General features: G+C 68.0%; 48 protein-coding genes (1 of these 48 running past the window's edge). 7 read left to right on the top strand and 41 right to left on the bottom strand.

The window, feature by feature from the left end; translation table 11 throughout:
- Positions 1 to 960: MFS transporter (locus CXY91_RS06260; RefSeq protein WP_100959739.1), on the bottom strand; the 960-nt coding region annotated here is incomplete at its 3' end.
- Between the two features lie 97 nt (positions 961 to 1,057).
- Here CXY91_RS06260 and CXY91_RS06255 point away from each other — a divergent pair.
- A complete protein-coding gene (locus CXY91_RS06255) occupies positions 1,058 to 1,858 on the top strand; it encodes a LysR family transcriptional regulator (RefSeq protein ID WP_100959737.1) in 801 nt (266 codons plus the stop codon).
- Between the two features lie 60 nt (positions 1,859 to 1,918).
- Here CXY91_RS06255 and CXY91_RS06250 read toward each other — a convergent pair whose 3' ends face one another.
- The 7 genes from CXY91_RS06250 to CXY91_RS06225 all read right to left on the bottom strand — a co-directional run bounded on the left by CXY91_RS06250 (position 1,919) and on the right by CXY91_RS06225 (position 4,845).
- A complete protein-coding gene (locus CXY91_RS06250; protein ID WP_158673284.1) occupies positions 1,919 to 2,311 on the bottom strand; it encodes a hypothetical protein in 393 nt (130 codons plus the stop codon).
- A gap of 68 nt (positions 2,312 to 2,379) precedes the next feature.
- The gene (locus CXY91_RS06245) at positions 2,380 to 2,526 is read right to left on the bottom strand and encodes a hypothetical protein (protein ID WP_199777369.1); all 147 of its coding nucleotides are present in this window, start codon (positions 2,524 to 2,526) and stop codon (positions 2,380 to 2,382) included.
- Entirely contained in the window at positions 2,504 to 3,052 is a 549-nt protein-coding gene (locus tag CXY91_RS06240) for a HupE/UreJ family protein (RefSeq protein ID WP_248307380.1), read from the bottom strand. The genes CXY91_RS06245 and CXY91_RS06240 overlap by 23 nt, the downstream gene beginning before the upstream one ends.
- A 64-nt stretch (positions 3,053 to 3,116) precedes the next feature.
- A complete protein-coding gene (locus tag CXY91_RS30050; RefSeq protein WP_158673283.1) occupies positions 3,117 to 3,317 on the bottom strand; it encodes a hypothetical protein in 201 nt (66 codons plus the stop codon).
- Positions 3,318 to 3,320: 3 nt separating this feature from the next.
- Positions 3,321 to 3,752 carry a DUF3995 domain-containing protein gene (locus CXY91_RS06235; RefSeq protein ID WP_158673282.1) on the bottom strand — a complete coding sequence of 144 codons (432 nt, stop codon included), beginning with the start codon at positions 3,750 to 3,752 and terminating at the stop codon, positions 3,321 to 3,323.
- 98 nt (positions 3,753 to 3,850) lie between these two features.
- Positions 3,851 to 4,513 (bottom strand): urease accessory protein UreE, encoded by a 663-nt coding sequence (locus CXY91_RS06230; RefSeq protein ID WP_100959731.1) that lies wholly within the window; start codon positions 4,511 to 4,513, stop codon positions 3,851 to 3,853.
- Between the two features lie 23 nt (positions 4,514 to 4,536).
- Entirely contained in the window at positions 4,537 to 4,845 is a 309-nt protein-coding gene (locus CXY91_RS06225) for a putative quinol monooxygenase (RefSeq protein ID WP_100959729.1), read from the bottom strand.
- A 149-nt stretch (positions 4,846 to 4,994) separates the two neighbouring features.
- Between CXY91_RS06225 and CXY91_RS06220 the strand changes: the two genes are divergently transcribed.
- Positions 4,995 to 6,038, top strand: coding sequence for an amino acid ABC transporter substrate-binding protein (locus tag CXY91_RS06220; RefSeq protein WP_100959726.1), 1,044 nt, complete (start codon positions 4,995 to 4,997; stop codon positions 6,036 to 6,038).
- Positions 6,039 to 6,103: 65 nt separating this feature from the next.
- On the opposite strand, the gene CXY91_RS06215 is transcribed toward CXY91_RS06220, so the two are convergent.
- The 8 genes from CXY91_RS06215 to CXY91_RS06185 form a co-directional block, all read right to left on the bottom strand.
- Positions 6,104 to 7,123, bottom strand: a complete 1,020-nt coding sequence (locus CXY91_RS06215) for an ABC transporter substrate-binding protein (RefSeq protein ID WP_091832311.1) — start codon at positions 7,121 to 7,123, stop codon at positions 6,104 to 6,106.
- Between the two features lie 109 nt (positions 7,124 to 7,232).
- Entirely contained in the window at positions 7,233 to 8,060 is an 828-nt protein-coding gene (locus CXY91_RS06210) for a DUF1003 domain-containing protein (RefSeq protein ID WP_100959724.1), read from the bottom strand.
- Positions 8,061 to 8,309: 249 nt separating this feature from the next.
- Positions 8,310 to 8,639, bottom strand: a complete 330-nt coding sequence (locus CXY91_RS30045) for a hypothetical protein (protein ID WP_091830962.1) — start codon at positions 8,637 to 8,639, stop codon at positions 8,310 to 8,312.
- Positions 8,640 to 8,763: 124 nt separating this feature from the next.
- Positions 8,764 to 9,657 carry a sugar kinase gene (locus CXY91_RS06205; protein ID WP_100959722.1) on the bottom strand — a complete coding sequence of 298 codons (894 nt, stop codon included), beginning with the start codon at positions 9,655 to 9,657 and terminating at the stop codon, positions 8,764 to 8,766.
- Positions 9,658 to 9,662: 5 nt separating this feature from the next.
- Positions 9,663 to 10,709: an aldose epimerase family protein gene (locus CXY91_RS06200; protein ID WP_100959720.1), complete on the bottom strand. Its 1,047-nt coding sequence runs from the start codon at positions 10,707 to 10,709 to the stop codon at positions 9,663 to 9,665.
- A gap of 24 nt (positions 10,710 to 10,733) precedes the next feature.
- Entirely contained in the window at positions 10,734 to 11,144 is a 411-nt protein-coding gene (locus CXY91_RS06195) for a type II toxin-antitoxin system VapC family toxin (protein ID WP_100959718.1), read from the bottom strand.
- Positions 11,144 to 11,389, bottom strand: a complete 246-nt coding sequence (locus CXY91_RS06190) for a type II toxin-antitoxin system VapB family antitoxin (RefSeq protein ID WP_091830970.1) — start codon at positions 11,387 to 11,389, stop codon at positions 11,144 to 11,146. The genes CXY91_RS06195 and CXY91_RS06190 overlap by 1 nt, the downstream gene beginning before the upstream one ends.
- 61 nt (positions 11,390 to 11,450) lie before the next feature.
- Positions 11,451 to 11,900, bottom strand: a complete 450-nt coding sequence (locus CXY91_RS06185; protein ID WP_100959716.1) for a VOC family protein — start codon at positions 11,898 to 11,900, stop codon at positions 11,451 to 11,453.
- 183 nt (positions 11,901 to 12,083) lie between these two features.
- On the opposite strand from CXY91_RS06185, the gene CXY91_RS06180 reads away from it, so the two are divergent.
- The 3 genes from CXY91_RS06180 to CXY91_RS06170 all read left to right on the top strand — a co-directional run bounded on the left by CXY91_RS06180 (position 12,084) and on the right by CXY91_RS06170 (position 18,818).
- The gene (locus tag CXY91_RS06180; protein WP_100959714.1) at positions 12,084 to 13,523 is read left to right on the top strand and encodes a cation diffusion facilitator family transporter; all 1,440 of its coding nucleotides are present in this window, start codon (positions 12,084 to 12,086) and stop codon (positions 13,521 to 13,523) included.
- A 78-nt stretch (positions 13,524 to 13,601) separates the two neighbouring features.
- Positions 13,602 to 16,241, top strand: a complete 2,640-nt coding sequence (gene pepN, locus CXY91_RS06175; protein WP_100959712.1) for an aminopeptidase N — start codon at positions 13,602 to 13,604, stop codon at positions 16,239 to 16,241.
- Positions 16,242 to 16,547: 306 nt separating this feature from the next.
- Positions 16,548 to 18,818: a PAS domain-containing sensor histidine kinase gene (locus tag CXY91_RS06170; protein ID WP_248307379.1), complete on the top strand. Its 2,271-nt coding sequence runs from the start codon at positions 16,548 to 16,550 to the stop codon at positions 18,816 to 18,818.
- A gap of 16 nt (positions 18,819 to 18,834) precedes the next feature.
- Here CXY91_RS06170 and CXY91_RS06165 read toward each other — a convergent pair whose 3' ends face one another.
- From CXY91_RS06165 to CXY91_RS06095, 15 genes are all read right to left on the bottom strand, one after another.
- Positions 18,835 to 21,789 carry a bifunctional [glutamine synthetase] adenylyltransferase/[glutamine synthetase]-adenylyl-L-tyrosine phosphorylase gene (locus CXY91_RS06165; RefSeq protein ID WP_248307378.1) on the bottom strand — a complete coding sequence of 985 codons (2,955 nt, stop codon included), beginning with the start codon at positions 21,787 to 21,789 and terminating at the stop codon, positions 18,835 to 18,837.
- 43 nt (positions 21,790 to 21,832) lie between these two features.
- Positions 21,833 to 23,296, bottom strand: coding sequence for a HAMP domain-containing sensor histidine kinase (locus tag CXY91_RS06160; protein WP_091832317.1), 1,464 nt, complete (start codon positions 23,294 to 23,296; stop codon positions 21,833 to 21,835).
- Positions 23,297 to 23,333: 37 nt separating this feature from the next.
- Positions 23,334 to 24,017 (bottom strand): response regulator transcription factor, encoded by a 684-nt coding sequence (locus tag CXY91_RS06155; RefSeq protein WP_100959707.1) that lies wholly within the window; start codon positions 24,015 to 24,017, stop codon positions 23,334 to 23,336.
- A 190-nt stretch (positions 24,018 to 24,207) separates the two neighbouring features.
- Positions 24,208 to 25,446: a trypsin-like peptidase domain-containing protein gene (locus CXY91_RS06150; protein WP_100959705.1), complete on the bottom strand. Its 1,239-nt coding sequence runs from the start codon at positions 25,444 to 25,446 to the stop codon at positions 24,208 to 24,210.
- A gap of 118 nt (positions 25,447 to 25,564) precedes the next feature.
- The gene (locus tag CXY91_RS06145; protein WP_100959704.1) at positions 25,565 to 26,026 is read right to left on the bottom strand and encodes a cytochrome c-type biogenesis protein; all 462 of its coding nucleotides are present in this window, start codon (positions 26,024 to 26,026) and stop codon (positions 25,565 to 25,567) included.
- Between the two features lie 5 nt (positions 26,027 to 26,031).
- On the bottom strand, positions 26,032 to 28,014 hold the full coding sequence (locus CXY91_RS06140) for a heme lyase CcmF/NrfE family subunit (RefSeq protein WP_100959703.1): 1,983 nt from the start codon (positions 28,012 to 28,014) through the stop codon (positions 26,032 to 26,034).
- 10 nt (positions 28,015 to 28,024) lie between these two features.
- Positions 28,025 to 28,498: a cytochrome c maturation protein CcmE gene (gene ccmE, locus CXY91_RS06135; RefSeq protein WP_100959753.1), complete on the bottom strand. Its 474-nt coding sequence runs from the start codon at positions 28,496 to 28,498 to the stop codon at positions 28,025 to 28,027.
- Positions 28,499 to 28,539: 41 nt separating this feature from the next.
- The gene (gene ccmI, locus CXY91_RS06130; RefSeq protein WP_100959702.1) at positions 28,540 to 29,643 is read right to left on the bottom strand and encodes a c-type cytochrome biogenesis protein CcmI; all 1,104 of its coding nucleotides are present in this window, start codon (positions 29,641 to 29,643) and stop codon (positions 28,540 to 28,542) included.
- A gap of 76 nt (positions 29,644 to 29,719) precedes the next feature.
- Positions 29,720 to 31,096, bottom strand: a complete 1,377-nt coding sequence (locus CXY91_RS06125; RefSeq protein WP_091830993.1) for a sensor histidine kinase — start codon at positions 31,094 to 31,096, stop codon at positions 29,720 to 29,722.
- Between the two features lie 8 nt (positions 31,097 to 31,104).
- Positions 31,105 to 31,767 (bottom strand): response regulator transcription factor, encoded by a 663-nt coding sequence (locus CXY91_RS06120; protein WP_091830995.1) that lies wholly within the window; start codon positions 31,765 to 31,767, stop codon positions 31,105 to 31,107.
- A 46-nt stretch (positions 31,768 to 31,813) separates the two neighbouring features.
- Entirely contained in the window at positions 31,814 to 32,140 is a 327-nt protein-coding gene (locus CXY91_RS06115) for a PepSY domain-containing protein (RefSeq protein WP_091830998.1), read from the bottom strand.
- A gap of 52 nt (positions 32,141 to 32,192) precedes the next feature.
- Positions 32,193 to 33,968, bottom strand: coding sequence for a phage distal tail protein, Rcc01695 family (locus tag CXY91_RS06110; RefSeq protein WP_100959701.1), 1,776 nt, complete (start codon positions 33,966 to 33,968; stop codon positions 32,193 to 32,195).
- A gap of 33 nt (positions 33,969 to 34,001) precedes the next feature.
- A complete protein-coding gene (locus tag CXY91_RS06105; RefSeq protein ID WP_100959700.1) occupies positions 34,002 to 34,421 on the bottom strand; it encodes a DUF3168 domain-containing protein in 420 nt (139 codons plus the stop codon).
- Entirely contained in the window at positions 34,418 to 34,762 is a 345-nt protein-coding gene (locus CXY91_RS06100) for a phage head closure protein (RefSeq protein WP_100959699.1), read from the bottom strand. The genes CXY91_RS06105 and CXY91_RS06100 overlap by 4 nt, the downstream gene beginning before the upstream one ends.
- Complete coding sequence (locus CXY91_RS06095; RefSeq protein WP_100959698.1) at positions 34,762 to 35,331, bottom strand: head-tail connector protein; 570 nt, start codon at positions 35,329 to 35,331, stop codon at positions 34,762 to 34,764. Before CXY91_RS06095 ends, CXY91_RS06100 begins: the two co-directional genes overlap by 1 nt.
- 75 nt (positions 35,332 to 35,406) lie before the next feature.
- Here CXY91_RS06095 and CXY91_RS06090 point away from each other — a divergent pair, with 75 nt between their 5' ends.
- Complete coding sequence (locus tag CXY91_RS06090) at positions 35,407 to 36,180, top strand: S1 family peptidase (protein ID WP_100959697.1); 774 nt, start codon at positions 35,407 to 35,409, stop codon at positions 36,178 to 36,180.
- 134 nt (positions 36,181 to 36,314) lie between these two features.
- Positions 36,315 to 37,112: a S1 family peptidase gene (locus CXY91_RS06085; RefSeq protein ID WP_244543726.1), complete on the top strand. Its 798-nt coding sequence runs from the start codon at positions 36,315 to 36,317 to the stop codon at positions 37,110 to 37,112.
- 18 nt (positions 37,113 to 37,130) lie between these two features.
- On the opposite strand, the gene CXY91_RS06080 is transcribed toward CXY91_RS06085, so the two are convergent.
- The 10 genes from CXY91_RS06080 to CXY91_RS06040 form a co-directional block, all read right to left on the bottom strand.
- Positions 37,131 to 38,372: a phage major capsid protein gene (locus CXY91_RS06080; protein WP_100959696.1), complete on the bottom strand. Its 1,242-nt coding sequence runs from the start codon at positions 38,370 to 38,372 to the stop codon at positions 37,131 to 37,133.
- Positions 38,373 to 38,409: 37 nt separating this feature from the next.
- Entirely contained in the window at positions 38,410 to 38,934 is a 525-nt protein-coding gene (locus CXY91_RS06075) for an HK97 family phage prohead protease (protein WP_100959695.1), read from the bottom strand.
- 163 nt (positions 38,935 to 39,097) lie between these two features.
- Entirely contained in the window at positions 39,098 to 39,298 is a 201-nt protein-coding gene (locus tag CXY91_RS06070; RefSeq protein ID WP_100959694.1) for a hypothetical protein, read from the bottom strand.
- On the bottom strand, positions 39,295 to 40,467 hold the full coding sequence (locus tag CXY91_RS06065; protein WP_100959693.1) for a phage portal protein: 1,173 nt from the start codon (positions 40,465 to 40,467) through the stop codon (positions 39,295 to 39,297). Before CXY91_RS06065 ends, CXY91_RS06070 begins: the two co-directional genes overlap by 4 nt.
- Before the next feature lie 32 nt (positions 40,468 to 40,499).
- Positions 40,500 to 41,795, bottom strand: a complete 1,296-nt coding sequence (locus tag CXY91_RS06060) for a DNA-packaging protein (RefSeq protein WP_465246842.1) — start codon at positions 41,793 to 41,795, stop codon at positions 40,500 to 40,502.
- Positions 41,737 to 42,144, bottom strand: coding sequence for a hypothetical protein (locus tag CXY91_RS30835; RefSeq protein ID WP_248307377.1), 408 nt, complete (start codon positions 42,142 to 42,144; stop codon positions 41,737 to 41,739). Before CXY91_RS30835 ends, CXY91_RS06060 begins: the two co-directional genes overlap by 59 nt.
- 151 nt (positions 42,145 to 42,295) lie before the next feature.
- Positions 42,296 to 42,877 carry an LOG family protein gene (locus CXY91_RS06055; protein WP_091831033.1) on the bottom strand — a complete coding sequence of 194 codons (582 nt, stop codon included), beginning with the start codon at positions 42,875 to 42,877 and terminating at the stop codon, positions 42,296 to 42,298.
- A complete protein-coding gene (locus tag CXY91_RS06050) occupies positions 42,874 to 44,256 on the bottom strand; it encodes a M20/M25/M40 family metallo-hydrolase (RefSeq protein WP_100959691.1) in 1,383 nt (460 codons plus the stop codon). Before CXY91_RS06050 ends, CXY91_RS06055 begins: the two co-directional genes overlap by 4 nt.
- A 99-nt stretch (positions 44,257 to 44,355) precedes the next feature.
- Positions 44,356 to 44,652 (bottom strand): type II toxin-antitoxin system RelE/ParE family toxin, encoded by a 297-nt coding sequence (locus tag CXY91_RS06045; protein ID WP_100959690.1) that lies wholly within the window; start codon positions 44,650 to 44,652, stop codon positions 44,356 to 44,358.
- Positions 44,649 to 44,738 carry the 3' end of a type II toxin-antitoxin system RelB/DinJ family antitoxin gene (locus tag CXY91_RS06040; RefSeq protein ID WP_091831039.1) on the bottom strand. Its footprint extends 216 nt past the window's final position, so the window shows 90 of its 306 coding nt (coding positions 217-306); its start codon lies off the right edge, out of view — the gene reads right to left on this strand; it ends in the stop codon at positions 44,649 to 44,651. Before CXY91_RS06040 ends, CXY91_RS06045 begins: the two co-directional genes overlap by 4 nt.

Below are 44,738 nucleotides of genomic sequence, written 5' to 3'. Positions count from 1 at the left end.
CACGCCGGCCGGCAGCGCGGCGAGCGCCGCGGCGGCAGCGGCCCCGAGCAGCGCAGTCACGGCGAAGGACTGGGAGCGCCGCCCGGGCCGCAGCCTGTCGCTGAGCCAGGGCAGCAGCACGCGGCCCGGAATGCCGGCCAATTGCGCCAACGCGAACAGGCTCGCCGCACCGAGCATGCCGAGCGCGAGCGCGTCGGCCATGTAGCCGATCGCATGGGCGGTGAAGGTGAACTGGAAGGCCGACATCGCGATGCCGAGGCGCAACACCGGCCAGAACCGTGGATTTTCGCCGACGGTCCGGATCAGCTGGCGCAAGGCCAATGGTGTCTCGCGCTTTGCCTGCGTCGCGCCGCCTTCCTTGTACAAGAGCAGGAACAGCAGCGCCCCGAGCAGCGACACAGCCGCGCTCGACCAGGCGGCCGCAGCCAGGCCGACGCGCACGGCGAGCAGCGGCAGCAGTGCGGCCGCAATCATCGTGCCCAGGGGCACGGCCGCCTGGCGGAAGCCGGTCGCGAGGCCGCGATGCTGCGGTGGAAACCAGCGCATGATCGCCCTTGTCCCACCCGGCTGCACCGCCGCGTAGGTGCCGCCCAGAACGCTCATGCAGAGCAGGAGCCCGATCAATTCGCTGGCCAGGGCCGCCGCGACCATCGCGAGGGCCATGCCGACCATAGCGATGCCGACCACCACCCGCTCGCCATGGCGATCGATCGCGCGGCCGAGTGAAACCATCGTCAGGATCTGGGTGCCGTTCATGGCGGTAACGGCGAGTGCGGCAGAAGCCAGCGATATACCGAACGCATCCCGCCAGAACGGAACGAGGATATAGACGCCCTGCGAAACGAAGGACCCCGCCGTCTGCGTCGCGACCGCGACGGTCAGCACGGTCCAGATGTAGGGATCGGTCCCGTCGCGGCTCGCAGCCTCCTCGGGAACTGGGCTCGGGCTGGTCGTCGACATGGGCAGCAGGGCTTTCCTGGAACGCTGCCATCACAGAACACTGTCGACGAAGCGATCGAAACTGTCGCCATCGGCGTTTCAATGATATCATCTTGTTATGCAAACGCGTCCGACACTCGACCCGGAAGCCGTCGAGACCTTCGTCCTCGTAGCGGAGCATCGCTCCTTCACGCGCGCCGCCGGGCTGCTGAACACCACCCAGGCCGCCGCCTCGCTACGCCTGCGCCGGCTGGAGGAGCGGCTGGGCCAGCGCCTGCTCGAACGGACGCCGAGACGCGTCAGCCTCACCTCCGCCGGAGAACGCTTTCTCGTCCCGGCGCGGGAATTCCTGGCAGCACATCGCCGTGCGACCGACGCGCTGTCATCCGACAACGTTCGTCTTTCCGTCGGCATCACGCATCATCTCGTCGGTCCGGACCTAGCCCGCCTGCTTCAGGCCGCGAGCAAGCGTGATGGCGGCGTGACCCTGAACCTTCGGATCGGTGCGACGCGCACCCTGCTCCAGCGCTACGATGCTGGCGAGATCGATGCGGTCGTCGCGCTGCGCTATGACGAAAGCCGCCGCGACGGCGAAGTGCTGACACAGGCGCAGTTCGGCTGGTTCTGCGCGCCGGATCTCCCGATCTCCCGGGGCCAGCCGCTGCCGCTGGCGGCCCAGCCGGAACCCTGCAAACTGCGCCTGACGGCGGTGGAGGCGCTGGAGGCGGCCGGCATTGCGTGGCGCGAGGCCTTCACCGGCGAGGGCGCCGCGGCGGTCGGCGCCGCCGCGATGGCAGGCCTCGGCGTCGCCCTGCTCGCCCGTCAGGCGGCACCTGCGGGCCTGAGCGAGGTCGGAACGCAGCTCGATCTTCCCACCGTACCGACCCGGCCGATCATCCTGCACTCCAGCGTCAGTTAGAGCCGGGCAGCAGCGACACTCAGCGCGATCGCGGCGGCGTTTCGCTCGTGAGCTCATCAGCTATCTCAGCACATAGCCCGCCTCGGTCAGCGGCGCATATTCGTAGCGGCAGTTCCATTCGTAGAGGCCGCACTCCCCGATGCTCAACCGGTTCATGAGCAAAGCCTCCCGCAGCGCCGCACCGCCGGGACGACTGACGCGGATGACGTGAAACCAGAGGCGGTGATAGTTGACCTCGACCAGCTCACGGATGAAGCGGTTATGGGAGCTGCGCCCAAGATCGCGCCCATAGGTTCGGATGCGCTGGTATAGCGTCACCGGTGCCTTGCCGATATATTTCGGGTAGAAGGTCTCGCGCTGAATGTAGCCGATCTCGTAGACGCCGGGGACTTGCAGGTAGGTTTCGTACTCCTTGTAGTCCGAGAGCTTCATCGCGTCCGACCAGCGCGCCATCATCCCCTCCCAGTCGCTGCAAGCTTAAATCCTAGGTTGCAGCACGCCGATCGGCAATCGCAGTCCAGTCAAACCAGGATGCGCTGATCCGCCAGATGCACCAGCCGCCCGCCGGCAATCGTCGCGACGACGCGCGGCTCCGGCGCGACGAGGACGAGGTCGGCGCGCTTGCCGGAAGCGATGACGCCCGTCTCAACCGGCGAGGAGAGCGACACCCGCAAGCACGAGCCCGCCACCGGCGATCCGCGCAATGAGCGGCGCACGGGTGGCGATCACGCCGGCCAGCATGATGCCGACGAAATGGAGCACCGCCGTCGCGAGGATGAAGCCCAGCGCATAGGCGAGACCGCTGGCATTCTCCGGCAGCTCGGCGCCATGGGCGAAACCGTGGAAGATGGCGAGGATGCCGCAGGCGAGCGTGCCGGCTGCGAGCGGCGGCGACGCCTTCAGCGCGACCGCGGCGCCGAGGATGACCACCGAGAAGGCGATGCCGATCTCGACGCCCGGGAGTGCGCCGCCTGCCATGCCCCAGGCGCCCGCCAGCGCCATCGTGGTGACGAAGGCGGCTGGGTAGGCGATGCGCGCCTTGCCACCGACCAGCCCGGCCCAGAGGCCGACAGCGACCATGGCCAGCACATGGTCGACCCCGGTCAGCGGGTGCATCAGGCCATGCATCAAACCATCGACCGGCCCGGCGCCGGTATGGGCGAAGGCCGGGGTCGACGCGAGAGCCAGCAGCATGGCAACAGATCCGATCGCTCGCAGTATCATCATCAATGCCATCCTCAGCTCACGGCCGACGTCTTCAGCCGGCGGTCTCGATGAAGTCGACAACCGGGCCGAGGCGTTCCCCTGCCGCACATTGCGGAAGGCACAGGAACGCTTGCTGTGCATGGTCGTCGACTTTCCGTCCATCGTAGCAAGATCCGCGCCGATATAGCGCCGTCTTGCCGGAGCCGGGCGGCTGCCGATGCCCGCAGCAGCGGATCACGAGGGAGAAGCTCATCGCTCAGGAGCCTTGCAAAAGCAGTATCGCATAGCCTGCGGCGATCAGCAGGCAGAGCGGTGAATAGTAGCGGCGGTCATTGCTGGCGAAGGGCTCGCGCGGATGCAGCCGCCGCCAGGCCGGCAGGAAGCCAGCGATACCACGTAGCAGGAAGACGGCCGTGATGGCGAAGCCAGAGAAGAATATGAGCAGACGCGGAGTGCCTGCGCTCGGTCCCTGCGCCAGCAGCAGCGGCCAGATCGCCGTTACGGCAATGGCCAGCGTGACCGCCAGGCACAGGCCCGGGGACGGCATGCGCCGCGCGCTCGCATTGCCGATGACGGTCGCGACCAGTTCATCCTCGCTCGCCGCAGGCCAGAGACCGTCCCGCCCCCAGTAGGCATGCAGGCCGGCTATCGCGGCCAAGAGCAGTGTCAGCGCGGTGGCGATGGCCAAGATCACGAGCGGACCAGCCGCAGGGCGAGTTCCAACCCGAAGGCACGGCCGTCGAGACCTTGGAGCGCCATGATGTCTGTCCGCCCGCGCTGCAGGACTCAGTGGTCGTGCTTGTGACCTTTGTGGCCGTGCTCGTGGCCGTGATGGCCATGGTCATGCTTGTGGCCGTGGTCGTCATGATGGTGGTGATCATGGCGGCAGCCGCAGGACGCGCCATGCTCGTGCGAGTGATGGTGCTCGTGGCCATGGTCGTGGCCAGCATGGCCATGGCCATGGTCATGGCCGTGATGATGATGGCCATGATCATGGCCGCAGGCGTCGCCATGTTCGTGATGATGGACTTCGGGCTCGGGCTGGAACGGCCGCTCGATTTCGCTCATCGCGCAGCCCTGGCCGCGAACCAGCTCGGCGAGCGCCGTATCGCGCTCCACATAGATCGCGTCGGCGGTGACCTCGGCCGAAACATGATGCCCGCCGAGATGCCAGGCCAGACGCGTCAATCGTAGCGGATTCTCGGCGGTGATCGCGATCAGCTTTTCCGCCGCCGCCTTGATCAAGACCAGCGAGCCGTCTTCCAACTTGACGGCATCGCCGTCATTCAGCGCGGTCGGCTTGTCGAGATCGAGCAGAATCTCCCGCCCGCCATCGCCCTTGTGCGCGGCATTGCGAGCATTGCGGCCGTGATGGTCGAGGGTGAGGGTCTCGACGACCCGGTCCTGCTTGACCGCGGCCTTGCGGACGACGGAGATGGCGCGCTGCATGGAGAAACCCGTGGCGTGATGGATCAGAGGCGATCGACCGATCGCGGTTCCACCACTTCGATCACCGGAGCAGCGCTGACGCAAGTCCCTGCGATGGCGAGGAAGGCCTGGAGATGGGCCTGCTGCATATGCCGGTCGACATCGGCGCGCTTTTCCCAGCTTTCGACACTGATGAAATGGCCGGGGTCGGCGAGGTTTTCACAAATGTCGTAGCCAAGGCAGCCCTGCTCGCGGCGTGTGGCCGCAATGCAGTCGTGCGCCGCCGCGATGAAGCGTTCGCGCTCGGCGGGAAGAACCCTGGCGCGGGCGATGACGAGGACGGGATCGGACATGCAGGACGGGTCTCCACTTTACGCAAGCGCCAGATACGGCGGAGAACGGCGCCTGGATGCAGGCTCCCGCTCAATTAGCCGCATAAATAACTCTGGCTCGCGCGATGGCAGCGCGGTTAGATCGCTGCGGCTATAATCAGGGGAATCTAATGCTTAGAATTTCAGCACGCCGCGCCCGTAATTTCGGCAGCGCTTTGGCGGGCCTTTGCCTCGCGGCTGCACTTCCGCTGGCTGCCCAGGCGCAGACGACGCTGGAGCGGATCAAGCAACGCGGCCATCTGATCTGCGGCACCAGTCAGGGCGTCGCCGGCTTCTCGCTGCCCGACGCGCAGGGGCAGTGGCGCGGCTTCGACACCGATCTTTGCCGGGCGCTGGCCGCAGCGATCTTCAACGATCAGGAGAAGGCGAAATACATCTCGCTCGCGTCGAAGGACCGGCTGACCGTGCTGCAGAGCGGCGAGATCGACGTGCTGTCGCGCACCACGACCTGGACGCTCGGCCGCGACGCCGGCTTCGGCCTCAACTTCACCGCGATCAACTATTTCGACGGCCAGGGCTTCCTGGTGCGCAAAAGCACCGGCGTGAAGGACCTCAAGGCGCTGAACGGCGCCTCGATCTGCGTCGCGCAGGGCACCACGACCGAGCTCAACCTCGCCGACTATTTCCGCAATCACGGCATGAAGTACGAGGTCATCGCCTATGCCGGCCTCGATGAGACCATCCAGGCCTATGAGGCCGGGCGCTGTGACGCCTACACCACCGACCTGTCGCAGCTGGCGGCGAACCGGATGAAACTCAAGGCCCCCTCCGAGCACGATCTCCTGCCCGAGATGATCTCGAAGGAGCCGCTCGGCCCATGGGTCCGCCAAGGCGACGACGCCTGGTTCGATATCGTGCGCTGGACCGTCTACGCCCTGCTGAACGCCGAGGAGTTCGGCATTACCCAGGCCAATGTCGACGAAATGGTGAAATCGGCCAATCCCGAGATCAAGCGCCTGCTCGGCAGCGAAGGCAAGTTCGGCGAGAGCCTTGGCCTCACCAACGACTGGGTGGTGCGCATCGTCAAGGCAGTCGGCAATTACGGCGAGAGCTTCGACCGGCATCTCGGCGCCAAGTCGCCGCTCAACCTGCCGCGCGGGATGAACAGGCTATGGACGCAGGGCGGCCTGCAATACGCGCCGCCGGTGCGGTGACGACCTCTATCGCTTAAAGCGTTTGGTAGCACTGGCTCCGGCCAGTGCTACCAAACGCAGCCGCCTCAGCGCGGCAGCGCCTTCACCTCGTCGTCGAACTTCTTCAGCAGGCGCGAGCGTTCGGCCGGGCTGCCCCAGCGCGGGGTGTCATAGTCGATCAGCTTGATCTCCTCGAATTTCGGCGCATCGGGCGAGAGCTTGGCGTTCTTGTTCGACGGGATCGAGTTGATCTTGAGCTTCGCGTTGATGTCCTGCGCCTCCGGCGAGAGCGTGAAATCGACGAACTTGCGCGCGGCCTCCGGGTTCTTGCCGCCCTTGATCACCGAGACCGAGCCCGTCTCGTAGCCGGTGCCCTCACAGGGCGCGACGATGCCGATCGGGGCGCCCTGCAGCTTCTGCGTCAGCATATCGTGCATGAAGGCGATGCCGACGGCCGTCTCGCCGAGCGCCGTCGCCTTAACCGGCGCGATGCCCGACTTGGTGTACTGGCTGATGTTCTTGTGCAGGCTCTTCAGGAACTCGAAGCCCTTCTCCTCGCCGAGGCGCTGGACGGTCGTCGCCAGGAAGACATAGGCCGTGCCGGAGGAGCTTGGATCGGCGACCTGCACCTCGTCCTTGAACTTCGGATCGAGCAGGTCGGCCCAGCATTTCGGCTCGGCCAGCTTCTTGCCCTTCAGGGTCTCGAGATTGTAGCCGATCCCGAGCGCACCGAGATAAATCCCTGAGGTGCGGAACTTCGACTGCTCGGCATGGCGCCTGGCCCAGTCGTGCAGCTCGGCCAGTTTCGGCGACTTGTACTCGTCGAGCAGACCCTCATCTGCGGCCTGCAGATGCGGTTCCCCCGGCCCACCCCACCAGACGTCGCCGCGCGGATTGGTCGCCTCGGCCTTGACCTGGGCATAGACCTCCCCGGTCGACTTGCGGACCATCTGGACCTTGATGCCGGTCGCCTTCTCGAAGATCGAAGCGCCCTCGCGGCACTGCTCCTCGAGGATCGAGCAGTAGACGGTAACCTGCCCCTGGGCGGCGGCGGGCGTTGCAAGGGCAGCAAAAGCGGTGCCGGCGAGCACAACGGCGCGAGACAGACGGAACAAGGCAACCTCCCTGGGCGGCGAATTTTGTTAGCCGACACCAGAAAGAGCGCGCATCGACCTGTCAACCGCCCTCTGCTGCCTGATCAGGTTCGAGCAGGCGTCAGGCTGTGGAGTCTGGCTCCGGCAACTCCGCAGGAACTGCTGCCACCACCTTCTTCTTCGTCGCCGGCTTCTTGCGCCGCTTCGGCTTGCGTCTCGGCACTTGCGCCTCCTGCAGCAGTTCGAGCTGGACCTGCTGGATCTCGGCAAGGCGTTGCCATTGCCGCGTGATCAGATGGTCGATCTTCTCATGCAGGTGCCTAACCTCGAGCTCGGCCTTGAGGTTGACCTGGTAGTCATTGAAGGAGCGCAATCGGTCCTTCGCCTCCTGCCGCTTCTGGCTCATCATGATGATCGGCGCCTGGATGGCGGCGATGCAGGAGAGCACGAGATTAAGCAGGATGAACGGATAAGGGTCGAAAGCGCCCGTACCGGCCACGACATTGACCACCATCCAGACCGCCAGCACGACGCCGAAGCTGATCAGGAAGGCCCATGAGCCGCCGAAGCTGGCGAGCCCGTCCGAAAGGCGCTCGCCGAGGGTGCGATGCTCCTCGAAATCGTCCTCGATATTCTCGGCGATCGTATCCTGCCGGGCAATGCTCTCGGCAACCTCGCGGTCGAGATCGGTGTATTCGCCGTGCTCCTCGCGCAGGATCTCCTCAACATAGCGGGTGCGATAGCGCGCCAGCTCCTTGAGGCTGATCAGGCTATCTTCGTCGAGATCGGGGAAGTCGCGCCGGATATGCTCGACCAGCGAGGGGCGCAGCGTCCCGAGCGCAATCAGATTCTTGCGGCTGAGCTCGACGCCGCTGATGGCGCAGACGCCACGCTTGAGCTTGCCGGTCTCGTGCGTGGGAAGAGTCGGGAACACAACGTCGTCTTGCATCGCGGCCTGGCCTGGGGATTGTTCGACTCTGGCGGCGGCCGGCACCTGCGGAAAATGAGGACCAGCAGCACCGCATCGTTACGCTGTAACAGGATCGCGTCGCAAATGCGTCGTTCCGGGCTTACCGCGAATTCGCGTTAGGGGCGAGCTTTGCCGCCGCGCGCGCGGCCATGAGGTCGCGGACTGGCGCGGCGGCTTCGGGACAATTGGGGGTAGCGCCGCGCTCGACGTGCTCACGCGGCCGCGGCCTCAGGCCTTGACCTTCTCGCCTTCGTCTTCGGCGACTTCGTCTTCATCGTCCTCGGCGACTTCGGCGTCCTCGTCGTCGTTCTCGTCCTCATCCTCGCCTTCGTCGTCGAGGGTGGCGTATTCGTAGGCGAAGACGATCTCGCCCGTCGCCGGGTCGAAGCTGCTCGCGGTCGACTCGTCGAAGGCCTCGATCAGCATCTCGGCATCCTCGGGGCCGTCGACATCGAAGCGGCGCACGGCTTCCTCGCCCTCGCCCTTCAGCGCGAGCTCGATCGCCCAGCCGCGGGAGCCGGTATCATAGACGCATTTCAGTCCCTGGATCGCCAGCATGACGCTCTCCTCAGATTGACCAGGTGCGCGGGAGCGCACCGCCAATCTGATGCCCGAACAGCGTGACGAGGGCGCGACGCGGCACTGACGCATCGACGACACCGGGGATTGAATTGCGGAGCATTCAGGGATGCGCCGCCAGGAAGCGCTCGACTTCCTCGCGCGTCGGCGTGCCCGCCCGGCCGCCGAAGCGGGTGCACTTGATCGCCGCCACCGCCGAGGCGAAGCGCACCGCCCGACGCTCCCCCTGCCCCTCGGCCAGAGCCAGCGCGAAGGCGCCATGCCAGACGTCGCCGGCGCCAAGCGTGTCGACTGCCTCGATCGGGAAGGCCGGCAAGTGCTCGATCCCGCCATTTTCCATGAAGAGCACGCCGCGCGGGCCGAGCGTCACCGCGAGCCAGTTCTGCGCATCGCGCGCCAAGGCTTCCAGCGCCGCCCTCGGCTCCTGCCCGCCCGAGATTTCGCTGAGCGCCTTCTCGCTGAAGGCGACATGGCTGGCGGTCGTGACCATCTCCGGATGCGTCGGCTGACGGTCGCCGTCGATCACCCCGGGCACGCCGGCCTTGCGGGCCAGCTTCAACGCGGCGAGCGAGCCCTCGCCCCAGCGCGTGTCGACCAGCACACCGTCACAGCCGGCCGGCAGCACCTCCGGCAGCCAGTCGGGCGAGAGCGGCGTCTTCGGGTCGGTATAGGAGACGACCATGCGCTCGCCCTGGGCGTCGATCAGGATCGAGGAGACCGGCGAGCGCAGGCCCGGGAAACGCGGCGAGAGCGAAGTGTCGACGCCGTCCTGCTGCAACTGCGCAACGATGGTATCGCCGACAGCGTCATCACCGAGGCGCGTCGCCAGCCAGGCCCTGCCGCCGAGCCGGCCGATCGCGGCCGAGCCGCTGCCGGCGCAGCCGCCGCCGGTGACGACGAGATCGCGGGCCCGGTCCTTCTCGCCGGGATTGGGCACGCGCTCGACGCTGTAGACATAGTCGAGCGTCGCGATACCGAGACAGAAGACACCGGCCATGCCGCTTACGCTCCGAACCTGAATTCGCTGATCTGGCGATAGACCTCGCCGGGGCGCAGCACCGTCGACGGGACATGCGGGAGATTGGGCGAATCCGGCACATGCTGAGGTTCGAGCGCGATCCCGGCGCAGGCGCCGTAAGGCACGCCGTCCAGCCCCGCGACCGGCGAATCCAGCTTGAAGCCGTCATAGACCTGCAGCGCCGGCTCGGTCGTCCAGACCTCCATGGCGAGGCCCGAGCGGCGCGAGCGCAGCGTCGCGGCATGGGCGAGCTCGAGGCCCGTCGCCGCGGCCGGCTCGCGGCGGTCGCGCCGAAGCAGATAGTTATGGTCGTACCAGAAACGCGAACCATCCGGATTGGCGAAGCGGATCGGCCGGGCCTTGCGGAAATCGAAGGCTGTCCCGGCCACCGAGGCGACCGAGCCGTCGGGGATCAGGTCGGCATCGACCGGCGTGATCAGATTGGCGCGGACCTCGAACTCGTGATCGAGGATGTCCGGGGCGTCGTCGAGACGAAAGTAAGAGTGATGCGCCAGGTTGACGATGGTCGGCGCGTCAGTCGTGGCTGATAGCTCGATCCGCAGGGTCGCCGCGCCTATGAGGCTGTAGCGGCAGAAGACGTCGAGCGTGCCGGGATAGCCGGCATCCCCATCGGCTGAGACCAGCGCCAAGGTCGCGCTCGCCTCGTCCTGATGCACCAGCGTCCAGCGCCGCTTGCCGAAGCCCTCGCCGCCGCCATGCAGCGAGTTGCGGCCGTTTTCGTTCAGTGGAGTCTGGTACTCGACGCCATCGAGCGCGAAGCGGCCGCCGCCGATGCGGTTGGCGAACCGGCCGGCGATCGCGCCCATATGCGGCGAGTGCCTGGGATAGTCGGCGAAATCGGCAAAGCCGAGCACGACGCGCTGGCGCCCGCCATTCGGCAGCGGCACGACGAGATCGCGCAGCACCGCCCCCCATTCCATCACCCGTGCCTCGGCGCCGGCGGGAGAGCGCAGCACGGCCTCGTGAATCGGCGTGCCGTCGTCGAGATGGCCGAACAACGTCTTGGTCAAGGCAGAGCACTCCGAAGCAGGATGTCAGGCTCCGAAGCGGATGCCGTCGATGTCGGTGTGGACGAAATCATTGCCCTTATAGGCGAGTGGCACGCCCGATGCGCGCGCCGCCGCATAGGCGAAACAATCGCCCACATTAAGACGAGCGGGATGGCCGGCGAGATAGTGGTAATGGGCCGCACAGAGGTGGGCAGCCGCGCCGACCGCTGCATCGATCGCGACAACCCGAATTGCCGTCTCTTCAATGAAGTCGCGAACGATCTCATAGGCCTTGTCGATCGAGACCCGCTTGACCGCCGCAATCCTGGTCGAAGCCTCGAATATCGCCAACGGAGAGGTCACGTTTTCGGAAGCCTGCGCCAGGGCCGACCTGAAGGCGATTGCCTCGCGCTCTTCTAGAAGATTGACGACGATAACCGAAGCGTCGAGGAACATCAGGCGTCGCCGTATTCGCGATCCCAGAATTCTTTGTGCGTCAGGCCGTCGTCGATCGTCGGATACTGAGCTAGCCTTTCCTGCGCTCGGCGCGTGGCCGCCTCGATCCTCTCGCGCCGTTCCGCACGCTGCTTCAGCTCGTTGTCCACCGCCAGGCCGATCGCCGCCTGAAGCGAAATCCCGTCCTGACGGGCCAGCTCTCTTACCTGCCGGTCGATCTTCTCGTCGCGCACCAGAATGCCCATGCGAGCCTCCCTGATATCACCAGATGATATCAGGGAGCATCTCAGCTCGCAATCAGCGCCCTCACCACACCCCGGTGTTCGGCATGCTCGCCCAAGGCTCGGCCGGAGCTTTCGGCTCGCCCTTCTGCAGGATCTCGATCGAGATGTTGTCGGGCGAGCGGACGAAGGCCATGTTGCCGTCGCGCGGCGGCCGGTTGATGGTGATGCCGGCCTTCATCAGCTTGTCGCAGGTCGCATAGATGTCGTCGACCTCATAGGCGAGATGGCCGAAATTGCGCCCGCCGGTGTAGACCTCCGGATCCCAGTTATAGGTCAGCTCCAGCGTCGGGCGGCCGCGGCTGCCCTGCTCCTTGACGCTCGCCGCATCGTCGGGCGCGGCGAGGAAGACCAGAGTGAAGCGGCCCTTCTCGTTCTCGATCCGGCGGGTTTCGATGAGGCCGAACTTGGTCACGTAGAAATCGAGGGCAGCATCGAGGTCGGTGACGCGGACCATGGTGTGGAGATAGCGCATCGTTTGTCTCCCGGGGTTGATCTGGTTGATGGATCGGGCCAAACCGGCGCCATTCCAAGCATGTCCCGCAAAAGTGTCAGCCACCTTTGCGACAAGAACATGCTCAACTCATAATTGGCGTCATGTCAGCCCGGTTGATCACAATCGGGCTGACATGACGCCTGGGGCTCGCGCGGACCTATCATGAGCGAAACGCAGGATCGCACGCCGAACCCGGCCGGCTCGGTGTCGCCCACCGAGGTCTCCCGGGTCAAGCAGAAGGCCGCGACGCTGTCGGTGATCGCCAGCGTCGTGCTGACGCTCGCCAAGTTCGGCGCGGCGATCCTCTCCGGCTCGCTCGCCCTGATGACCGACGCGCTGCAGGGATTGATCGACATCGGCTCGACGATGTTCACCTGGTTCGCGGTACGGGCCGCCGACAAGCCGGCCGATGACGAGCACCATTACGGCCACGGCAAGTTCGAGGCTCTGGCGGCGCTGCTGGAGACCGCGATCCTGTTCGGGCTCTCGGGCGCGATCCTGTGGGAAGCGGCCAACCGGCTGTGGAGCGGAACGGAGCCGCATGTCGCGGTGACGCCGCTGGTCATCGGCGTGCTGCTGTTCTCGCTGATGGTCGACGCGACGCGCTGGCGTACGCTGACCATGGTCGCCAAGGAGACCCGCAGCGAGGCGCTTTCGGCCGAGGCGCTGCACTTCGCCACCGATTTCGTCGGCACGGCGCTCGTCCTGCTCGGCCTGATCCTCACGCGGATGGGCGTGCCGATGGCCGACAGCGCGACCGCTCTCGCTCTCGCCGTCTTCATGATCGCCACCGCCGTGAAGCTCGGGCGGCGCACGGTCGACACGCTGATCGACGCGGCGCCGAAGGGTGTCGCCGAGCGCCTGCGCGACGCGGCACAGGGCGTTGCCGGCGTGGTCAATGTCGAATGGCTGCGGCTGCGGCCGGCCGGCGGCGTGGTGCAGGGCGAGATCGGCATCCAGGTCTCGCGGACCCTGCCGCTCGACCGTGTGACGGCGATCAAGGACGACCTGCTGCGGGCCCTCGTCGCGGTCGAGCCGGATTCGGCGCTGACCGTCACCGCCAACCCTGTCCAGGTCGACGACGAGACGGCGCTGGAGCGCGTGCTACTGATCGCGCTGAAGATGAAGGTGCCAGTGCACCATGTCAGCGTCCACACGATCGGCGGGCGGCTCGCCGTCTCGCTCGACATGGAGGTCGACGCGCTTCTCCCTCTCGGCGAAGCCCACGAGGTCGCCACGCGGCTGGAGAACGCGATCCGCGCCGAATTCGGCGGCGAGACCGAGGTCGACACCCATATCGAGCCGATGGAGACCGGCCAGCCCTCCGGCCACAACGCGCCCTGGGAGGTGGTCGAGGCGATCGGCAAGGCGATCGCGCAGGAGGCGGCCGAGGCCGGCGGCCCGGTCCGCGACATCCACAGCGTCCGCGTGCGCGAGACCCGCAACGGTCTGGTGGTGAACTACCATTGCCGGGCCGATGGCGCGCTCGACGTCGCCGCCGTGCATCGCGCCGTCGACAAGATCGAGCGCAAGGTTCGCGAGGCCCGGCCGGATGTCTGCCGTTTGGTCAGCCATGCCGAGCCGGCCATCACGTCAGACTAGCCACTCGCCCTGTCCTGACGGCTTCCGCCGCGGTCCCGGGCCCCATAGACAAGAGCGACTGAAGGAAGCGAACCTGCCATGCGCGCCGAAGACGCCCCGCTGATCCGCCTCGAGGACTACCGCCCCTCCGACTGGCTGATCGACACCGTCGATCTCGACATCGTCCTCGATCCGACGCGGACCAAAGTGCGCTCCCAGCTGCAGCTGCGGCCGAACCCGGCCGGCCATGCGGGCGCGCCGCTGGTGCTCGACGGCGACGAGCTGGCACCGGACTCGATCCTGCTCGACGAGGTCCCGCTCGATCCGGCCCTGTATTCCCTCTCGCCGCAGGGGCTGACGATCCACGCGCCGCCGACGCGGGCGTTTTCGCTCAGGGTCGAGACGACGCTCGACCCGGGCGCCAACACCAAGCTGATGGGGCTCTACCGCTCGAGCGGCGTCTACTGCACGCAATGCGAGGCGGACGGCTTCCGCCGCATCACCTATTTCCTCGATCGTCCCGACGTGATGAGCGTCTACACGGTCCGGCTCGAGGCGAGGAAAGCCGAGGCGCCGGTGCTGCTCTCAAACGGCAACCTCGTCGCCGCGGCCGAGCTGCCCGGCGGCGAGCGGCATTTCGCCGTCTGGCATGATCCGCATCCGAAGCCGGCCTATCTCTTCGCGCTGGTCGGCGGCAAGCTCGACCATGTCCGGCAGCCTTACGTCACGGCCGATGGCCGCAAGGTCGAGCTCGCGGTCTATGTCGAGCCGGGCAAGGCCGGGCGCGCCGGCTGGGCGCTGGACAGCCTCGTGCGCTGCATGCGCTGGGACGAGCGCGTCTTCGGCCGCAACTACGATCTCGATGTGTTCAACGTCGTCGCCGTGTCCGACTTCAACATGGGCGCGATGGAGAACAAGGGCCTCAACATCTTCAACGACAAGTATGTCCTCGCCGATCCGCTGACGGCGAGCGATGGCGACTACGCCTCGATCGAGGCGATCATCGCGCACGAGTACTTCCACAACTGGACTGGCAACCGCATCACCTGCCGCGACTGGTTCCAGCTCTGCCTGAAGGAAGGGCTCACCGTCTTCCGCGACCAGGAATTCTCCTCCGACGAGCGCTCGCGCCCGGTGAAGCGCATCGCCGATGTCCGCACGCTGCGCTCGACGCAGTTTTCCGAGGATGCCGGCCCGCTCGCCCATCCGGTCCGGCCGCGCGCCTACAAGGAGATCAACAACTTCTACACGCCAACGGTCTACGAGAAGGGCGCCGAGCTCATCCGCATGCTCAAGGTGCTGATCGGCGAGGACACCTTCGCGCGCGGCATGGATCTCTATTTCGAGCGCTGCGACGGCACGGCCGCGACGATCGAGGAATTCCTCGACTGCTTCGTCGAGGCCTCCGGCCAGGATCTCGCCCATTTCGCCGGGTGGTACGAGCAGGCGGGCACGCCGACCGTGGTCGCCTCCGGCAGATACGATGCGCAGGCGAAGAGCTACACGCTGCAGCTGGCGCAATCGACGCCGGCGACGCCCGGCCAGTCCGAGAAGAAGCCGGTGGTCATCCCCGTCGCGCTCGGCCTCGTCGGCAAGGGCGGCGACCTGCCGCTCGCCAGCACCTCGCCGGCGCTGAAGGCCGGCGGCGTGGTGGTGCTCGACCAGCCCTCGCTGTCCGTGACCTTCACCGACCTGCCGGAGGCGCCGACGCCGTCGCTGCTGCGCGGCTTCTCGGCGCCGGTCCGGCTCGAACTCGACCTCGGCGACAGCGAACTGCTGCGACTGTTCAGCGCCGACAGCGATTCCTTCAACCGCTGGCAGGCGCTGCAGACGGTCGCGACACGGGCGCTGGTGCGCGCCGGCAAGGGCGATCAGTCGACGCTGGATGCGACCGCGACCGACCTCGCCAAAGCGCTCTCCGAATTCCTCGCCGGCCCGGCACTGGCCGACCCAGCCTTCGCTGCGCAGGTGCTGCGCTTGCCTGCCCCGGCCGACATCGCCCGCGAGATCGGCCGTGATGTCGATCCGGATTTCGTGCATGGCGCCCATCGCCGGCTTTCCGCCGCGATCGGTGCCGCACTCGCAAGCGAGCTTGCGGCCCTGCGCGGCAGCCTCGCGGAGCGCGGCCCCTATTCGCCGGCGGCGGCTCCGGCGGGGCGGCGCGCCCTCCGCAACGAAGCGCTCGGCCTGATCGCTCTGGGCGCTCCCGCCGAGGGCGCGCGGCTGTCGCTGAAGCAGTTCAGCGAGGCCGACAACCTGACCGACCGGCTCGCAGCGCTCGCCGCGATGACGCTGATCCCGGGGGCCGAGCGCGAGGAGCTGATCGCCCGCTTCGGCGAACTTTATGCCCGCGAGCCGCTGGTGCTCGACAAATGGCTGATGGCGCAGGCACTGATCGCCGAAGACGGCACGCTCGCCCGCGTGAAGGGGCTGATGAACCACGCCGCCTTCTCGCTCGGCAATCCGAACCGGGTGCGTGGCCTCATCGGCGGCTTCGCGGCGAACCTGACCCAGTTCAACCGCGCCGACGGCGAGGGCTACGCCTTCATCGCCGACATTGTCATCGCGCTCGACCGAACCAACCCGCAGGTCGCCTCGCGCCTGCTCGGCTCGTTCAAGAGCTGGCGCATGCTGGAGGCGGGGCGCCGGGCCAAGGCGGAGGCGGCTTTGCGCATGGTGCAGACGACGCCCAATCTGTCGCGCGACGTCGCCGATATCGCCGCTCGCTCGCTGGGTTGAATGGGGTGCCTCGGAGGGCTTCTGTGCCCCCCTTCGAGGCCTCTACACCCTCGCCAGAATCGCCCGTTAACCGCCTGCTCAGCCAAAGGTTAACGAAGTCCTGCGCGCGCAGGATTCAACCGATTCGCGGCTACAACCAGCGCGCGCAAAACAACGGGCAGGGCGTAGTTTCCGCTAGACAAAGCGAGTCCCGCGGATTCAACTGACTGTGATTCGGGGATGCGGCACGTCTCTCGATCTTACTGTCGGTACATCGCTTTCCGAAGGGGGACGGGCATGACGCGTGCAGACGCGGCTTGCGCACACGTGCGCGCAAATTCAGTTCTGGGCGTAGCACGATCCCTGACACATCCGCTCTATAAGCGCTTCGAGCAGCTGGAGCCGACGTTCCGGAAAGTCATTCCAGCGCTCGTCGCGGGCTTCGTCCTGCTCCTTGCCCTGGGCGCCTACGTCCAGACCTCGGCCCTGCGCGATGATGCCATCGACGATGCCGCGACCGACCTGGAAGCACTCGCCGCGTTGCTTGTGCGCGAACTCGATCTAGCCTCGAAAGACGACAAGCGCCCTGACGGCGTCCTCGCTCCCCTGTCGACCAAGCATATCGCCGGCCGCGGCCGCATCGTCTATGTCAGCGACGCTGGCGGGCGACTGGTCGCCGGTGAGCCGGCGATCGGCGCCAGCGAGCGCAGCCTGGTCGACGTGCTCGGCCCGGGGCAGGCCTTGACCGTCTTCGCCGATCGCGCCGGCGTGATGCCGATCACGCTGCCCGGCGGCGTCGAGGCGCTCGCCACCGTTCGCAACCTCGCCGCCCCGCTCGGCCAGGTCGCGGTGCTGCATCCGGTGAAGCGCGCGCTCTCGACCTGGGACGAGCGCCGGCGCTCCATCCTCGTCCTGTTCGGCTCGGCGGCGATCGTGCTCGCGGGCATCACCGCCGCCTTCGTGCTGCAATCGCGCCGGGCCCGCGCCGCCGACGAGGATTGCGACTGCGTGCGCGACCGCATCGACACAGCACTGAGCCGTGGCCATTGCGGCCTGTGGGACTGGGACCTCGCCAAGGGCCGGATGTACTGGTCGGATTCGATGTACGCCATGCTCGGCTACGATCGCGCCGGCGAGTTCATGTCCTTCGGCGAGGTCAATGCTTTCATCCACCCCGAGGATGCCGACCTCTATGGCCTGGCCGATGCAGTCAGCCGCGGCGAGACCGACCATCTCGACCAGGAATTCCGCGTCCGCAACGCCTCGGGCGAATGGGTCTGGCTGAAGGCAAGGGCCGAGCTCGTCACCGATCGCCGAACCCATGCCCAACACCTCGTCGGCATCGTCGTCGACATCTCCGAGCAGCGCCGCATGGCCGCCCGCACCGCCACCGCCGATGCCCGCCTGCGCGACGCGGTCGAAGCGATCTCGGAAGCCTTCGTGCTCTGGGACGCCGAACAGAAGCTCGTGCTCTGCAACGCCAAATACCAGCAGCTGCACATGCTGTCGCCGGAGCTGGTGCGCGCCGGCACGACCTACGAACAGATCATGAGTCACAGCGCTCAGCCGAGCATCGATCGCGAGCCGGTCCGCAGCGTGCGCGCCGGCTCCGGCAGCCATTCCTACGAGGCGAAGCTGTCGGACGGGCGCTGGCTGCAGATCAACGGCCGCCGCACCAAGGATGGCGGCTCGGTCTCGGTCGGCACCGACATCACCATGCTGAAACAGCAGGAGGAGCGCCTGACCCGCTCCGAGCACGAACTGCTCAAGACCGTCACCGACGTCAAGGCCTCGCGCCAGAAGCTCGAAGCGCAGGCGCAGCAGCTCGCCGAGCTGGCCGAGCTCTATCTCGAGCAGAAGGCCGCCGCCGAAAGCGCCAACCGCGCCAAGTCCGAATTCCTCGCCAATATGAGCCATGAGCTGCGCACGCCGCTCAATGCCATCCTCGGCTTCTCCGAGATCATGGATGACGGGCTGTTCGGCCCGCTCGGCTCCGAGCGCTATGTCGAATATGTCCGCGACATCCGCTCCAGCGGCGGCTACCTGCTCGCGGTCATCAACGACATTCTGAACATGGCGCGGATCGAGGCCGGCAAGATCGAGCTCGAAAAGACCGACGTTGCACTCGACCTCGTGGTCGGCGAGGCGATCAGCTGCCATCGCGAGGAGATCACGCGCAAGCGGCTCTCCCTCACCAGCGATCTCGGCAGCGAGATGCGCCTCGAGGCCGATGCTCACGCCCTCTTCCAGATCGTCGGCAACCTCGTCGACAACGCCATCAAGTTCACGCCCGAGGGCGGCCGGATCGCGGTCCGGGTCAAGCCGGCGCCCAATGCGCTCAACCTCTATGTCGAGGACAGCGGCATCGGCATTCCGCGCGAGAAGATCGGCCGGATCGGGCGCCCGTTCGAGCAGGTCGAGGGCGATCTCATCCGCAGCCATGGCGGCTCGGGCCTCGGTCTCGCCATCGCCCGCTCGCTCGCCGAGCTGCATGGCGGCTCGCTGCGTGTCCGCTCGATCATGGGTTCGGGCACGATCGTGATGGTCCACCTGCCGTTGAAGGGCCCGGCGAACGCGGAGCTCGAACAGGCGGCCTGAGGAGAGCGCCCTGCGCTCAGGCCTTCTGCGCGGCGCCCAATATCTGCTTGAACAGGCCACGGACCATCGCCCGGCGCTCGTCGAGCTCCGCCTTCAGCACCTTGGCATCCGGCAGGCCGACCGCCGTCGCGATCCGGCGCAGGACGCGCTCCGGCACCGCCTTGGCATCGAAATCCTCTTCCATCGCGAAACGCTGCCAGAGCTGGACGTCGCCGATGAAGCGTGCCGCAGCCGCGAGCCGCTCCGCCTCTCCAGCGGCGATGACGCCGGTGTCGCGCGCCGCCGCGAAGACCCCCGAGGTCGTGCGGGCGAGAAGCTGCGGATGGTCGTGGCCATGAGCGAGCACCAGGAACTGGGCCAGGAAGTCGAGATCGGTCAGCCCGCCAGCGGCGAGCTTCAGATCCCAAGCGTCGTTCTCGCCCTTCTCCTTGGCGATGAGCGCCCGCATCTCGGTAACGGCGGCGGCGACCTTGGCCGGCTGGCGCTTGCGCAGCAGGATCTCGCGGATCGCGGCTTCGACCTTGTCCCGCAAGCCGGCATCGCCGGCGACGACGCGGGCGCGGGTCAGCGCCATCTCCTCCCAGATTTCGGCTTCGCCCTGATGATAGGCGGTAAAGCCGCCGAACTGCGTCGCCGCAGGGCTCTTGTTGCCGGCGGGCCGCAAGCGCATGTCGACCTGGTAGAGCGTGCCGCGCCGCGTCGGCACGGTCAGCGCCGCGACGAGTCTCTGGGTGAAGCGGACATGCCACGTCACCGGATCGAGCGGGCGCTTGCCGTCACTGGCCTCGGCGTCCTCCGGACGGTCGTAGAGCAGCATCAGGTCGAGATCGGATGATGGAGTGAGCTCGCCGGCTCCCAATCGCCCCATGCCGAGCACGACCGCCTCCGCGCCTTCAACGAGACCATGGTCGGCGGCGAAGGCGGCGCGGGTATCGTCGAAAGCGACGCGGATACTGGCAGCAGCCGCTGCGGCATAGCCCTGCGCCGCCTGTTCGGCATTGATCACGCCGGAGAGCAGCCGGGCTCCGACCAGAAAATTCTCCTGCCGGACGGCGTCGCGCATGCGGTCGAGCCCGTCCTCGACGCTGGGCGGCGGCGTGCCGACCATGGCACGTACGCGCTGCGCCACACGCTCGGCATCGTGGCGCGGGGCGCTGAAGGCGGGGTCGATTACCGCGTCGAGCACATGCGGATAGAGCGCCGCGACCTTGGCGAGACGCGGCGCGCTGCCGAGAATCTCCGCGAAGAGCTGCAGCAGGGCTTCATGCGAGCGCAGCAGCGTCAGAAGCTCGACCGCAGCCGGCATGCGCACGAAGGCGTTGTCGAGATGGGCGAGCGCGCCATCCGGGTCGGTGGTGCGGCCGAGCGCGACGAGCAGCGCCGGCGTCAGCTCGGTCAACACCTCGCGGGCGCGGGCGCTGGTGACGGCAGCGCGGCGGCCGAAATGCCAGCCACGCACCGTCTCGGCTGCGGCCGCAGGCTGGCGAAAGCCGAGCTTTCCCAATGTCGCCAGTGTCTCCGGATCGTTCTCGGTACCGGTGAAGGAGAGAGAGCCGGCTTCACTGGCGAGGCTGGGCGCGTCCTCGAACAGCAGGGCATAATGGCCCTCGACGCGCCTGGCATGCGCCTCCAGATCCTTGCCGAGGGCCTTGGCCGAGGGATAGCCGCAGAAGCGGGCGAAGGCGTCGAGATCGGCGGCGTCCGTCGGCAGGGTCTGCGTCTGCTCGTCATGGCGCATCTGAAGCCGGTGTTCGATCGTGCGCAGCCAGCAATAGGATTCCGTCAGCTCGTCGCGGGCCTGTGGGCTGATCCAGTTCTCCTTCGTCAACTCGCCGAGCATGTCGAGCGTGCGCGGCCCGCGCAGCGCCGGGCGCCTGCCGCCGAAGACGAGCTGCTGGGTCTGGACGAAGAACTCGATCTCGCGGATGCCGCCGCGGCCGAGCTTGACGTTGTGGCCGGGCAGGCTGAGCGTCTCGAAGCCCTTCACCGACTGGATCTGGCGCTTCATCGCATGGATGTCGGCGATGGCGGCGAAGTCGAAATATTTGCGCCAGATGAAGGGAGCGAGATCGGCGATGAAGCGGCGGCCGAGCTCGATATCGCCGGCGACAGGCCTCGCCTTGATCATCGCGGCGCGTTCCCAATTCTGGCCGACCGTCTCGTAGTAAGCGTAAGCCGTCGGCAGCGCGACGGCGACATGGGTCGAGCCGGGATCAGGCCGCAGGCGCAGATCGACGCGGAAGACATAGCCGTCCGGCGTGCGCTCCTGGATGATGCGGGCGATCTGCTGCGTCAGCTTGACGAAGAAGCTCGTGGGCTCGCCGACGCCGGCGGCCTCGGCCATCTCCGGATCGAAGAAGACGACGATATCGATGTCGGAGGAGTAGTTCAGCTCGCCGGCGCCATGCTTGCCGAGCGCCAGCACGACAAGCCCGGAGCCCTTGCCGGGCTCATTGCCGTCGGGAAGCTCGATCCGGCCGAGACCGGCGGCCTGATGCAGCGCGTGCTCGCTGGCAAGCTTCACCGCCATGTCGGCGGTGGCACTGAGCGCGGCGGTGACCGTCTCGACCGGCCAGATGCCTCCGATATCGACGAGCGCCAGCAGGAGCGCCATCGCCTGGCGGAAGCGGCGCAATTCGCGCATCAGATCGGCGGTCGCGGTCTCCGGCGTGGCGAAGGCGGCGATACCGGCGAGCAGCGCGTCGCGGCGCTCGCCAGGATCGGTCGTCAGCGAGGCGAGGAGCCCCTCCGGATCGCGCCGCATGATCTGGGTCAGGAAAGGCGAGTGCGCGAGAATACCGGCAACGAGCGCGGCCGAGGCGTCATGACCCGTCATATGGGCGGCGAGCCGTTCACCAGCCTCGGCATCGAACAAGCGCTCGATCAGCTCCTCGCGCCAAAGCGCCTCGATCTTGCCGCGCGCCGGCAGGACGGGCGCCGCCTTCAGGCGTTGGCATAAGGGCTCGCCCACACTGACCTCCGCGTCGACCGGCTGAGCGAGCCTTAGCCCTTCGTCATGCCGACTGGAACCCTGCCCCGTCAGACTGCGATGTCGAGCCTTGCGGCACCTCCGCGGCAGAGCTGTCCACAGGAGGAGGACTGGCCGGCAGCGACATCACGACATCGAGCCCCGGCGCATTGTCCGACAGGCGGATTGCACCGCCATGCAGACGCGCGACGGCAGAGGCCAAGGCGAGCCCAAGTCCGAAGCCCGGCTTGCTGCGGCTCTGATCGAGCCGGACGAAGCGCTCCAGCACACGGCCGCGATCAGCCTCGGGGATGCCGGCACCGTGATCGGCGACACCGAGCTCGACCATGTCGCCGACACGCCGCGCCGTCACCACGACCGTCGCCGGCGCATCGCCCTCCGGCTTGCCGTATTTCAGCGCGTTGTCGATCAGATTGGCCAACGTCTGGCCGATCAGCTCGCGATTGCCGGTGAGCGACAGGCCGGGCTCGACGGAAGCCGACAAAGTAAGGCCTGCCTCCTCGGCCAGCGGCTCGTAGAGCTCGGACAGCCCGTCGACGATCTCGGCAAGATCGAGCGGGGCCATGCTGTCGCTGATCTGGCGGGTTTCGAGCCGCGCGATCATCAGCAAGGCGTTGAAGACGCGGATCAGCCCATCGGCTTCCTCGATCGCGCCGTCGAGCGCGCTGCGCAGCTGCTCGGGCGACTGCGCCGTGCGCAGCGCCTCCTCGGCACGGTTGCGCAGGCGGGTCAGCGGCGTCTTGAGGTCGTGGGCGATGTTGTCCGAAACCTGCTGCATGCCGCTCATCAGCTCGCCGATGCGGTCGAGCATGGCGTTGAGGTTCCCGGCCAGCCGGTCGAGCTCGTCGCCGGTGCCGGCGATGGCAAGCCGGCCCTTGAGGTCGCCGGCCATGATCGAGCGGGCAGTGTCGTTCATGCCGTCGATGCGCTTCAGCACCCGCCGCGCCACGAACCAGCCGGCGAAGCAACCGAGCACGACGACGAGCAGGACCGACCAGGCTGCGGCGCGCTTGATCACGACGCGCAGGCGTTCGCGCTCCTCGACATCGCGCCCGACCAGCAGGCGAAAGCCGGCCGGCAGCATGAAGACGCGGACGATGGCGTGATTGGTCTGGTCCAGCGTTTCCGAGGAGCGCGCGTATTCGATCTCGCTCTCGCCCTGGCGGTCGAGCGTGCCCGGCGGCAAGGCCTCGATATTGCCGGCGATGCGCTCGCCCAGCGGCGTAGTGACGAGATAGAGCGAGGCGCCGGGCCCGCGCGAGCGCCGCTCGATGACCTGGACGAGCCGCCTGATGCCGCCGAGGCGCTGCTGCTCGGCCAGCCCCTGGATCTCGGCATCGATGGTCGAGCGGATCTGGTCGTCGAGCAGGTTCTTGGCGTTCCAGGCGACGTAGCCCAGCACGAAGATGGCGAAGATCGCGAAGACGACGAGATAGATCGCCGTCAGCTTGAAGGCCGTCGTGCGGACAAGATGCGGCAAGAAGCGCAGGCGGCCGGCCGGCTGCTGCCCTTCGGCCGCCTGGCCGTCAGCGAGCTGTGTCACGGACCATGTATCCCGCACCGCGGATGGTGTGGATCATCGGGTGCTCGAAGCCCTTGTCGACCTTGGCGCGCAGGCGCGAGACATGAACGTCGATGACATTGGTCTGCGGATCGAAGTGATAGTCCCAGACGTTCTCGAGCAGCATGGTACGGGTCACCACCTGGCCGGCATGCTTCATCAGATATTCGAGCAGGCGGAACTCACGCGGCTGCAGCGCGATCTCCTCGCCGGCGCGGGTGACGCGGTGCGCCAGCCGGTCGAGCAGCAGATCGCCGACGCGATAGGTGGTCGGCTCGGAGGCCGGCGCGCCACGACGGCGCGAGAGCACCTCGACCCGGGCGAGCAGCTCGGAAAAGGCATAGGGCTTGGGCAGATAATCGTCGCCGCCGGCGCGCAGGCCTTTCACCCGGTCGTCGACCTGGGCGAGTGCGGACAGGATCAGCACCGGCGTGGTCTCGCCCTGCTCGCGCAGGGAGCGGATCACCGAGAGCCCGTCCATGCGCGGCAGCATGCGGTCGACCACGAGCACGTCGTAGCCGCCGCCCTGCGCCATGGCATAGCCCTCGAGTCCATCGGGGGCATGGTCGGCGACATGGCCGGCCTCGCGAAAGGCCTTGACCAGATAGGCTGCCGCTTCGGCGTCGTCTTCAACGATCAGGAGTCGCATGGCGACACGCTACCTCAACACAAGGAAAAGCGGCAGGCCGGAGGTGACGATCCGACCTGCCGCCGTGACGGCTGGCATTCCCGGCAGGGGGCGACGTGACAACCGGGAGAAACCATCCGCCCGGAACATGCTCTTGCAAGGTGGACTGACGCTACGCGCCCGAGCATGCCCCGATTTGGATAGTCCCGGGTCAGGCCGCCGGCTGGCGCCCGACCTCGAACGAGACTTCGCGCTCCTTACCGTCGCGCCAGATGGTCAGGCTGGTCTTGGCGCCCGGTGCGAAGGTGGCGATCTTCTTCGACAGCTCGCGCGCATCGGCGATCTTCTCGCCGTTGACCGCGAGGATGGTATCGCCGCGCTTGAGGCCGGCCTTGGCAGCGGGGCCATTGGGCTGCGCCTCGGCGATCAGGGCGCCCTTGGCATCCTTCAGGCCGATCGCGTCTGCGACTTCGGCGGTGACCGGCTGGATCTGCACGCCGATGAAGCCGCGGGCGACCGAGCCATGCTCCTTGAGCTGCTCGACGACACTCTGGACCGTGGCGGCAGGGATCGCGAAGGCGATGCCGACATTGCCGCCCGACGGCGAGTAGATCGCGGTGTTGACGCCGATGACCTCGCCCTTCTGGTTGAAGGTCGGGCCGCCGGAATTGCCGCGGTTCACCGCCGCATCGATCTGCAGGAAGTCGTCATAGGGACCGGAGCCGATGTCGCGCCCCTGGGCCGAGACGATGCCCGCGGTCACGGTGCCGCCGAGGCCGAACGGATTGCCGACTGCCAGCACCCACTCGCCGATGCGCGGCTTGCCGCTAGCGAGCTGGACGAACGGATAGTTGCCGGACTCGTTGACCTTGAGCAAAGCGAGATCGGTGCGCGGATCGGTGCCGATCACCTTGGCCGAGAGCGTCTTGCCGGCATCGGTGACGAGCTGGACCTCGGCCGCGTTGGCGACGACATGGTTGTTGGTGACGACATAGCCGTCCTGGCTGATGAAGAAGCCCGAGCCCTGCGAGAGCTGCACGCGCGGCTGTTGCTGCTGCGGCCCACGCGGGCCCATGCCCTCCTCGCCGAAGCGACGGAAAAAGCGCTCGAGCGGATGACCGGGAGGCAGGCCTTCGACGCCGGCCGGGCCGTCTTCATCGTTGGCGCTGGCGACGACCTTGGCCTTGACGCGGACGGAAACGACGGCGGGCTTGACCCGGTCGACGACGTCGGCGAAGGACGGCAGCTGCGTCTGCTGCAGGCCAGAGAGCTGGACCGGCTGCGCATTGGCGGCGCCGTGGGTATTGAGGAAATTGTCGGCGAGGCCGGCCATCAGGCCGATGCTCAGCGTCGCGGCGCCGGCAACGATCGCGCCGCGCTTCAGGATCGAGCGGGCGGTAGCCGGCGAGCGGGTCGTGGTGTCGGGGGTGTTGTTCTCTTGGGCGGTCATGGGGTCTCACCTCGATGCGGGAGGCAGGGCCTTCCCTGCTTCGTGAGATGGACCATGACGGGCGGCGCCTTACCTGGATTTCGCCCGACGATGACAGTTTCGTAAGGTTGGCGCGTCGTCAGCCGCGGTCGTCGCGCAGGAGATCGTCGAGCCGGCGCTGTTCCTCGGCCGTCAGCGTCACACCAGCCGGTGCCGCAGCGAGATTGCGACGACGCCAGAGGAAGACGGCGCCGAACAAAACGATCAGAAAGGGCGCGGCCCACAGCGCGATCGTGCGCGCGTTCATCGGCGGGCGCAACAGAACGAAATCGCCATAGCGCGCCACGACGAAATCCATCACCGCGCCGTCGCTGTCGCCGGCGGTGAGCCGCTCGCGCACCAGGACACGCAGATCCTTGGCGAGCGGCGCGTCGGAATCGTCGATCGACTGGTTCTGGCAGACCAGGCAGCGCAGGCCGGAGGAAATCTGCCGCGCGCGCTGCTCCAGCGCCGGGTTTTTCAGGACCTCGTCAGGCTGCACGGCGATGGCCGGCGCTGCAAGGGCCAGCGATCCGACGAGGAGGAGCGGGAGCGCGCGCATCGGGCTCACTCGGCCGGCTGCGGAAGCGCGGACGGTGCCGCCACGCGCCGCGGCGCGGCCAGCCGGAAGCGCCGGTCGGTCAGCGAAAGCGCGCCGCCCGCCGCCATCACCAGCGCGCCGATCCAGATCAGGAGGATCAACGGCTTGTCATGCAGTTTGACCGCAATGGCGCCGCTGGCGTCGGGCTCGCCCAGGCTGATATAGGCCTGCCCGAGTCCCACGGTGCGGATGCCGGCCTCGGTCGTCGGCATGGCGCGCGCCGTATAGATGCGCTTCATCGCCTCGACCGGCTCCAGCACGCGGCCGTCGGCGACGATGCGGAAGCGGGCCGCATCCTCGCGATAATTCGGGCCGGTGCGTGGCGTCACCGCCTCCAGCGTCACGGTGTAGCGGCCGCTGGTCAGGCTTTCGCCGACCTTCAGCATGCCGATCGCCTCGGTGCCCCAGGCCACGGCGGCGATGCCGATCACGCTGATACCGACGCCGGCATGGCCGAGGGCCGTGCCCCAGGCCGAACGCGGCAGGCCCTTCGCGCGCGACAGAATTGCCGACGCGCCGCTGGCGCGGCCGACGACACGTTCGCCGACCTCCCAGAACGCTCCGACGACCAGAAAGACGCCGAGCCCGATGCCGAGCGGCGCCAGTACGGGACCGCCTCGCACGAAGGCGAAGATCGCCAGCGTGGTGACGACGCCGAGCCCGAAGGCCACCTGGGCGCGCTGTGCGGCGCCGAGCAGATCGCCGCGCTTCCAGGCCAGGGTCTGGCCGATCGGCAGCAGCAGCAGGAGCGGCACCAGCAGCGGCACGAAGGTGGCGTTGAAGAAGGGCGGGCCGACCGAGATCTTGTCGCCGGTGACCATCTCCAGCACGAGCGGGTAGAGCGTGCCGATGAAAACGGTGGCGCAGGCTGTCGCCAGGAAGAGGTTGTTGACGACGAGGGCGCTCTCCCGCGAGACCGGCGCGAACAGGCCGCCCTGCTTCAGGAGCGGCGCGCGCCAGGCAAAAAGCGCCAGCGAGCCGCCGATGAAGGCGATCAGGATGCCGAGGATGAACAGGCCACGCTGCGGATCGCTGGCGAAGGAGTGCACCGACGTCAGCACGCCCGAGCGGACGATGAAGGTGCCGAGCAGCGAGAGCGAGAAGGTCAGGATCGCGAGCAGGATCGTCCAGACCTTGAGCGCGTCACGCTTCTCCATCACCACGGTCGAGTGGATCAGCGCCGTGCCGGCGAGCCAGGGCATCAGCGAAGCGTTCTCGACCGGGTCCCAGAACCACCACCCGCCCCAGCCGAGCTCGTAATAGGCCCAGTAGGAGCCCATGGCGATGCCGAGCGTCAGGAAGGTCCAGGCCAGCAGGGTCCAGGGCCGGACGGCGCGGGCCCAGACCGCGTCAATCTTGCCCTCGATCAGCGCCGCGACGGCGAAGGCATAGGTGATCGAGAAGCCGACATAGCCGACATAGAGCAGAGGCGGATGGATCGCGAGGCCGAGGTCCTGCAGGATCGGGTTGAGGTCCTGGCCCTCTCCCGGCGCCGGGACGAGCCGGCGGAAGGGGTTCGAGGTCAGCAGCGTGAAGGCGAGGAAGGCGACGCTGACGCTGCCTTGCGCCGCGAGCGTGCCGGCCCGCAGCTTCGGCGGCAGCGAACGGCGCGACAGGGCGACCAGCGCGCCGAACAGCACGAGGATGAGGACCCAGAGCAGCATCGAGCCCTCATGGTTCCCCCAGACGGAAGTCAGCTTGTAGATCAGCGGCTGCGTCGAGTGCGAGTTGGCAGCGACGTTCTCGACCGAGAAGTCGGACGTCACATAGGACGCCATCAGGCAGCCGAAGGAAATCGCGACCAGCAGGAAACTGGCGATCGCGGCCGCGGGGCCGACAGATGCCAGGGCCGGATCGTTCCGGGCCACGCCCCAGAGCGGCACGATCGTCTGGACGACCGCGACGCCGAGCGCCAATGCCAGGGCGAAATGACCGATCTCGACGAACACAGGCGCAGCCCTATTTCGTGGCCGGCGCTGCGGGCGCGCCGGGCTTGGTTTCGCCGGGCTGCCAATGGCCCTGCTTCTTCAGCGCGTCGGCGACCTCGCGCGGCATATAGGTCTCGTCATGCTTGGCGAGCACGGAATCGGCGCGGAACCGGCCCGCCCCTTCGAGCACGCCTTCGGTGACAACGCCCTGCCCTTCGCGGAAGAGATCGGGCAGCAGGCCGGTATAGCTGACCATTGTCCGGGTCTTGCCATCTGTCACAGCGAAGCTGACGCGCTGGTTGGCACCACGCTCGACCGAGCCGGTCTCGACCAGGCCGCCGAGGCGCAGGCGTGTGCCGGGCGTGAGGCCCTTCTCGACGATCTCGGTCGGGCCATAGAAGAAGACGATCGAATCCCGCAGCGCATAGGCGACGAGGCCGGCCGCAAGACCAAGAACGACGCCGGCCGAGGCGATCACCACGAGGCGACGCTGCTTGCGGGTCAGGCGCTTGCGCGGGGGCGAGGCAGGGATACCGGCCTGGACGGTCATCGCGACGCCTCCTGCAGGCCGAGTTCGCTGCGCAGGCCGTCAAGGGCAGATGACGCCGACTGATCGGAGCTCAGGCGCTGGCGCGCTGTAGAGAGCGATCTCTGCGCCGCCGCGCGATCTCCCAGGACGGCCTGCGAGCGGATCAGCCGAGACCAGTCGGCGAGGCTGCCGCCGCCTTCGGCGAGCCGCGCGGCGAGGCCGTCGACCATGCCGCGTATCGCACCCATACGCTCGGCCTCGGGCAGGCTCGCGATCGCGTCGGACGGTGGGAAGGAACGTTCCAGTCCTTCGAGGCGAGCCCGTACGGTCGCCGTCCAGGGGGCATCGGCCGGCGCGTCGGCGAGCAGAGCCTTGAGCGACGCGATCGCGGCCGGCACCTGCCCATCCTGCTCCTGCGCGATCGCCATGAAGAAGCGGGCGCGCGGATTGGCCGGATCGAGCTTCAGCGCCTCGGCGAGGCTTTCACGTGCAGCCGCGGTGACGACGCCGCCGGCAGCGAGAATCTGGGCCTCGGCCTGGCCGCCAAGCCGCTCGGTCGTCGCACCGTCGTAGCGGACAGCATTGGCGAAGGCCTTCGCGGCATCCTCGAAGCGGCCCTGGCGGAGATAGACCGGGGCAAGCACGTTCCAGCCCTTGCCGTCGGTCGGATTGGCGGCGAGATGCGCCTCGATCCGCGCCAGCGCCAGCTCGAAATCCTCTGCCGGATTGCCCTGCATCCGCGCCGCGAGCGGCTGATCGGGAACCGTCGGCGAGCCATAGGCGCCATAGACCAGCAGGGCCAGCAGGGGTACGCAGGACAGCGCGATGGCGGACGCTGCGCGGCGCCGACGCAGCGCCGGCTCGCTCTCACCGGCGGGAACGGTCTCCGATGCCGTCTCGCGCAGAAGCCTGCGCGCGGCTTCGGCCTTGGCCGCCTCGGCCTCGGCGGCACCGATCAGCTTCCGGCCAAGATCGCGATCGATCTCGGCGAGTTGGGCCCGGTAAAGCGCGGTCGCTCCGGCCGTGTCGGCGGAGAGTGCCGGCGCCCGGCGGCCGAGCGGCCAGAGCACCGCCATGACCGCAGCCCCCGTCATGGCCGCGAAGATGATCCAGATCAGCATTCGCCGTTCATAACCGTTCGAAGGTGCCTGTTCATGTCCGAAGATGGCGACAAAGGGTCACGCGGGCAATGCGACGTCAGACCGCCGGCAGGACGAGACGGGCGCGGAGGCCACCGAGCGGCGAACGCTCCAGCGAGAGACCGCCGCCATAAAGCTTGGCGAGATCGACCACGATCGAGAGGCCAAGTCCCGAGCCCGGCGTCGTCTCGTCTAGCCTTCGGCCGCGCTTGAGGACCTCGGCCATCGCCTCGTCGGGCAGGCCGGGCCCGTCATCGTCGATCAGCAGCACGAGGCGCCCTTCCGGTGCCTGCGCTTCCGGTACCAGGCTGACCTGGACTTCGGTACGCGCCCATTTGAAGGCGTTGTCGAGGAGATTGCCGAGCATCTCCTCGAAATCCTGCTTTTCGCCGCGAAAGCGGACGCTGGCGGGCACGGTGTGGCTGCCCTCGATCGCCCTGCCCTGCGCGATCTTCTCGAAGGTACGGATCAGCGCGTCGAGCGAGGGAGAAATCTCGCAGATGCCGCCGAGCGCGCCCGACAAGGCCGCGGCCCGGGCCCGGTCGAGATAGTACTGGACCTGGTCGCGCATGATCGCGGTCTGATGGCGGACTGTCTGGGCAAGGACGCCCTGGCTGGCTTCGGCCTCGTTCTGCATCACGCTGAGCGGCGTCTTGAGGGCGTGGGCGAGATTGCCGACCTGGGTGCGGGCGCGCTCCAGGATCTCGCGATTGGCATCGATGAGCTGGTTGAGCTCCCCCGCAAGCGGGGCGAGATCGGGCGGATAGCGCCCGGCGATGCGGGTGCTCTCGCCGGTACGCACTGTGCCGACGGCCGAGCGCAAACGCGCCAGTGGACGCAGGCCGAAGCGCACTTGGGCGATCGTCGAGGCGACAAGGGCGAGCCCGAGGAAGAGGAAGGTCAGAGTCAGGGCGAAGCGGAAATCGCGGATATCGCCCTCGATCTCGTCGGCGGGCGCGGCGACCCCTACGGTGAAGCGGCCATCCTCGCCGACATCGATCTCCCGTTCGAGCACGCGCAGACGCCGCTCGTCCGGCCCCGAGATATAGCTCTCGCGCAGGCCGCGCGGATTCGGCTGCAGATTCTGATCGAGCAGTTTCGGCAATTGCCCCCCGACCAGCGAGCGCGAGGTGCGCACGCTCGGACGCTCGCCGTCGAGCCTGATGATCTGCCAGTACCAGCCGGAAAGCGGCAGGTCGAAACGCGGCTCGCCGAGATCGCCGATCGCCTGGCGCTCGGCCTCGGGTGGCGCGGCGAGGTCGGCGACCAGTTCTTTGATGTAGACGCTGAGGCGCTCGTCGAAGCCGCGTTCGGCCGTCCGCCGATAGAAGGTCGTAAGGCCGAAGCCGGCGAGGATCAGCACCAGCGCGCAGCAGATCGCAGCCGAAATGAAGAGCCGCGCGCCGAGCGAGAAGCGCTGCCGCGTGACCGGCATGGCGCCCCTCAGGCTTTCGCGGCAGCGATATAGCCGAGGCCGCGTACGGTCTCGATGACGTCGACGCCGAGCTTCTTGCGCAGGCGGCCGACAAAGACCTCGATCGTGTTGGAATCGCGGTCGAAATCCTGGTCGTAGAGATGCTCTACCAGCTCGGTGCGCGAGACCACGCGGCCCTGATGGTGCATCAGATAGGCAAGCAACCGGTACTCGTGCGAGGTGAGCTTGACCGGGTTGCCGTCGACGACGACGCGGCTGGCACGGGTGTCGAGGCGAACAGGGCCGCAGATCAGCTCGGCTGTCGCATGGCCGGCCGCACGGCGCAGCAGCGCGCGAACGCGAGCCAGCAGTTCCTCGATGTGGAAGGGCTTTACGACATAGTCGTCGGCGCCGGCGTCGAAACCGGATACCTTGTCGCTCCAGCGGTCGCGCGCCGTCAGGATCAGCACCGGCATGGTCTTGCCCGCCCGGCGCCACCCCTGCAGCACGGCGACGCCGTCGACCTTGGGCAAGCCGAGATCGAGGATCACCGCGTCATAAGGCTCGGTCTCGCCGAGATAGAGGCCTTCCTCACCGTCGAGCGCCTTGTCGACGGCATAGCCGGCATTCTCCAGCGCATTGACGATCTGGCGGTTGAGGTCCTTGTCGTCCTCGACGACGAGCAATCGCACGGCGGCTTTTCTCCGATTGGCGGATCAGGAACGGGAAATAGCGGAACTAGCGGATATCCGCCACCTTGCCGGAGGCGCCGTCGAGCGTGACCCGGGCGACGCGGCCGTCGCGCTTCATCGTCGTCACCACATAGACGAACTCGTCGCCCTGGCGGCAGAGCCTGATCCGCAGGACTTCGCCAGGCGCCGCCTCGCGGGCATGGCGGGAGGCCACCGCCGGCTGCATGACCTTGCCATCCGACACCGCCTCGCGCGTTTCCTGAGCTGACAGGCACGCGATTGGCGGCGCCGCATCGACCGGTTCCACCGGCGAGGCAGTCGCGGTCACAAGCGCGAGAATCGCGACGTTGGGGTCGAGCAGCATCATCGCCATTGGGCTAGCCCGGCATGCGTGAATGCGCCATGAACATCGGCGTGAGGCTAGCTCAGCGCACGGCGATGTGTCCACGCCGGGAAAGGCCGACACCGGCAACAATGCTGAGTTGCACCAATTCGACGTCCAGCACAGCCTGGGCGCTGCCGAAATCGGCGAGTTCCTGGGCGGTTTCATAGAGCACTGTCGGTGCGCCGACATCGATGATCCTGATGACCTCGTCGCCGGCGCGGATCGTGACGCGATAGCGCTCGATCTCCTCGCCGAGCGGGACCTCGACCGCTTCCCAGGAATCACCGCCGACGCGGCTGCGCCGAACCCAGCTCAAGGCGACGCCGGACGGCAGGCGCCTGGCGCGCGGGCGCACCGGGGCAAGTGGCCGCAGCGCTGCTGTTCCGACAGTGGCGGAGAGCTCGCGCATCGAGGCCGACGCGACATCGGCATTGGGCGGCCCGATCCGGTAGCGCAGATGCCGGCCGACATCGTCGAGGCTCGTGGTCAGTGCGACCGCCGCGCCGTCGAGGACAACCACGCGCGCTCCAGCCGCCAATGTCCGCGCCGCCGCTACCTCCGAACCGCCGAGCCCACGCACCATCTGCGACAGCCGGAATGTCCGTGCGCCGATCAGTTCGACCCGCGCCGCCGTCACGATCTCGACCTGCCCGGCAGGATCGATGAAGGCGAGCGCGTTGGCGCCGGCGAGCGCCTCTTCCGCTGCGACCGAGGCAAGACCACCGCCACGCAGACGGACATCGACGAAGGCATGCCGATCGGTCCGCCAGAGGGGACCGGGCCTCAGTGTGGTCAAGGTCTCGCCCATGATCGAGGGGGCCGCGACGATGCCAGCCAGGGCGAACGGCATGCCATCGGTGGCGCGCCAGATTGCGAGCCCGCCGGGCCAGGGATCGGCGAAGGCTGCGAGGGACTGCAAAGGCGGCGGCGTTTCCCGCGGGATCGGCAGGTCGAGGATCAGTGCATCCGGCCGGCCGGCGATCCGCGGCGTCACCTTCGGCGGGCGCGTCTCTGCCGCTCCCGACGCCGCACCGCGATAGATCGCAGGCTCGACCGAACGCGCATCGGCGCGTCGCGTCGGACCATCGCTGATGCGCGTCAGCCGGAACAGGCGCGGCTGGCCGGCCACCTCCAGGGAGACGACGTCGCCCGCCTCGAGGTCGATGCAACGCGGCGACAGGTCCAGTTCGAGCGTTTCGCGGCCGGCCCAGATCTCCTGCAGCCGTTGATCGGCAAGCCGTTGCCCTTCGGCCCGGCGCGTGACCATCGGGAGCTCGACGGCATTTTCCCGCCGCGCGGCCCCGGCAAGGCGGCGCGAGCGCGCCGTCGCCTGGCGGTAGTCGTTATTGCCGTCGATATGAACGAGGCGCAACTCGCGCGGCAGCTCGCTCTCCTGCGCGCGGCGCAATTCGAAGGGCTGGCCGTTGCGATCGAGCACAAGGTCATAGGGCGCGTGCAGGCCGCCATAGAGCTTGCAGAGCTGGAAGACCCGTGTGGCGCCGTCGCCGATGCCGATCTGCTGGTCGCTCGCCGCAGGTGTCGCCGACGGGGCGCAACTCTTCCAGTCGAGCCGGTCGCGCCAGCGGAACCCATAGAGCCGCCCGCGCCGCTCCTCGAAGAAGGCGACGACCTCGGCCAGGGCATCGAGCGTGCGGATGCCGAAGCCGGCATCGTAGCGCCGGCGGGAATGGGCCCAGCGGCTGTTGCGGACCTCGCGGCCCGAGGCCAGCGTCACCACCTGGGTCAGCCGCTCCGGCCCGCCGCGGGCGCCGCGCGCGATCCCCGCGGGAAAGCGCACCTCATGGAAGCCGCTCATGACGCCTCTCCCTGTCCAGTCATGAGGCTTGCCTCAGAGCGCGCGGTTGCCGCGCGCCACGGCCCGCGCGATCGCCGTCACCGTCGGCAGATGGGTCTTGGGATCGCGGGCGAGCTTCGAGGACAGCCAGGTCAGGTTGGCCAGCCGGTGGCCCTCCGGCACGAGCACTGCGCCTTCGAGGCTCGCGACTATGCGCGCCGCCGCCTCGAGCGCTTTGCGCGAGGAGGCGCTCTCCCCGGCCCAGACGACGAGCGAAAGCTTCTGCTCGCAGCCCCGATCGCTCCCGGTCGACCAATCCTCGGCCGTGACCTCGCCATGGACGACGTAGAGCCCGCTCGCGGCGCGCGGCGGCTCGTCATGGATGCGGCCGGCCCCGATCAGCGCCGTCAGCTCGGCGTCAACCGAGAGATGCGCATGGATGGCGCGCCGCAGCGGCAGGATGGCGTCGCTCATCGGCGGACCTCCTCGACCAGGCAGATCAGGCGCCGGTGGCCGCCATCGGGATCGCCGACCGCGCGGATGTCGAAGACCTGGCTGCCATCCCGCAGGCGCTGGCCGGCATCGACGCCGATACGCCAGCGCAGGGTGATGCGGTGGCTCACCGCCTGCTCGGGCCGCTCGCCGCGCCAGCGTTCATTCCCCGAAAGCCATTCGACCTGGGCCCAGACCGCAGCAACGGTCTCGAAGCCGATGAGCCGCCCGCCTGCGCCGTCCGGCGTCTCGACAGGCGCCTCCAGCAGCAGGCGACGGCGCAAGGCACCGACAGGGCGGCCTTTACCGACCTCCCTGGTCATCACAGCCTCACGCGGCGGAACGGGGCGACCAGCGCAGCGATCTCGGTCGGCAGCCGCATCGCATCGCGGCTGACCACGTCGCCGCGATGCTCGAACCAGCGGCAGGCCAACCGAAGCACCGCCTGTCGCAGCTGCGCCGGCACCGTGTCACGCGTCGGGCCGAAGCCGGCGACGAGATCGATCTCGATCGCAGCATGTGCACGGCCGGGTGCCGGGACCGGACCTGCAATCCTGATCAGCGGCGGGTCGGAGCCTTCGGCCAGCGTCAGCGAAGACGATACAACAGCTTCTGACGGACCACTCGCGGGATAGACGCGTGCCACCGGGAGGCTGCGCACCGGCGAGAGCGGCAAGCGGATATCGCCACCCTGCGGCCAGGCGTCGAGGACGATGCGCCAGACCTGCTCGATCAGCAGACGGCCGGACGCCGCCTCGACCATGAGTCTGGCCGCCGTGATCAAAGTACCGAGCAGTTCGTCCTCGTCAGCGGTGAGGATGCGCAGGAAATCCTTGGCTTCCGACAGCGAGACCGGCTCGATGGCCGGCGGCGTCAGGGCAATCGGCGTCATGGCCTCTCCTCTTTTCCGGATTGATCGGCGTCGTTGATGCGCTATCGAGCCCGGCCCGACAGCGGAGACAGGTCGATGCGTGGCAGAACGGCGATTGCACTGGCGGCCCTGGCGACGGCATTTGCCGCAGCCTGCCCCGCCTCGGCCGTGGTCGGTGGGCGCGAAGGCGGGCCTGTCGCCGGCGCGACCGTGATGGTTCTCAATGCGCGCGGCGGCGTCTGCACCGGCATCGTGCTGTCACGCCGCGCCATCCTCACCGCCGCCCATTGCGCCGACTCCCGCGTCGATCTGCGCATCCACTGGCGCGAAGGCGGCGAGCCGATGCTGGTTGAGCCGGCGGCGATCGCGCTGCACCCCGAGTTCAACGCCAAATCCGTCACGAACCGGCAGCGCTCGATCGACCTTGCCCTGGTCAGGCTCGGCGCGCCTTTGCCGGGACGCTTCTCGACCGCGACGCTCGTCGATGGCGGCCTGCCGCGCGCCGGCTCGCCGGTGACGTTGTCAGGCTATGGTGTCGCCCGCGAGGGTGATGCGAAGACGACCGGCACCTACCGCTCGGCCGCACTCGCCACCGTTGAGCCCTACGGCCCCGGCAAGATCCTACTGTGGGCGTCAGACCCTGCGACCGGCGGCAAGCGGCCGGGCGCCGGCGCCTGCCAGGGCGATTCAGGTGGACCGATCGTCGCAGGCTCGGACGGCGTCGTCGCCGTCTCCAGCTGGTCGACCGGCCCGTCCGGCAAGCAATGCGGCCTGCTCAGTCAGGGCGTGCTGGTCGCTCCGCAACGCGCCTGGATCGACCGGACGCTGGCCGGCTGGGGCGAGAGCGCCGACTGGACCGGCACACCTTGATAGGCGGCGCTGCGAAGAGCACTGGACTGCGCCGCAGCAAACCCTAGACTGGCACCATGGCAATGATGGCCTCGACCATGACCTCTTCGAAGCGCGCCGCGACTGTCGCAATCGCTTTTTGCGCGGGCCTGCAGATGACTGCGCCGGCCCAAGCGGTGATCGGCGGCGTGCAGTCCCGAGCAGTCGACGGCGTGCGCGCCTCGACCTTGCGGGTCGAGACCAGCCGCGGCGAGCTCTGCTCGGGCGCTGCGATCTCCTCCGAACTCGTGCTGACGGCGGCGCATTGCCTGATGACCGGCGGATCGGTCCGCGTGATCAGCCTCGACAAGCGCTTCCGCAACCGCACGCATGCCGTCGCGGCCGTACTGCCGCACCCGACCTTCGTGCCCGGCACGACGCCACGCACCCAGCCGGGTGCGGACCTCGCGCTTCTGCGCCTCGCCACGCCGCTGCCGGCCGACATCCAGCCGCTGACGCTTGGCAGCGGCCTGTGGCAGGGCGAGACCGTGACCATGGCCGGCTTCGGCCTCGCCTCGGAGACGAACAAGAAGTCCGCGCGCACGCTGCGCGAAGTCACCCTGGTCAACGCCGGCAACTACACCACCGCCAACACGGTCAAGGTCGCGGTCGATACCGAGAACCGTGGCGAGATCCTCGGTGCCGGCGCCTGCCGCGGCGATTCCGGCGGGCCGGTCTTGCGTGGACCGCCCGGATCGCGCGATCTCGTCGGCATCGTTTCCTGGTCGAGCGGGCCGCTGAGCTCCCGCGTCAAGATGATCTGCGGCGGCTTCACCGCGATCACCCCGATCAACGATCATCGCGCCTGGATCGCCGAGGCGAGCGAACGCCTGCTCAACTACGGCGACGAGCCGCGCCAGGCGGGCGAGAACGCACGCCCGAGCGCCAGCTACAGCTGGTGGTTCGGCCGCTGACGCAGCCGAAACGGGCACTCAGGCCGAGAACTTCAGCCCCTTGATCGCGGCGAAGTCCTGCACGCCGCCGCCGACGCGCTTGGTCGTGTAGAACAGCACATGCGGCTTGGCGGAATAGGGATCGCGCAGGATGCGCACGCCCGCCCGGTCGACGACGAGATAACCGCGGCGGAAGTCGCCGAACGCGATCGAGACCGAGTCCGTCGCGACGTTCGGCATGTCCTCGGCCTCCACGACCGGGAAGCCGAGCAACGTTGCCTGCGCCCCCGCCGCGGCCGGCGGCTGCCAGAGATACTGGCCGGTCGAGTCCTTGAACTTGCGCACCGCGGCCTGCGTCTTGCGGTTCATCACGAAGCTGGCGTTCTGGCGATAGCCCGCCTTCAGCGCATAGACGAGATCGACCAGGATGTCGGACGGGTTGGAGGCAGCGAATGCCCCGGCGACACCGGTTTTGAGCGTGCCGATATTGCCCCAGCTCCAGCTTGTATCCGCAACCGTCGGATAGGCCAGGAAGCCCTTGGGCTTGTCGACGCCGTCGCCGGTGACGAAGGCGGCGCCCTCCTGCTCGGCGAAGGCGCTCTCGACCTCCTCGGCGATCCACTGGTCGATGTCGACGATGGCATCATCGAGCAGGGTCTGCGTCGCCGCCGGCATGGCGTAGAGTTCCATCGCCGGGAAGGAGAGCTCGGCCAGCGTCGGCGTGCCGGTCTGCGGACGCGCCGCCGTCTCCGCCACCCAGCCGGAAGCCGGGCCGGTGGTCGAGAACGCCTTCTTGTAGGTGCCGGACGAGATGGTGCGCACCGTGGCGATCGAACGGATCGGCGAGACGGTGGCCAGGCGGCGCAGGATCTCGCCCTCGACCGTGGACGGCGCGAGATAGCCGCCATCCGGGCCGGAACCGGCCGAGAGCGCCTTCGCCTCCAGCCGCTTCAGCCCCGTGGCCTCACCATGGCGGACGTAAGCCGCGAAGGCGGCCTTGTGCTCGGCCACCGCCGGATCGCGCTCCTCGCTCGCACCCAACGCCGGGCGGCGGCTGTCGAGGCTCAGCCGGTCGAGCCGGCGGCGGGTCTCGTCGAGCGCATCATCGAGGCGAGCGAGCTTCTCGCCCGTCAGCACGTCACCGCCCATGCGGGTTTCGAGCTCGGCCAGGCGCTCGTCATTGGTGGCGCGGTAGGCCTCCAGCGTATAGCGCAGATCGTCATAAATGGCGGCGGTCTCGCCGGTCGCCTTGGTCTCGGGAGCCTTGTTCAGCGCAGTCATGGAATCTCCTGTGGTTCAAGCGGCTTCAGGTTAATCTTCAGGGAAAGGCGGCACGGCAGGGGGTGCGCAACGCCTTGACGGCGCTGACCCTTGCCTGCGGCAGCATCGGGAAGGTGACGAGCGAGATCTCCCAGAGGTCGACCCTCTCCAGCCGGCGCAAGCCGCTGCGCGGCTCGTTGCGAGCGCGCTGCGAGCGGAAGCCGATCGAGAGCCCGTCGACGGCGCCGTCGCGCATCAGCGCATGCAGCTCGCGGGCCCGCGCCACGGCGAGCGAGAGCCGGCCCCGGACATAAAGGCCGCGCGAATCCTCGTGCAGCTCGAGCCAGCGGCCGATCGGCTGTGTCGGATCATGCTGCCAGAGCATCCGGATGCCGCCGGCTCCCCGGCGGCCGAGGCTGTCGCGGAAGGCGCCGGGCTCGACCACGTCCTTGCCGAGATCGGCGATGCGGAACAGGCTGGCATAGCCCTCGAAAGCACCGTCCGGCTCGATCCGGGCCAGCGGCTGCGCCAGAAACTTGGCTTCGCGCGCCAGTGCGGGATAGCGGGGCGTAACGGCTGTCATCGCACCCCTCCCCGCCCGCCGCGACCATTCGTATCGAGCTGTCCCAGCGTCTCGAAGAAGCGGCCGAATACCTCGCGCGGCTGGCGGCCGGGGCGCGGCGCGGCCGCGCCCGATCTCACAGTTGCCGGAGCCGGCCTGGGCGGCGCTTTGCCACCGGTCTTGCTCATGAATCCCCTCCTTCATAGCGGGCGTTGAACCGGGCGAGTTCGCGGACGAACTCGTCGAAGCGCCGGTTGGCGGCGATCAGCTCGCGCAGGGAAAACAGCGCGAGCCCCGAGGCGCAGAAGGCCCAGAGCAGCAGGGCGAGATGGCCAAGATCGCCGCGTGCGACGATCCCTGCCGCGGCTGCGTCGAACGGGTTCATGACGGCACCTCCCGGCGGCCATAGCCGACCGCCTCGCGCTGCTCGTCCTCGCTGAGGAAGCCGGCAGCGGAGACCCGCCGCCAGAGCGATTCCCGCTCGTCTGCCAGCGCCTCGACCGCATCGAGATCGGGCTCGAGCACGAGCGCATCGCCGAAGGCGGGGCCAAGCCATTGCGCCAGCGACTGCGCCGTGCGCCTGACGAGTGGGATCAGCGTCTGGCGCCAGAAGGCGCGGTTGGCCTCGGCGAAATTGGCATGGGTGTTGTCGCCAGGCAGGCCGAGCAGCAAGGGCGGCACCCCGAAGGCGAGCGCGATCTCGCGCGCAGCGACGCCCTTGGCGGCGACGAAGTCGAGCTCGGCCGGCGACAGCGACAGCGGCTTCCAGTCGAGCCCGCCTTCGAGAAGCAGCGGGCGCCCGGCATTGCGCGCTCCCTGGAAACCGTCTTCCAGCTCCTGCTTCAGCCGCTCGAACTGCGCCTCGGTCAGCGTGCCGCCTTCCGGCCCGTCATAGACCAGTGCGCCGGAGGGCCTGGCCGCGTTGTCGAGCAGCGCCTTGTGCCAGGCACCGGCGGCGTTGTGGACGTCGAGCGAGCAGGCGGCTGCCTCGACCGGCGAGAGGCCGTAATGGTCGTCGACCGGATGGAACAGCGACAGATGCAGGATCGGCGGCAGCGCGCCCTCGTCTTGGCGGAAACGGATGGTCTGCGCGCCAACCGTATAGTCATAGGCCTCGGGCCAGCCGTCACGGCCGGGCACGACCCGCATCCGGTCGGGCCGGAGCGCATAGAGCTCGCGCGGCTCGCGGCCGATGCTCGCCGCCTCGACATAAGCATTCCCGGCGACGAGCAGATGGCCGTAGAGCATCTCGCGGAAAGCGATGCCGCCCTGGCGCGGATTGGGCCGCTCGATCAGCGCCAGCGCCGGGTGCTCCGGCATCTCGCGCCCATCGACTTTGGCGATGAGCTGGGCCTGCGCCGCCGCCTCGGCGATCAATCGGACGCAGCGATGCACCACCGGATTGCGCTGGTAGCCCTCCCTTGCGAGGGCGCCATAGTCGCGCGGCGTCCAGACCGGGCGGCCGGCCTCGTGCAGGGCGATCAGCGGCCCGACACGCGAGCGCTTCTGTTCCGGCGCGGCAGGGCCGCGCAGGTTGCGAAGGAAATTGAGCATGGGTTTCTCGCTGTTGTTGCGACGGTGGGGTGCTAGAGCCCCCTCACCCGCGGCCGGCCCTTCGGCCCGAGCATCAGATGCGTCAGCGCCCAGACCAGCGCGTCGAGCCGATCGGGCGAGCGACCGGAGCTCAGCCCGGTCGGGCCGAAATCGCACATTTCGTCTTCCAGCGCCGGAAAGGCGCCGGCATGCCGTACCCGGCCCTGCGCATAGAGCGCGGCCACCGGCTCGGCGCGCAGGAATTTTCCGCGCGAGGCCCGAACCGGCGTTACCGGCACGCCCGGATCGACCTCCCGGATGACGCTTGTCGCCATCTCGCCGCCCTGGTTGACCTCGACGACCAGCGCGTCGGCCTCCAGCCGGCGATAGAGCGCGACGGCCGCCGCCGCCCACTCATGCGGCTTCGCTCCGGCGAGCGTCGCATCCGCCAGCACATGGCCGATACCTTCGCGATCGATCCCCGCGGCGACGAGCCCGCAGCTATCGGCCCGTTTCGACGAGGAGGCCGGCGGATCGATCGCGACGACGATCCGCGCCAGTTGCGGCGCGTCGCGCTCGCGGCATCCCTCGATCAGCGCCCGGCTCCACAGCGCATCGGCGCTCTCCTCGACGATCTCGCCTTCCAGTTCCTGGCGGCCAAGCCTTGTGCCGCCATAGGCTTGGCTCACGCTGTCGAGGAAGCTCGGTGCCAGGTTGAAGCGGTTGGCCCGGGTGGCCGCCCGGCTGACGGCGACTCTGGGATCATCGAGCAGGCGCTTGATCAGCGGCAGTGGCCGCGGCGTCGTCGTCACCACCTGACGCGGCTGGTTACCGAGCCTCAGGCCGAGTTGCAGCATGTCCCAGGTCTCCTGAAGGTTCGGCCATTTCGCCAGTTCGTCGGACCAGGCGGCGCCGAATTGCGGCCCGCGCAGTCCTTCCGGATCCTCGGCGGTGAAGACCTGCGCGATCGCGCCATTGCCCCATTCGAGCCGGCGCCGCGATGGCGACCAGACCGGCTTCTCCCAGCGGTGATGGATCGCCAGCAGCCCGGAGACGCCCTCGATCATCACGTCGCGAACCTGCGCCTGCGTTTCGCCGACGAGGGCGATGCGGCCAACGGGCTCACTCGCGATCGGGGCCAGTCCCAGAGCCATGCCCTTCACCCACTCGGCCCCGGTCCGGGTCTTGCCGGCGCCGCGTCCACCGAGAACGAGCCAGGTCCACCAGGGCGGCAGGCGGGGGGATTTCTGGTCAGGCCGTCCGTAGTAGGTCCACTCCTGATCGGCGAGCCTAACCAGCTCCGGCGTCAGGTCCGGCAGCAGCTTGAGGAACAGCTTCGCCTGTATGATCGGCGATAAGGCGTTCCATGCGTCGTGCCAGCTCTCGCCGCAGTTCAGCGACCCGGCGTAATCCTTCGGCGGGGCTGGGCTCATCCTCGGACTTTCCTCCCTCCCCCGCGGCGGCTGAATCCAGCGCGACCAGCTCGCGCACGGTGCGGGCTAGCGTCGCCAGCGTCTTGGCGTCGGCCTCGCTCGCCGCCGAGCCGGCCGGCAGTTCGGCCAGATGCGCCTCATGCGCTTCGAGCTGCGTCTGCGCCGCCTTCCAGAGCTTGCCGATCACGGTCTTGCGGCCACGCGGTGCAGGCTTGCGCTTCGCCGCCGGCCGAACCGGGGCGGTCTCGTCACTCTCGTCGGTCATCGGAACCCTCGGCTCGGCCCGGACATGCAAAAGCCGCCGGCTGGGAGCGCGGCGGCTTCGTTCGTCTCAGGCACACTTCGTGAGCGTTCCTGATCTCTACCCGATCAGCGTCACGATGTCAAGGACAAAATTCCTATCCTGCGGAAGGCAATCAAACCTCCGTCTTCTCCACCCATTTGATCTGGGTCTGCGGCTTGTAGGCCTCCATCTTGTCGAGCAGCGCCGCCGGATCGGTCTCCATCATCGCCATGTCGCGATGGGCCTGCCACATGAAGCCGGCCTTCGTCGTATTGTCGAGGAAGACGCCGAGCGCGTCGTAAAAGCCGTCGATGTTGAGGAAGCCGAGCGGCTTGCCGTGGATGCCGAGCTGGCTCCAGGTCCAGATCTCGAAAATCTCCTCGAAGGTGCCGATGCCGCCAGACATGGCGATGAAGCCGTCGGAAAGCTCGGCCATGCGAGCCTTGCGGATGTGCATGGTCTCGACCACCTCGAGCCGGGTCAGCTTGTTGTGGCCGACCTCCTTCTCGCGCAGGGCGCGGGGAATCACGCCATGGACCTCGCCGCCGGCTTCGAGCGCGGCATTGGCGACGATGCCCATCAGGCCGACGGCGCCACCGCCATAGACCAGCGTCAGGCCGCGCCGGGCGATGGCCGTGCCCATGGCGCGGGCGCCTTCGGCATGGACGGGATCATGGCCCGGGCTCGAGCCGCAGAAGACACAGACGGATTTCATGAGGCGAGTGCTTGCAAGATGCGGGCCCAGGAGCGCTGGCCTTTGTGGAAGGAGGACAGATCGTACTTCTCGTTCGGCGAATGGACGCGGTCGTCGTCTAGTCCGAAGCCGACGAACAGCGTATCGAGCCCGAGCGTGCGCTTGAAGTCGCCGCCGACGGGGATCGAGCCGCCGCTGCCGATCGAGACGACGCGGCCGCCCCATTCCTCGGCAAGAGCCTTGCGCGCCTTCTGCAGGACGGGTGAATCGACCGGCACGGCCAGCGCCGGCGAGCCGGAATGGCTGATGAACTCGGCAGTCACATCCTCCGGCAGGCGCTCGCGCACGAACTGGTGGAAGGCAGCGGCGATCTTCTCCGGGTCCTGGTCGCCGACGAGGCGGAAGGAAACCTTGGCCGAGGCCTTGGCCGGGATGACGGTCTTCGAGCCCTCGCCGGTATAGCCGCCCCAGATGCCGTTGACGTCGCAGGTCGGGCGCGACTGGATCTGCTCGATCAGCATGCGGCCCTTCTCGCCGACCGAATGCTTCAGCCCGATCTGGCCGAGGAATTCCTTCTCGGTCAGGTTGAGATCGGCCCATTCGGCCTTCTGTGCATTGGTCGGCTCGTGCACGCCGTCATAGAAGCCGGGGATGGTGATCCGGCCGGTCTCGTCATGGATCTCGGCGATGATCTTGGTCAGCACATGGATCGGGTTGGCGGCGGCACCGCCGAACAGGCCTGAATGAAGGTCGCGGTCGGCGGCGCTCAGGCGCACCTCCTGATAGACCATGCCGCGCAGGGTCGAGGTGATCAGCGGCGTGACGCGGTCCCACATACCGGTGTCGCAGACCAGCGCGAAATCGGCCTTCAGCTCGGCGGCATTGGCCTTGATGAAGCCCGGCAGGTTGACCGAGCCGGATTCCTCCTCGCCCTCGACCAGGATGGTGAGACCGATCGGCAGGTCGCCGGTCTCGGCGAGCGTGGCCCGGATCGCCTCGATGAAGGTCATCACCTGCCCCTTGTCGTCGCAGGCGCCGCGCGCGAGGATCGCTTTGCGCCCCGGCTCGATCTCCTTGACGACCGGCTTGAACGGATCGTTGTCCCACAGCTCCAGCGGATCGACCGGCTGGACGTCGTAATGGCCGTAGAACAGCGCATGCGGCGCGCCGGGCTTCGGGCGATGCGCCAGCACGACGGGATGGCCGCCAGTCTCGCGCAGCTCGGCCTTGAAGCCGAGGCCTTCCAGATCAAGGCGCAGCCATTCGGCTGCCTGGCGCGTCTGCGCATTGAAGGCCGGATCGGTCCCGATCGACGGGATTTCGAGCCAGGACGACAAGCGGACCAGCGAAGCGTCGAGATCGGCATCGAGGCGGGAGAGGACTGCGGGAAGCTGGGACATGGCGCTCACTGGAGGCTGATTCCGGTGGCGCCATCATGCCCAGTCGCGCGCCGGATGCCAGCCGTCCGTGCGCATGGCGGCGTGCATCGTGAAAGCGTCCTACGCCTCATCCATGTCATCAGGCCACATCCGGGCACCGTGCAGGACGCGAAGAATGCGGATCTTGTCGGCAGTCACCGCATAGACCGCGATATAGGGCGTGCGCGGAACAATCAGTTCGCGGGTGCCGGCGACCCTGCCCGGCCTGCCACTTTCTGGAAACCGAAGCAGCCGACGCGCCGCAGAGGCAATCCGTTCATCGACCTCCGCAGCTGCCTTCGGACTATCGGCTTCGATATAGCTGAAGATCTCGTCACGATCGGCCAGGGCGAATGGCGCCCAGACCAGCCTGCTCACGCCTTGCCACCAGCTTTGCGATAGGCGGCCGCGCGCCGCTCTGCGAAGCGGGCTTCGGCCTCGGCGTCATCGATGTCGGAGCGTTC

Origin of the sequence: Allobosea sp. FBZP-16 (genome assembly GCF_002831785.1) — a bacterium.
GTDB lineage: Bacteria > Pseudomonadota > Alphaproteobacteria > Rhizobiales > Beijerinckiaceae > Allobosea > Allobosea lupini.
Note: the sequence above shows the minus strand (reverse complement) of the source record. Positions and strands in the feature narration are given on the sequence as shown.

Bases quoted from the DNA above. Each gene is read 5' to 3' on its own strand.
- CXY91_RS06100 (WP_100959699.1), bottom strand. From the start codon at position 34,762: ATGACCAGGGAGGTCGGTAAAGGCCGCCCTGTCGGTGCCTTGCGCCGT.
- CXY91_RS06070 (WP_100959694.1), bottom strand. From the start codon at position 39,298: ATGAACCCGTTCGACGCAGCCGCGGCAGGGATCGTCGCACGCGGCGAT.
- CXY91_RS06080 (WP_100959696.1), bottom strand. From the start codon at position 38,372: ATGACTGCGCTGAACAAGGCTCCCGAGACCAAGGCGACCGGCGAGACC.
- CXY91_RS30045 (WP_091830962.1), bottom strand. From the start codon at position 8,639: ATGCTGGCGATCCAGGGACTGAAATGCGTCTATGATACCGGCTCCCGC.
- CXY91_RS06205 (WP_100959722.1), bottom strand. From the start codon at position 9,657: ATGGCCGGTGTCTTCTGTCTCGGTATCGCGACGCTCGACTATGTCTAC.
- CXY91_RS06055 (WP_091831033.1), bottom strand. From the start codon at position 42,877: ATGAAATCCGTCTGTGTCTTCTGCGGCTCGAGCCCGGGCCATGATCCC.
- CXY91_RS30050 (WP_158673283.1), bottom strand. From the start codon at position 3,317: ATGAGCTTCTCCCTCGTGATCCGCTGCTGCGGGCATCGGCAGCCGCCC.
- CXY91_RS06145 (WP_100959704.1), bottom strand. From the start codon at position 26,026: ATGCGCGCGCTCCCGCTCCTCCTCGTCGGATCGCTGGCCCTTGCAGCG.
- CXY91_RS06105 (WP_100959700.1), bottom strand. From the start codon at position 34,421: ATGAGCGACGCCATCCTGCCGCTGCGGCGCGCCATCCATGCGCATCTC.
- CXY91_RS06155 (WP_100959707.1), bottom strand. From the start codon at position 24,017: ATGCGACTCCTGATCGTTGAAGACGACGCCGAAGCGGCAGCCTATCTG.
- ccmI (WP_100959702.1), bottom strand. From the start codon at position 29,643: ATGCTGATCTGGATCATCTTCGCGGCCATGACGGGGGCTGCGGTCATG.
- CXY91_RS06220 (WP_100959726.1), top strand. From the start codon at position 4,995: ATGCTTAGAATTTCAGCACGCCGCGCCCGTAATTTCGGCAGCGCTTTG.
- CXY91_RS06180 (WP_100959714.1), top strand. From the start codon at position 12,084: ATGAGCGAAACGCAGGATCGCACGCCGAACCCGGCCGGCTCGGTGTCG.
- CXY91_RS06150 (WP_100959705.1), bottom strand. From the start codon at position 25,446: ATGACCGCCCAAGAGAACAACACCCCCGACACCACGACCCGCTCGCCG.
- CXY91_RS06250 (WP_158673284.1), bottom strand. From the start codon at position 2,311: ATGGCGCGCTGGTCGGACGCGATGAAGCTCTCGGACTACAAGGAGTAC.
- CXY91_RS06085 (WP_244543726.1), top strand. From the start codon at position 36,315: ATGACTGCGCCGGCCCAAGCGGTGATCGGCGGCGTGCAGTCCCGAGCA.
- CXY91_RS06225 (WP_100959729.1), bottom strand. From the start codon at position 4,845: ATGTCCGATCCCGTCCTCGTCATCGCCCGCGCCAGGGTTCTTCCCGCC.
- CXY91_RS06255 (WP_100959737.1), top strand. From the start codon at position 1,058: ATGCAAACGCGTCCGACACTCGACCCGGAAGCCGTCGAGACCTTCGTC.
- CXY91_RS06115 (WP_091830998.1), bottom strand. From the start codon at position 32,140: ATGGCGATGATGCTGCTCGACCCCAACGTCGCGATTCTCGCGCTTGTG.
- CXY91_RS06075 (WP_100959695.1), bottom strand. From the start codon at position 38,934: ATGACAGCCGTTACGCCCCGCTATCCCGCACTGGCGCGCGAAGCCAAG.
- CXY91_RS06095 (WP_100959698.1), bottom strand. From the start codon at position 35,331: ATGACGCCGATTGCCCTGACGCCGCCGGCCATCGAGCCGGTCTCGCTG.
- CXY91_RS06190 (WP_091830970.1), bottom strand. From the start codon at position 11,389: ATGGGCATTCTGGTGCGCGACGAGAAGATCGACCGGCAGGTAAGAGAG.
- CXY91_RS06125 (WP_091830993.1), bottom strand. From the start codon at position 31,096: ATGCCGGTCACGCGGCAGCGCTTCTCGCTCGGCGCGCGGCTCTTCATT.
- CXY91_RS06210 (WP_100959724.1), bottom strand. From the start codon at position 8,060: ATGCAAGACGACGTTGTGTTCCCGACTCTTCCCACGCACGAGACCGGC.
- CXY91_RS06230 (WP_100959731.1), bottom strand. From the start codon at position 4,513: ATGCAGCGCGCCATCTCCGTCGTCCGCAAGGCCGCGGTCAAGCAGGAC.
- CXY91_RS06090 (WP_100959697.1), top strand. From the start codon at position 35,407: ATGCGTGGCAGAACGGCGATTGCACTGGCGGCCCTGGCGACGGCATTT.
- pepN (WP_100959712.1), top strand. From the start codon at position 13,602: ATGCGCGCCGAAGACGCCCCGCTGATCCGCCTCGAGGACTACCGCCCC.
- CXY91_RS06195 (WP_100959718.1), bottom strand. From the start codon at position 11,144: ATGTTCCTCGACGCTTCGGTTATCGTCGTCAATCTTCTAGAAGAGCGC.
- CXY91_RS30835 (WP_248307377.1), bottom strand. From the start codon at position 42,144: ATGACCGACGAGAGTGACGAGACCGCCCCGGTTCGGCCGGCGGCGAAG.
- CXY91_RS06050 (WP_100959691.1), bottom strand. From the start codon at position 44,256: ATGTCCCAGCTTCCCGCAGTCCTCTCCCGCCTCGATGCCGATCTCGAC.
- CXY91_RS06065 (WP_100959693.1), bottom strand. From the start codon at position 40,467: ATGCTCAATTTCCTTCGCAACCTGCGCGGCCCTGCCGCGCCGGAACAG.
- CXY91_RS06110 (WP_100959701.1), bottom strand. From the start codon at position 33,968: ATGAGCGGCTTCCATGAGGTGCGCTTTCCCGCGGGGATCGCGCGCGGC.
- CXY91_RS06240 (WP_248307380.1), bottom strand. From the start codon at position 3,052: ATGCTGCTGGCTCTCGCGTCGACCCCGGCCTTCGCCCATACCGGCGCC.
- CXY91_RS06185 (WP_100959716.1), bottom strand. From the start codon at position 11,900: ATGCGCTATCTCCACACCATGGTCCGCGTCACCGACCTCGATGCTGCC.